A 56,445-nucleotide genomic window follows, 5' to 3' on the forward strand; every position below is an offset into this window, starting at 1 on the left:
AGAAGTGCCAGCTGACCATGGAGAGCGAGTACAGACGCTCACGCTGCCACAGCTTGGGCACCAGGAAGTAGAGTGCGCCGAAGGTGATCATGCCGTTCCAGCCAAGCGCGCCGGAATGGACGTGACCGATGGTCCAGTCGGTGTAGTGGCTGAGGCTGTTGACCGCGCGGATCGACATCATCGGGCCTTCGAAGGTCGACATGCCGTAGAAGCCGACAGCGATCACCATCATCCGGATCACCGGGTCGGTGCGCAGCTTGTCCCATGCGCCGGACAGCGTCATCAGGCCGTTGATCATGCCACCCCAGGACGGCATCCACAGGATGACCGAGAACACCATGCCGAGCGTCGAGGCCCAGTCGGGCAGCGCGGTGTAGTGCAGGTGGTGCGGGCCGGCCCAGATGTAGAGGAAGATCAGCGCCCAGAAGTGGATGATCGACAGCTTGTAGGAATAGACCGGGCGTTCCGCCTGTTTCGGGATGAAGTAGTACATCATGCCCAGGAAGCCCGCGGTCAGGAAGAAGCCCACGGCGTTGTGGCCGTACCACCATTGCGTCATCGCGTCCTGCACACCGGCGAAGACCTGAACCGACTTGGACCCCCAGATGGAGACCGGGATGGACAGGTTGTTGACCACGTGAAGCATCGCGACGGTCACGATGAAGGACAGGTAGAACCAGTTGGCCACGTAGATGTGGCGTTCCTTGCGCATGATGATCGTGCCCAGGAACACGGCCAGGTAGGCCACCCAGACGATCGTGAGCCAGAGGTCGATATACCATTCGGGCTCTGCGTATTCCTTGGACTGGGACCCGCCGAGAACGTAGGAGAGCGCCGCCATGACAATGAAGAGGTTGTAGCCCCAGAAGACGAACCAGGCGAGGTTGCCACCCCAGAGCCGCGTCGCGCTGGTGCGCTGGACCACGTAGAACGAGGTCGCGATCAGGGCGTTGCCGCCGAAGGCGAAGATCACGGCGCTGGTGTGCAGCGGCCGCAGGCGCCCGAAGTTCAGAAAGCCCTGGGCCCATTCGAAGTTGAGCACCGGAAAGGCCAGCTGAAAGGCGATCACGATCCCGACGAGGAACCCGATCACGCCCCAGAAGGCGGTGGCGATCACCCCGATACGGACCACGCCGTCCATGTATTCTCCCGACAGGTCGGGCTTCGGGGTGTCTTCCCCGGTGTTCCTGAGCGTCCACAGGAAAAGGCCACCCGCGGTCAGCATGACCACGAGCGCATTGACCATGTACGCCAGATCGCGCGCGTAGTTGGCCGCGATCGCCCCGAAGAGGGTGATCAGACCAAGCGCGATAAGCTTGATAGTGTTTGTCATGTCGCGTCCCTTCGTCAGTCCTTCGCAGAGAGAATCCCCCCGCGTTTCGGATATTCGACTTCCGGCTTAATGAAGCCGTGGCGGACGCTCGGCTTTGATCTGCGTCAACGTCCCACCAAAGATGTATTTTCTCGTGAAGTTATCGGTCCATTAAGAACCCGAGATGACGGTCGGGGCCCCGAACGCAGGCTCTTGCTGCAAGGCGGCATTGCGCCGACTGGGGAAAATCTGTGCGGGAAAGGTGGTTTAACCGGCACTCCGGGAAGGTTTTGCGCAGGTGCAGCGGACCGCTTCGGGGGCCTGATCCTGTTTAGCGTCATTTGATGCCGGTCAAGGAAAGGCGATTCGGGATCGGCAATTCTGGGGTCAGATTCGGATTAACGCCGTGGAGGACCTCATGGCCATCAAGACAATCTCAACCGCGCTGACGGACAAGACGCTCGTGCGTCCGATCCTCGAAGCCGCCGGCGCCCTTGCCACCACCCATGACGCACATCTGGACGTGCTGTGTCTGGGCGTCGACCGGTCCCAGATGGGCTATTACTACGCCGGGGCCAACGCGATGATCCTGCAGGAGGCGATCTCTCGTGCCGGGGCCGAAGCCGAGGAGATCGAGGCCGAGGCACGTGTCGTGCTGGCCAACCTCGATGTCCGCTGGGGCACCGATACCGGCGTCAGCCAGATGGCCGACCTGTCGCGCCACGTTGCCGGGCATACCCGTTTTTCGGACCTCGTCGTGCTTCCGCGCCCCTATGGCGAAGGCAAGGGGACGGAGCTGGAGGCCGTGGTCGAGGCCGCGATGTTCGAAGGCCGCACCCCGGTTCTGGTCGTGCCGGACGGGGCCGATGTGACCACCATGCCCAAGAAGGTACTACTGTGCTGGAACGAAAGCCCCGAGGCGCTGACCGCGATCCGCGCCTCGCTTCCGCTGCTGGCCAAGGCCGAAACCGTGCATGTCGTGGTCATCGACCCGCCGGTGCACGGGCCCAACCGCTCTGATCCGGGCGGGATGCTGGCAGGCTGGCTCGCCCGCCAGGGCGTGAAGTCCGAGATCGACGTGATCGCGCGCACCATGCCCCGCATCTCCGACCTGATCCGCCGCCAGGCCGAAGATATCGGCGCGGACATGGTGGTGATGGGCGCCTACGGCCATTCCCGGTTCCGCGAAGCGATCCTCGGCGGCGCGACCCGCAACATGCTGGAACAGGCGGAACTTCCGGTCTTCATGGCCCATTGAGGCCCCGACCCCCGAAAGAATTAGAAACGGCCGGCGGAGCGATCCGCCGGCCGTTTTCGCTTGAATGCCGTGGCGGTCAGACCGAACGGTCTAGCCCAGCACGCCACCATCGCTGTCGTCGCCCGCTTCTTCCAGCAGTCGTTCGAGGTCAGGGATGATGACGTGGCGCTTGCCCTCCAGCACGATAACGCCGTCCTTTTTCAGGGCAGACACCTGGCGGCTGACCGTTTCCAGCGTCAGGCCCAGGTAATCGGCCATCGCCTCACGGGTCAGGGGCAGGTCGAAGGACAGCTCTCCGCTTGCGTTGCTCATGTGCAGCGTCGCGTTGCGGCGCGCGATGATGGCCAGCAGAGAGGCGATCTTCTCCCGCGCGGTCTTGCGGCCCAGCACCAGCATCCATTCGCGGGCGGCGTCCAGTTCGTCCAGCGTCATCTGCAACAGCCGCTGCGCGATATGCGGGGTCGTCTCCATCATCTGTTCGAACGGCTTCTTGCGGAAACAGCACATGACCAGATCGGTGGTGGCCACCACGTCATAGGCCGCGCCGTTGCGCCCCGGACGGCCGACGAAATCCGACGGCAGCAGCAGCCCGACCATCTGGGTCCGACCGTCTTCCATCGTCTGGGTCAGCGTGGCGATGCCCGACACGACGGAGCCGACGAAATCCATCCGGTCACCGGACCAGATGATGTGCTGGCCTGCTTCGAAGGATCGGTAATACTTGATCTCTTCCAGCAGCTCCAACTCGTCGGAATCACATCGGGCACAGACCGCCCGGTGACGGATCGGGCAGGCCTCGCAATCGTGATGACTGACAGGATTTTCCTTAAGCAACATGGGCAACTTCGCGCGATTGATCTGGGTCAAAGATATGAATTGACCGTTCCTTTAACGCTACGCTCATGGTCAGCAAAACGCAACTTGAGCGGCTGGGACTGTTTGACGCGAAAGTGCCACGGTACACCAGCTATCCCACGGCCCCGCATTTCGGCGATGCGGTTGGCCCGGAACGGTTTTCGCAGTGGATCCAGGCGATCCCCGACGGAAGCGAAATCTCACTCTATGTCCACGTGCCATTCTGCCGGCGCCTGTGCTGGTTCTGCGCCTGCCGCACCCAGGGCACGCAAAGCGAACGCCCCGTGGCCGCCTATCTCGAGGTGCTGAAGGCCGAACTGGCCCTGCTGCGCGATACGCTGCCCGCCGGGGTCCGCCTGTCGCGTCTGCATTGGGGGGGCGGCACGCCCACCCTGCTGACCCCCACGATGATGGAGGAACTGGCCGGCGCCATCGCCGATCTCGCTCCCTTCGCCGATGGCTACGAGTTCTCGGTCGAGATCGACCCGAACGAGATCGACGCCGCCCGCCTTGCCGTCCTGGCGCGGGCCGGGATGAACCGCGCCTCCATCGGGGTGCAGGATTTCGATCCCGACATCCAGTCCTGCATCGGCCGCCTGCAAAGCTACGAGATCACCCGCGACGCCGTCGTCGCGATTCGCGAGGCCGGGGTGCACAGCCTGAACGCCGACATCCTGTTCGGCCTGCCGCACCAGACGACCGCCCGGATCACCGATTCCGTGCAGAAGCTGCTGTCGCTGTCACCCGATCGTGTCGCGCTTTACGGCTACGCCCACGTGCCATGGATGGCGCGGCGGCAATCCATGCTGCCCTCGGACGCGCTGCCCACCCCGTCGGAACGGCTCGACCTGTTCGACACGGCGCGCAACCTCTTTGCCTGGGATGGCTATGCCGAGATCGGGATCGACCATTTCGCGCTGCCCTCCGACGGGCTGGCCACCGCACAGAGCGCGGGCCGCCTGCGGCGGAACTTCCAGGGCTATACCGACGACCAGGCCGATGTGCTGATCGGGGTCGGGGCCTCGTCGATCTCGCGATTCCCGCAGGGCTATGCCCAGAACGCGCCCGCAACCTCGGCCCATGTGGCCGCGATCCGTGACGACCGGTTCTCGACCACACGGGGCCATGCCTTTGCCGGCGAAGACCGCCTCCGCGCCCGTATCATCGAGGCGCTGATGTGCGATTTCGCCGTCTCCAGCGCAGAGCTGCAGCGCGATTTCGGCGTCGCCCCCGCCCATGCACGGCGCATGTTCGACGCGATGAATGCCCGGTTCGAAAACATCCTGACTGTCAACGATGACGGGCTGGCGATCCCTGCCCCGGCACGCCCCCTGACCCGGCTGGTGGCGCGCGCCTTCGACGCCTACGACATGACCGGCGCCCGGCATTCTTCGGCGATCTGAGGGCGTTTTCGCCCTTGTGACCGCCCGGCGCCACCCCCATCCTGCCGCTCATTGCAGCGGCAGGAGTTTTCATGGCCACCTATCCCTTTTCCCAACTCGACGTCTTTTCCGGCACACCCCTGATGGGCAACCCCCTGGCCGTGGTGCACCAAGCCGATTCCATCCCGGCCGATCAGATGCCCCGCTTCGCCAACTGGACCAACCTGTCCGAAACGACCTTCCTGCTGCGACCCGAGGCGGCAGAAGCCGATTACAGCCTGCGCATCTTCACCCCCAAGCGGCAGCTGCCCTTTGCCGGCCATCCCACGCTCGGCTCCTGCCAGGCCTGGCTGCTGGCCGGTGGTCAGCCGAAATCCGAAACGATCATGCAGGAATGCGGCGTCGGGCTGGTCCCGATCCGGCGCGACGGCACCCGCCTGGCCTTCCGCGCGCCGCCGCTGATGCGCTCCGGCCCGGCCGAGGAGGAGATCCACAACCTCCTGCCCGGGGCGTTCGGCATCGACGCCACCGCGATCGAAGCGGTGGAATGGATCGATAACGGCCCCGGCTGGTGCGGCGTTCTGCTGCGCGATGTCGAAACCCTGCGTGCGGCCAAACCCGATTACAGCCTCTTTCCCGGTCATGGCTTCGGCCTCGTCGCGCCCGCCGAAAGCGGCGCGGGCTACGATTTCGAACTGCGCGCCTTCACAATGGGCTACGAGGATCCGGTGACCGGATCGCTGAATGCCTCGGTCGCGCAATGGCTGATCGGCGCCGGGATCGCGCCGCCCGACTACATCGCAGCCCAGGGGCTCGAACTGGGGCGCAACGGTCGGGTCCATATCACCAGCGAGGGCCAAGAGGTCTGGGTCGGCGGAGAGGTCACCGGCTGCATCTCTGGCACGCTCACGCTCTGACGCGGCGGCGCAATCGCGCGCCGCCCCCCTGCTTCATCTTGCCCAAAATACTCCGGGGTAGCGCGCAAAGCGCAGCTTTGGGCGCAAGGGGCAGAGCCCCTGCCACGTTTCGAACCTTGGCCACGTCAGGACCGGTGTTCGAAGACCGGGCTCGCCCCACGGGTTCGCCAGAGGGGCTCTGCCATGAACGGCAAAGCTGGGCCCCTTTCCCACCTATTCGGCCGCGAGCGGCATCTCCGTCTTGCCGATTTCGGTGATCTCGGCCACGACGCGGGTGATGACATCGCGGAACGCATCGAAATCGGGGCGCGGCAGGATCTGCGCCTCGTGCATGTAAAGCGCGCGGTCGATCTCGATCTGGACGGCATGCTGGCGGCGCGAGGGGCGACCGTAATGCTGCGTGACAAAAGCCCCGGCAAAGGGCGCGTTGCGGGCCACGATCAATCCGGCCCCGGCCAGGATCGCCTCGATCCGTTCCACGATTTCCATGCTGGCCGATGACCCGAAGCGATCACCCAGAACCACGTCCGGGCGCCGCGTTCCCGCGCGAACCACGCACTCCACCGCTTCATGCGGCATCGAATGGCAATCCACCAGGATCGCCTCGCCGAACATCGCATGCGCGGTGTTCAGCTGCGTCTGCAGCGCCTCGTGATAGGGGTGCCACGCATTTTGCAGGCGGTGACGCGCCTCCGACAACGGTATCTTGCCGCGGTAGATCGCCCGCCCGTTCGACACGACCCGCGGAATCACCCCAAGGCCCGAGGCCACCCGCGGATTATGCGCCCCGCGCCGCACCCCTTCGACCACCGACGGGTCCAGCTCGTCCGCTGCGCGGTTCAGGTCGACATAGGCACGCGGGGTGGTGGCCGCCAGCAAGGGCGCGCCAAAGCTCGGCGCGGCGCTGAACAGCTGATCCACGAAAGCATCCTCGGATGACCGAATCGTATGCGGATCGAGGATGGACTTATGCAGGAAAGCAGGGTCGTAATCCCGCCCGGAATGGGGCGAGGCAAAGACAACGGGCGTTGTCCGGCGGGCTGGAAGGTGGAGCGTATAGGAGGTCATGTTCATCGCGGTTCCAATTGCTCAAACATAGACCGAAAACTTTCCCTGCCAAAAGGCTTGATCCCCCCCGCGACTCCTTTTATAGGAACGCGAACCGGCGCGGGATATCCCGCGCCCCTTTTGATTGAGGGGCGTTTCTCGCAAGGGTACATGGGCGGTTAGCTCAGCGGTAGAGCACTTCGTTGACATCGAAGGGGTCACAAGTTCGATCCTTGTACCGCCCACCATGTTCACCGACCCCCGGCCGCAAGGCCCCGGGTCACAACGCGAATCAGGCGCTCGCCGCGCCGCGAAGAAGGAGAAGGCCGATGAAGGTTCGTAACTCGCTCCGCTCGCTGAAGCAGCGCCATCGCGATTGTCGCGTCGTGCGCCGCAAAGGCCGCGTCTACGTCATCAACAAGACGCAGCGCCGGTTCAAAGCCCGCCAGGGCTGAGAACACTGCTCAGCAGCATGATGAAAGCCGCTCCTTCGGGGCGGTTTTTGTTATTTCCGGATCGTGGATAGCACACCATCCGGCATCGCGATGCCCGGCGCCGATCCGCCCCGGGCCGCCGCCCCCGTAAAGATTCCCGCGCTTGTCTTGCTGGCCGAGACAAGCGCCCGGACCCCGCGTTGACAGGTTCCGGACCCTCCGAACATCGTCGAAAGACAACGGAGGAGGAAGAAATGAAACGACTTTTCGCAACAGCCCTGTCCGCGCTGGCCCTGCTGGCCGCGCCTGTCTCGGCGGATGAGTATCCTGACGGTCCGATCACCATGATCGTCGGCTATTCCGCCGGCGGCACCAGCGACACCGCCACCCGCATCGTCGCCGAGGCCCTGTCGGAGGAGCTGGGCCAGCCTGTCGTGGTGGAAAATCGCCCCGGTGCGGCAACGACCGTGGCCAGCAATTACGTCAAGAACCAGGAGGCCGACGGCTACACCCTCTATGCCGCTGCCGTATCCATCGCGCTGAACCCCTACCTGCAGCCCTCGGTCGATTATTCGCTCGACGATTTCACAGCGCTGTCGGGCCTCGCCGACGTGCCCTTCGTGCTGCACGTGAACAAGGATCTGGGCGTGTCGGACATGGACGGCCTGATCGAGCTGATCAAGTCCAAGCCCGGCGAGATCGCCATCGGCACCTCGGGCGCCGGGGCGATCAATCACCTGATCGCGGAATACTGGAAGGATGCGCTCGGCCTCGATGCGATCATCATCCACTACCAGGGCGACGCGCCCGCGCGGCAGGACCTGATGGCGGGCAATATCCAGATGTCCTTCACCGCGGTGACCGCCGCCGAACCGCTGGTCACGGCCGGCAAGACGGTGGGCATCGCCGTCACCTCGGGTGAGCGGCTCGAGTCGCTGCCCGACCTGCCGACGGTTGCGGAATCCGCCGGGCTCGACGGGTTTTCGGCGACCTACTGGATGGCAATGATGGCCCCCGCCGGCCTGCCTGACGCCGTGCGCGCCCGGCTGGAGGAGGCACTGTCTGCCCTGGCCGAGGACGACGCCCTGACCCAGGCGATGAAGGAGCGCGGGCTGGTGAAGACCATGACCGACGCCGCCGCCGTCGAGGCCCGCCTCGCCAAAGAGGAAGAGGTCTACGGCACCCTGATCGAAGAGGTCGGCATCACCGCCAATTGAGGCCCCGCCGGGTCCTTCGCGACGCGGCCCCAGCTGCCCCGGCCGGCCCTGCCGTGCCGGGGTTCGTTTTTCGGCCCGCGCTGATCGTTCGGCCAAACGCCAAGGCAGGCGTCCGCTCAGAACCGGAATATCCGCCCCTCATCCGTCGTTTTGATCCGGCCCGAGCGTCCCACGATCTCGACCGCGCCATCGGTCAGGGCCCGGATCGCGACGCTTTCCGTTGCCGGGACCAGACCCAGCGTCCGCTTCCCGTCCGGCGTGCGCGCCACGATCACCCCGCGCAGCGGCCGCAGGTCGCGCCCGTAATGCACCGTCCAGCTTTCGACCGTCACCGGACCGGCATAGCGTTCGTCCAGCGCGGGCACCGGTCCCCGCGCCGCATCGGCCCGGTCCTGCACGTCGTAATCCTGCGGAAATCGCACCCCGTCCAGCGGCGCACCGGAAAGAAGGATCGCGTGGTTCGTCGTGACGATACCGCCATTGCCATAGGCCAGCCCCTTGTCCGGGGTCCCGCGCAGCAGCGCCACCATGCAGACGATGGCATGGCCCATGTAATTCGCCACCGGCGCCCCGCCAAAGGTCAGGCCGCCGAAAACCGTCACAGGCCTGTCCGCGGGCCAGCCGAGGATGCGGCGGGCCATCTTGGGCACGCAGGGGAAGCAGGAATACAACTCCGCATGGGTCAGGTCGCCGACCTCGAGCCCGTTGAAATCCAGCGTGGCCTTCAGCACGGCCTCCATGGACGGCGACCGGTCGTAACTGGCCCGGTCGAGGAATTCCGCAGGCTCCTTCGCCGCCGCACCATAGCCCACATGGACCACCCGGTAATCGGCGACACCGCGCCGCCGCGCCTCGGCGAGGGAGGTGACGATGAACCCCGCCCCCTGGTTGACCGAGGCATTGGCGACCATCAGCTTGGTGTAGGGATGCGCGATCGGGCGGTTTTCCGGGCCGGGGGTTATGACCTCCTCTGCCGTGGCGCCCTTGCGGATCCAGGCGCCCTCGGTCTCCGCGGCGACCTGCGCCATGCGGGACCAGATCGCGCCGGTTTCGGCCTGCCCCTCGCCGAGGCTCTGACCCCATGCCGCGCGGGTCGCGTTTTCGTAGATCGGGTAAAGGTCCACCGGCGCCGTCAGGCCGAAGGACGCGCGATAGGGGTTGCCCTTGCGCTTGGGCGCGCCGCGCAGGATGTCCCCGGGCCGCATCCCCGCCGCCCCGTCCTTGGCGCGTTGTGCGGCGGTGCGCAGCGCCTCGCCCCCGGCAATCGCAATGATCCGTGCTTCGCCCGCGCCGATCCGGTTGGCGGCGTCGTTCAACAGCCGCACCGGGCTGTCGCCATGGGGCATCTCGGTCGTCTCGACACTGGCCTCGGTCGCGCCGATGCGTTCGGCCAGGTCGGCGGCAAGGGTTGTGAGTTCGGGGCAGGACAACTGATCGACCGTGGCCAGGTGGTCGAGGTCGGGCAGCCAGCTGCCCCCGGCATCGGTCTCCGCCCGCTTGAGCGCGGCCTCCATCAGGCCAAGCGCGTCCAGTCCGTCGCGCCAATCCTCGGGCCGGTCGTTGATCTGGCCGATACCGACGATGACGGGCTGGCGTTCAGGGTCGGTCATGTGGCGTGTCTCCGGCGGAAGGTGGGTCGGGCCGGCGGACGCCAGCATCGCACCAAGTTCCTACGATCAAAGGCGGAAAAGCAAGCACCACGTGCCACCCCTCAGCCACCCTGGGCGGCCCGCCCCCTGCGCCGCGCCGCCATCACAGGTTTCACCACCGCCATGACCAGCAATGCGACGATTGCCAGGGTCAGCCCGATGCTCAGCCCGTCGGACACGAAGGTGCCGAAATCGCCGCGCGACAATTGCAGGGACCGGCGCAGGTTCTCCTCGATCATCGGGCCGAGGATAAAGCCCAGCAACAGCGGCGCGGGCTGGAACCCGAACAGCATCAGCATCCACCCCACGGCACCCAGCACCGCCAGCATCCAGACGTCGAACGGATTGGCGTTCACGCTGTAGGCCCCGAAGCAGATGAAGACGACGATGGCCGGGAACAGGAAGTGATAGGGGATCGACAGCAGTTTCAGCCAGATGCCGATCAGGGGGATGTTCAGGATCACGAGGAACAGGTTGCCCAGGACAAAGCTGACGATCAGCCCCCAGAACATGCCGGGCTGCTGTTCGATCAAGAGCGGCCCCGGCGTGATCCCGTGGATGATCAGCGCCCCCAGCATCAACGCCATCACCGCGTCGCCTGGAATGCCCAGCGTCAGCGACGGGATGAAGGCCGTCTGGATCGCCGAATTGTTCGCGGATTCCGAGGCCGACAACCCCTCGACCGCGCCATGACCGAAGGTTTCCGGGTGCCGCGACAGGCGCTTTTCCGTAGCGTAGGAGATGAAGCAGGCAATCGTGCCGCCCACCCCGGGCAGCGCCCCGAACAGCCCGCCGATCCCGGCGCCACGCAACACCGGCATCCGCATCGCCCGCAGGTCATCGCGCGTGGGCACCATGCTGCGCAGGGTGATCTTCTGCTCTGCCACCTTGCGGCGGGGCTGCGCGGCAGTCGCCACGACCTCGGATATCCCGAAAATGCCCATGGCCAGTGCCACCAGGCTGATCCCGTCCAACAGTTCCGGCAGGCCGAAGGCAAACCGCGCCATGCCCGTGGCGATATCGGTGCCGACATAACCCATGGCCAGCCCGATCAGCACCATGGCCAGCCCCTTCAGCGGGGACCCCGTGGGGATCGCCGCCGCGGCCACCAGACCCAGCGTCATCAACAGGAAGTAATCCGCGGGCCGCAGCGACAGCCCGATATCCGAGATCGCATCGGCGAACAGCACCAGCGCCAGCAGCCCCAGCATCGACCCGCCGAAGGACGCGATCGTCGTCAGGAACAGCGCCACGCCGCCCCGCCCCTGCTTGGTCATCGGATAGCCGTCCAGACAGGCCACGGCGGCCGAGGGCACGCCGGGCAGGTTCAGCAAAATCGCCGCAGTCGATCCGCCGTAGACCGTGCCGTAATAGACCCCCGCCAGCATCACGATGGCCGTTGTCGGGTCCAGGTAGAAGGACAGCGGCAGCAGCATGGAAATCGCCGCCAGCGCGCCCACACCGGGGATCACTCCCACCAGCGTGCCGATCAGCACGCCCAGGAAACAGAACCACACATTGGTCCAGCTCAGCGCGACATCGAGCCCGAGGCCCAGCCCCTCGACGATCCCCATGACCTAGCCCCCCACCAGGCTGACCGACAGGCGCAGCCCGAAATGGAAGATCGCGGTGCAGATCACCATGACGACCAGCGACAGCACGATCCGTGATACAAGACTGATCCGCCGCATCGCGAAGGAGGCGGTGAAGGTTGCCAGCGCACTGGTGGGCATCAGGCCCAGCCGGTCGATCCCAAGTGCAAACAGCGCAATCGCCGCCAGCACTGCGAGCAGAGGGCGCAGCTGGGCGCGGATCTCTTCGGGCAGGGCCAGCCCGGTTTCGTCCCGGTCGAACAGGGCAATCGCCACACCCACGCAGATCAACCCGACTGCCGTCGCCAACGGCAGGAAACCCGGCCCCATCCGCGACAGGCTGCCCGTCGGCAGGGTCAGCGCCATGGCCCCGAACATCGCGCCGGCAAAGACACAGATGGCGCCGGCCAGAATGTTCATGCGTCGCATCTTTCTCCTCCCTCTCTCGGCGGCCCCGGGGCCGCGTCGTGCCTACTCGTAGACCTCGATCAGCGCGTCCAGCGCCCAGGCGCCGTCCTCGCTCACCATCAGCGGATTGACCTCGACCGAGGCGATATTGGCGGCCGGATCGCACAGCAGGGCCGCCACGCTCTGTGCCGCGCGGGTGACGGCGGCCAGGTCCAGCGGCGCCTGCCCCCGGATCCCCTTGAAAAGCGGCGCAATGCGCAGGTCCTCCACCGCGCGTGCCACGTCGGCATCGCTGAAGGGCGGCAGCAGCAGGACGTTGTCCGGCATTGCCTCCACCGCGATGCCACCATCGCCGATCACCACGACAGGACCGAATTGCGGGTCCCTGTGGCCGCCCACTAGCACCTCGTGCCGGCCCTTGACCATCTCTGCCGCCAGCAGCGGGGCGTCGCCCAGCTCCATCGCCTGCATACGCTCGCGAATGGTCGCATAGGCCGCGGCCACCTCGTCTTCTGTCGTCAGACCGACCGCGACCAGGCCATGTTCGGATTTGTGCGGCACCTTTTCGGAACAGGCTTTCAGCACGATGCCGCCCGGGGCCTGCGCCAGCAACGCCTGTGCCTCGCCCACGTCCCGGCACAGCGCACGGCGCGGCATGGGCATGCCCCGTGCCTCCAGCAGGTCCAGCGAGGCAGCCTCGTCCCTCACCACGGCCCGCGCCCCATCGGGCACCGGCAAGGCGTGGAACGGGGTCGAGGATGCCTGCTCCATCATCCGCTGATGCCGCACGAATTGCGAAATCGCGGCGACGGCCTCGTCCTCGGTGGTAAAGGCCGGCACGCCCTCGGCGCGGAAGACCTCGCGCACCTTGGCCTGGGCGTTGGACACGATCACCGGCTTGCCGCTCTCGCGCAGGAACGCCCCGGTATCGCGGGCGAAGCGCGGATAGTCGTAGCCCTGCCCGGTGATCGGCAGCCCGACCAGCAGCAGGTCCACCGCCGGGTCCGACCCGCAGGCCGGCAGGACCTTGGAGAACAGTCCGCCATCGCTCAGCAGCGCGGCTGTGATGTCAACCGGGTTGCGCGGCGAGGCAAAGGCCGGCAGCACGCGGGTCAGCTCTGCTTCGGTCTCGGGCGCCAGTTGCGAGATCGACAGCCCCTCGCGATCCGCCGCATCTGCGGCCATCACGCAGACCGCGCCGGAATTGCTGATGATGGCCAGCCGGTCATCGGTGGGTTTCCAGCCATGCAGGTACATTTCCGCCGCAGCGACGAGGTCCAGCATGCCGTTCGCCCGCCATATCCCGTATTTGCGACAGAACGCGTCCACCACCCGGTCCGAGGTCGCGATCGCCCCGGTATGCGACGCCGCCGCCCGTTTCCCGACCTCCGACGCGCCGGATTTCAGCGCGATGATCGGCACGCCCCGCTCCTGCGCGCGGATCGCGGCCCGGGCCAGCATCGTCGGGTCCGACAGGCTTTCGAGGTAGAGAAGGACCAGCCGGATCTCGGGGTCTTCCAGCACCTCCAGCACCATTTCCGGGGCCGAAACGTCGCTGTCATTGCCGGTCGCATTGACATAGCGCAGCCCGATCCCCTTGTCCCGCAGCAAGCCGTAGGGCACGACGCTCATCGCGCCGCTCTGGCTGATCGCGGCAATCGGGCCGTCCAGCGGCGGGGTTTCGATGAACATGGTGGAAAAGGACAGGATCGCGCCGCTGCCGAAATTGGCGATGCCCTGCGTATTCGGCCCGATCAGGCGCATCCCGGCGGCGCGCGCCGTGTCGCGCATCCCCGCCTCGATCGCCTTGCCCTCGGGGCCGGTTTCACCGAACCCGCTGGCCATGATGACACACAGTTTCACGCCCAGCCGGGCGCTCTCCTCGACCGCAGCGACGACATTGTCCCCGGCCACGGCGACGATCACGGCCTCTGGCGCCTCGGGCAGATCGGAGAGCGAGGCATAGCAGGTCAGCCCCTGCACCACCTCGCGCCCGGGATTGACCGGATAGATCGCGCCCTCGTAGCCGAACTCGCGCATGAACCGGATCGGACGGCCGCCGATCTTGTCGGGATTGTCCGACGCACCCAGGATTGCGACCGAGCGTGGGTTGAGCATCGGGGTCATGCGCGGCCCTCCGTTTTCGTGGCCCGCAACAGGCCGTCGGCATCTTCGGACAGGATCACCGCCTGCCCAGGCACGCAGCCACCCGGCCCGTGCGCCATGACGCGGAACCCTTCGGGCAGGTCGACCAGCACGATTTCGTAGGGCACGCGATCCGCCATTTCCCTGGACGGGGCGCGATGCAGCAGGGTGGCGGCCGCGATCTCTCCGCGTCCCTCGGCCTGCGCCTCTGCCAGGTCCTCTGCCCCGCAAGTGGCGCAGAAGGGTCGCTGGAAATATTGCACGGCGCCGCAGGCCCCGCATGTCTGATAGGTCGGGGCCATTGTCATTCCTCCTGCTGCAGCACCAGGCTGACATGGGCCGACAGCACACCGCCATCGCCATGCAGGAACCCGGTTTCGGGACGGCTAGGCATCTGCCGCGTCCCCGCTTCGCCACGCATCTGCGCGACCACCTCGGCCAAGTGCGCCATGCCGCCCGCCACGCCCGGATGCCCGTAGGAGAGCAGCCCGCCATGGGTGTTCAGGCCCAGCCCGTCCGGGCCATACAGCCCGTCGCGCGCATCTGCCGCCGCCTGTCCACGGGCGGAAAACCCGATCTCCTCAAGCAGCATGGTCACGGTGATGGTGAAACTGTCATAGATGCCGATCACGCCGATATCGTCGACGCCCAGCCCGGCCCGGTCCAGCGCCTGTCGGGCAGACCGCGCGGCGCCCATATCGGTGATGTCGGTCATCATCGACAGGTGCTGCGCCACATGGGCCTGTCCGGTCCCGGCAATCACCGGCCCGGCACGCCCGACCCCGTCGGCCGTCACCAGGAAGGCCTGGCTGCCATCCGAGATCGGACAGCAATCCAGCAGCTTCAGCGGCGTCGCAATGGGGCGCGATTCCAGCACGTCCCGAACCGAGATCGCGTCGCGGAACTGCGCATCGCAATGCGCGGCCGCATGGTTGCGCATCAGCACGGCGAACTCTGCCAGGTCTTCCTCGCTCAGCCCGAACCGGTGCATGTATTGCGAGGCCAGCAGCGCATAATAGCCCGGGATTGTCGTGCCATAGGGTACCTCGTAGCGGGGATGGCCGACCTGGGCGAGGGTCTGGATCACGTCCTCCCGCGACCGCCCACCGGTCAGGCGGTTCTCTCCGCCCAACACCAGCACGGCGCGGCACTGGCCCGATGCGACCAGCATCTGCGCCAGCATCACCATGCCACAGCCCGTCGCCCCGCCCATCTGCACCGCATGGGCATAGCCCGGTTGCAGCCCCAGATGTTCCGCCAGGACCGAGGCCAGCATCAGGTGCGGCATCCCGGTGGAGTACCCGACCAGCAGCCCGTCGACCTCGGCCCGGTCGACACCGGCATCGCCGATCGCCCCGTTGGCGGCGCGCGCCATCAGCTGCAGGGTGTCCTGCCCCTCGTGCCGGCCAAAGGCGGTGCCGCCCACGCCGGAAATATGTGCCTTCATGGCTCCCCCCTAGATCTCCTCGTTCGGATCGGGCTGCGGGCGTGCCGCTGGCGGCTCTCCTCTCAGCCGCGCCTCGATCTCGTCCCTGGCTGCAAGCAGGTGTCCGGTGGCCCATTGTCCCCGCTCCCCCTTCAGCCGTTCGCCCACGGCGGCGATGCTGACCGCCGCAACCACCTGGCCCGACGTGTCGCGCACCGGCGCACCGATGCCGGTCATTCCCGGCACCACGAAATCCGGCAAATAGCTGTAGCCCTGCCCCCGCGTTTCGGCGGCCAGGCTGTCCAGCCGCGTCGGGGTCGCATTGGGGAAACAGCCGATCGCATCGGTCAGTTCGTCCAGGATCGCGCGCCGTTCCTCTGCCGACAGCCAGGCGAACAGGCACATGCTGCCCGCGCCCACGCTCATCGGGCGGCGCCGTCCCACATCCAGCGACAGCGCCTGCAACGGAAAGCGCCCGACATGGCGGTCGATGCAAAGGCTGTCATGGCCGCTTCGCACCGACAGAAGCGCCACATCCTCCAGCCGGTCGATCAGGGCCGCCAGCACAGGCCGCGCGGCCACACGCAATTGCGGCACCGTATGCGGCAGGCCGAGCGCATGCAGCAGGCCGCCGGCCATGCGATAGCGCTTGTCGTCGCCGCGCTGCACCGCGCCTTCCTCGGTCAGGGTGTTCAGAAGCCGTGCGGCGGTGGCCTTGTGCAGACCGGTCTCCCGCGCCAGGTCCGACAGGCGCCGCCCGGCATCGCCGTGGCGTGCCACCGCCCGCAGCAGCGCCAGCGCCCGCGCGATGCTGGAGGGGCCGGGCCCGTCCTCGTCCTGGGGGATATCCGTCTCGCTCGACATGACATCTTGATCGGACGCACAAAGCCGCCCTGTCAACGCGCAGACAGGGCGGCTTTGGCTTGCATTCACATTTGTCTCACCAGGCGAGACCCGCAGGTCCCGCGCCGGCCCCGATCACCGATCCGAGGGCGGCGTGTCCGGCAGGCTGTCGGGCACCGCCTCGCTGTCAGACCCCGCAGGCAGCGCCTTTCCATCGACCTCGACATGCACGCTCTGGGTCTTGCCGTCCTTCGACTCGCCCCAGTAGATCGTCTGGTGCGGGAACGGGATCTCGATATTGCGGTCGTCGAAGACGCGCTTGAGGACCTCGTTATAGGCCCGCCCGACACCCCATTGGCGACCCGGGATACACTTGATCCGGCAGCGCACCACCACGGCACTGTCGCCGAAGGCATTGACGCCGAACCATTCGAGATCCGCGATGATCGCGTCGCCCTGATCGGGGTCCGCGCGCAGCTCCTCGAAGGCGTCCAGCATGGCCTGTTTCACCTCATCGATATTCTCGCGGTAGGCCACGCCCATATCGCAGACGAAATAGCCGTAATCGCGCATGTAGTTCGACACCATGTCGACCGACGAGAACGGTATGATGTGGAATACCCCCGACACGTCGCGCAGCGAAACCGAGCGGATCGTCAGCCGTTCCACCGTGCCGGTCGTGCCGCCCACGGTCACCACGTCGCCCACGTTCATCGCGTTCTCGAACTGGATGAAGATGCCGGTGATGATGTCCTGGACCATCTTCTGGGCACCGAAACCGATGGCGAGGCCCAGCACCCCGGCAGAGGCCAGCAGCGGCGCGATATCCAGCCCCACCTCGGCCAGCACGAACATCATCGTGATGACCACCAGCGCGATGGTCGCGGCGTTGCGCAGCAAGGTCAGCAGCGTGCGTTCCCGCGCCGTGGCGACCTGTCCGAATTCCGGGTTCAGCCGGTAATCCACCCAGGATGTCAGCGCCAGCCAGATCGCGAAGGACACCAGCAGCACCATCGCCACCGACAGGACCATGCCGGTCAGGCGCAGGCCGATCTGGCTGACCAGCCAGCCGCGCATGTCGACCAGGCTGATCGCATCCATGGCAAAGAAGACCACCAGCCCGACGATGACCAGCCGCAGCAGGAACAGCGCCTTGGGCACGAAACGATTCAGCCGGGTTTCCAGCAGCGGCATCCGCGCGGTCACGCCCTCGGGCAGGATCACGCCACGGATCATCGCCCGGGTGATCATGCCGGACACGGCCAGCCCCAGCAGGCCGATCACCAGCACCTGGCCGGACGCCAGGAAGGTCTGGAACGCGGCATCGCCCGGCTGCACCAGCACCAGCAGGAACATCACCATCAGGTAGGCCAGCGCCGGCCAGTGCCAGTGCGTCGCCATGAAATGCAACGGACCACGGCGGCGCGGGGCGGCCTCTGCCTCGCGGATTTCCGCGGGGATCTCGGCGACCTCCGGGTCGAGGACCGGATCATCCCCGGCCTCTTCGGCGTCGGGCTCCAGCGGCTGGGTCGCGATCTCGGTGCGGTAATGCCCCAGCATCCAGTCCGCCACGACGCGGCGGTTGCGCAGCACCAGGTAGATCAGGAAGAACAGCACGGCAAAGGCGATCAGCGTCGAAACCGCCCGCCCCGCTGCATAGGACACGTTGGTGTTCAGGATCGGCACGGCCAGCAACTGGCCATATCCCACCACGCCGAAGATCACGCCGAAGCGCGACGACAGGTAGGACGCGGCGGTGTCGCCGATGGGCAGCGGACGCAGGTTCCGGGCCGAGGGCGACACGACCAGCCGCAGCGCAACCTTGGCCATTTCGACCAGCAGGAAGGCGTTGAGGTACAGCGTCTGGCGGATCCCGATCGATCCGAAATCCCCGATGGCCAGAACCGCGATCGCGTATCCGGCGGCCCAGGCGATGATGACCGTCAGCGCGTCGATCACCGCCGAGGCGATATATAGCGCAACGGTCCGCGCCGCCCCGCCATCCCGGGCCGAGGCCCCCATGCGGGCATAGATCGCCTTGCCGCTTCGCCGCAGCAGCAGGTAGACGACGACCGTCGCCGCGATGACCAGAGCGAGGTCCAGCAGCGCATCCCACAGCACCCCCGCCTCGCTGCCGTCGAGGCCGGAAAAGACCCGCGGCGCCTGGGTCAGCTGCCGCCAGGCGCGAGTGGCCTGGTCCGCGATATCCTCGGCGACGGTCTGGGTGATCAGCGCGATCCGCCGGCCGAAGGACAGCTCCTCCGGCGGGACCTCGTCCTGGGCCAGCGTCTCCACGATCTCGTCGGGGGTCACGTTGTCTTCGGTCACGCCGGTCGCGCGCAGGCGTTCTATCAGCTCGGCACGTGCCGCGTCATTCTCGATCACGTCCAGCAGCAGGTCGACCGAGGATTGCGCGACCGCCTCTGCCCCGTCACCGGTTTGCGAGGCTCCGTCTTGGGCCCCGTCTTGGCCCCCGTCCTGCGCCACCCCTGGCAGCGCCACGAGAAGGAGGGGAAGGGCCAGGACGAAGGTCAGCAGCCGAAGGTATTTGCGCATGTCTCACCGTGCTATTGTCGATCTCGGATCACGCAAGAACGGGCCGGGCAAACCCGGTTTGAACCTCGCGCATTTTCGGCTGGCCAAATAGACCAGCCATGCGCGACGACAAGGCCATATTTCTGCAATCCCAGCCCCGCATTCCGGGGCTGTCACCCGTTTACCCGGCCAGCAGGCGCACCATCGTCGCCTGGGTGACATAGCCGCTGACCGCGATCCCGCGCGACCGCTGGAACCGCCGGATCGCCCGCCGGGTCTGGCCGTCGAAATTGCCATCGACGGCGCCGGGTTGCATCCCCAGCTGCTGAAGCCGCCGCTCCACCAGCAAGCGCGTCACCGGGTTGCCGGCCACGCCGGCCTCTTCCTGCTGTGCAGCGATCTGGTTGGACCGGTCCTGATCCTGGGCGATCAGCTCGGCCCGCCGGGCCCGGGCCGCGTCGGAGAACGGGCTGTCCGGGTATTCGCGCAGGAACGACGCATAGGCCTCGGGGGTATCCGCATCCCGCGCCTGGTCCCACATCGCCCGCGCGCCTTCATTCGCCTGCTGGCGTTCTTCACGCTCGATCCGCCGCAGCCGCGCCCGGGCGGTATCGGCGAACAACCCGTCGGGATATTGCTCAAGATAGGCGCGCAGCCCGGCCTCGCCGCCATTGTTGCGGGCCCAGTAATCGCGATCTTCCTGTTCCTGCCGGGCGCGGCGTTCCTCGGCCTCGCGCTCCAGTTCCAGCGCGCGACGTTCGCCTTTCAGCTGCAGCGCCAGATATTGCTGCTGGTCCAGGTAACCGTCGGGATCGAACCCGTTCGCCCCCTGCCAGTCCGTCAGCGCCGCGCGGGTCGCGGGGCCGAAGATGCCGTCGATGCCGCGCGGGTCATGGCCCAGGATCGACAGGTAGCGCTGCACCTCTCGCCGCGCCTCGCGGGTCAGGGCCAGGTCCGCCTCGCCTTCCTGCGCCTCGCGCAGGGGCGCGTTCTTCAGACCTTCCAGCTGGGCCGCGGCATCGGCGGCGAAAGTACCGTTGGGATAGCGCTCCAGGTAGGCTTCGTAGGCCTCCTCGGTGTCGATGTCGCGCACCGCGTTCCAATAGGCGAAGTCACCCAGCTCCGGCCGCACGCCGTCGCCATCCTCGCCCGCGCCGGTCATCAGGCCCAGGGCCGGCGACAGGAAGCCAGAGAACTCCACCCCGCGCGGCGCGCGTTCGACCGCCAGCGCATAGGTGCTGTCGGTGGGCAGCAACCCGTCCCGCAGCGAAAACAGCAGCGGCTGCACGTCGCCCCGCACCAGCGTCACGCCCTGCGGGGCGGTGATCTCTCCGGGGCCGGCGGACAGGGCGGTACCGGTCTCGATCATGTTGCCATCGGCATCGGCGATCATCAGCACCGCCTGGCCCTGCGTCTCCGCGGCCAGGCCGACCAGCGGCGCCACCGATTGACCCACGCGGTTCACCGAAAAGGCGTCGGGCTTGTCGGAGTCGGTGCCCAGCAGGTAGGTCTCCGTCCCGGTATGGGCCATGTGGCCGGCCAGCACGATGACCACGCGGTTCTGCTCCTCCGCGCCGGTGGCGGCGGCGAAATCGCGGGCCATGTCCTGCAACGCCTCGCCGGTGCCGTCCTGCAACGCGAAAACGGTAAAGCCCGCGGCCTCCAGTTCGCGCTCATACCGGGCGGCATAGCCGTCGCCACGCAGGTCGCCCGCACGCTGGTAATCCGAGTTGATCAGGACAAGCGCCAGGTCGGCCGCGGCCAGGGGACCGGCGGAAAGGGCGAGAAACGCGGCGCAAATGGCGCCATAGGTCTTGGTGAACATGTCAAATTCCCCCCGCCCACCGGGTCGGGGGGAGCCGGCAGGCAATCAATCGTAGCTGCGCTGATCCTCGATGACCTTGCCGTCGTTCGGCAGCGCTCCAATAGGTACAACTTCGATCCTGCCCTTGAGTTTCAACAGGTCAACTACGGAATCGTGGAAAGATTGTTCTTGGCCATTGTCCGCCTCGATCTGGACGACCATCACGTCCATCTCTCCGTCGCGCTGCGCCAGGACGCGGGCACGCTTGATTTCGTCGTGTTTCGCAACCAGTTGCGCAACCTGTTCGGGGCGCACGAACATGCCCTTGATCTTGGTCGTCTGGTCAGCGCGGCCCATCCAGCCCTTGATCCGCAGGTTGGTGCGTCCGCAGGGGCTGGTGCCCTCCATCACCGCCGACATGTCGCCGGTGGCAAAGCGGATCAGCGGGTAATCGGGGTTCAGCGTCGTCACCACGACCTCGCCAACCTGGCCGGGTTCGACCGGATCGCCGGTGCCGGGGGTGACGATTTCAACCAGAACACCCTCGTCGACGATCATCCCCTCCATCGCGTCGGATTCGTATGCGATGTTGCCAAGATCGGCGGTGGCATAGCTTTGCAGGCAGGCAATGCCGCGATCGGCATATTCCTGGCGCAGCGACGGGAACAGCGCCCCGCCGCCCACCACGGCGCGGTTGATCTTCAGCGGCAGGCCCATCTCGTCGGCCTTGTCCAGGATCACCTTCAGGTAATCCGGCGTGCCGGCATAGGCGGTGCAGCCGATGTCATGCGCGGCGGTCACCTGCAGCTCTGTCTGGCCAGTGCCCGCGGGCAGCACGGCGGCGCCCACGGCCCGCGCGCCGTTTTCAAAGATCATGCCGGCGGGCGTCAGATGATAGCCAAAGCAATTGTGCACGATATCGCCCTTGCCGATGCCGGCCGCATGCAGGAACCGGCCCATGCGCCACCAATCGTGGCCCACGCCGCCCGGTTCGTAGATCGGGCCCGGCGACTGGAAAACATGCGCAAAGCCCGAGGTCGGCAGAGTCGTCAGCCCCCCGAAGGGCGGGCTGGCCTTCTGCGCGGCGCCCAGGTCGGACTTGCGCAGCACCGGCAGGCGGGCCAGGTCGGCCATCGTTGTGATCGTGGACGGATCCACGTCGGCCAGCAGCTCCGCATAGCCGGGCAGGGCCTTGGCGGCGGCCACCTGGCGGGGCAGTTCGCGGGCAATCGCCTCCGCCCTCTGGTCGGCGGTGCGGGTTTCCAGCGTATCGAAATAGGTCATCCGTCCGATCCCTGTATCACGGCTATGCAACATGGTCTCAGCTCAGCCAACGCTTGCGGCGGCGGTAGGAGCGCACGTCGCGGAACGACTTACGCCCTTCGTCGGACATGCCAAGATAGAATTCCTTCACATCCGGGTTTTCACGCAGCTCGGCCGCGGGGCCATCCATCACGATCCGGCCCGATTCCAGGATGTAGCCGTAATGGGCGAACCGCAGGGCCACGTTGGTGTTCTGTTCGGCCAGCAGGAAGGTCAGGCCTTCCTTCTCGTTCAGGTCCTTCACGATGCCGAAGATCTGTTCCACCAGCTGCGGCGCGAGGCCCATCGACGGTTCATCCAGCAGCACGGTCTCGGGGCGCGACATGATCGCCCGGCCGATGGCCACCATCTGCTGTTCCCCGCCCGAAGTATAGCCAGCCTGCGACTTGCGGCGCTCCTTGAGCCGGGGGAAATAGCTGTAGACGAGGTCAAGATCGGCGTCGATATCCCCCTTGGAGGCGCCCCGGGTATAGGACCCCGTCAGCAGGTTTTCCTCCACCGTCAGGTGTTCGAAGCAGTGGCGCCCCTCCATGACCTGGATCACGCCCTTCTTGACCATCGCCGCCGGGTCGAGATCGGCGATCCGTTCACCGCGATAGGTGATGGAGCCCTTGGTCACCTCGCCGCGTTCCGAGTGCAGCAGGTTCGACACCGCCTTGAGCGTCGTCGTCTTGCCCGCGCCGTTGCCACCCAGAAGCGCGGTGATACCGCCCTTCGGCACGCTCAGCGACACGCCCTTCAGCACGAGGATCACGTGGTTGTAGATCACTTCGATATTGTTGACTTCCAGAAGTTTTTCCTGGGTCTGACCTGCATCCAGCATCTGGTCGATCCTCTTGCAAAAAGGCGGTTGGGGGTGCCCCGGCCGACGATCCGGCCGGGGCGGGGTTCAGATCAGTCGCAGCCCGGCGTGATGCCGTTCTCTTCGGCATAGGCCATGCTGTCGGCTTCGATCAGCGGCTGGATCACGTCCTGGTTGGCTTCGATGTAATCGGTCACCATGGTGAACTTGCCTTCGGAGGCGTTCCACTGGGACACGGCACCCAGGCCCTGACCGCCGTGGTTCTGGCACGAGCCCTTGATGTCCGGACCAAAGCCCGGCAGGCCGAGAGAGGCATAGGTTTCCTGGGTGATGTCCAGGGCCTCGTAACCGTCACGCACCATGGCCGGCGTCACCTGCGCGGTGCCGTGGATTTCCTGCGCCTTCTTGATGGCCTCGGTGGTCATCAGCGCGGAATACAGGCCACGCATGTAGAGAACCGTCCCGATCTGGTCGCCGGCACCGGCCGCCAGGCCCTTGTCCACGACGTATTTCTGGATGTCCTCGAAGATCGGGTAATCCTGCTCCATGCCGTTGAAGGTCAGCGCCTTGTAGCCATCAGCACCTTCACCGGCAGGCTTCACGTCGTTCTCGGACCCGGACCACCAGATACCGATGAAGTGATCCATCGGGTAGCGGATGTTCACGGCTTCCTGGATGGCGACCTGGTTCATCACGCCCCAGCCCCACATGATGGTGTAGTCCGGACGCTCGCGGCGGATCTGCAGCCACTGGGACTTCTGTTCCTGGCCGGGGTGATCGACCGGCAGCAGGACCAGTTCATAGCCGTGCATCGCGCCCAGCTCTTCCAGGGTCCGGATCGGTTCCTTGCCGAAGGCGGAGTTGTGGTAGACCAGCGCGATCTTCTTGCCTTCCAGGCTGCCACCCTCTTCGTCCAGGATGTGCTTGATCGCGATCGAGGCACCGTCCCAGTAGTTGGCGGGGTAGTTGAACACCCAGCGGAACACTTCGCCGTTCTTGGCCGAGGTCCGGCCATAGCCGACCGAGTGTACCGGGATGCCGTCGGCAGTCGCCTTGGGGATCAGCTGGTAGGTGATACCGGTGGACCAGGGATGGAAGACCAGGGCGCCCTGACCCTTCAGGGCTTCGTAGCATTCCACGCCCTTCTCGGTGTTGTAGCCGGTTTCGCACTCGACCATGTTGATCGGCTCGCCGCCGATGCCACCGTCGCGTTCGTTCAGCAGGGTCAGGTAGTCGGCATAGCCATCCGCGGTCGGGATGCCGTTCGCGGCATAGGGGCCGGAGCGGTAGGTCAGCGACGGGATAAACAGCTCCGCCATCGCCGGGGCGGCGGCCATGAAGGCGGCCGCGGCTGCGGTGATTAGGGTCTTGGTTTTCATCGGTCAGGTTCCTCCCTTGATATCTCCGATGGTTTCGATGCGCCGGGGGCTCCTCTCCCCCGGTCTTTCTAAGCCCGTTAGCTCCTCAGTGCGGGAAGGGCCAAAGCCGAAGCTTTTCTTTCGTGACGCGCCACAGCTGTGCCAGGCCATGCGGCTCGGCGATCAGGAACACGATGATAAGGGCCCCGACGATCATCAGCTCGAAATGCGCGGCCAGGTCGGTCGGCCAGCCCATCGTGCCCACCAGCAGGTTCTTCAGCAGAACCGGCAGCAGCACGAGGAAGGCCGCCCCCGCAAAGGAGCCGAAGATAGACCCCAGCCCGCCGATGATGATCATGAAGAGCACCAGGAACGACTTGTTGATGCCGTAGACCTCGCCAACCTCGACCGCGCCCAGGTAGACGGCGAAGAACAGCGCCCCGGCGATACCGATGAAGAAGGACGACACGGCGAAGGCGGTCATCTTGGCGGTCAGCGGGTTCACCCCGATGATCTCGGCCGCGATGTCCATGTCACGGATCGACATCCACTTCCGCCCCACGGTGCCCCGGGTCAGGTTCCGCGCCAGGATGGCACAGCCGACGGTGAAGACCAGGCAGAAGAGGTAGGTCGCCCAGGCCTCGGTCGCGGGGCCGGTCACGGCCTGGCCGAACACGGTCCGCTCGGGCGCGTTAATCTGGCCGGAGGCAGAGTAGTTGTAGAACCACGGCACCCGGTTGAAGAGCCAGACAAGGAAGAACTGTGCCGCCAGCGTGGCCACGGCCAGGTAGAACCCCTTGATCCGCAGCGATGGCAGGCCGAACAACACCCCGACGATGGCGGTAACCCCGCCGGCCAGGATGATGTGGAAGAAGATGTTGATGTCGGGAAAGGCCGTCATCAGCTTGTAGGTCGCATAGGCGCCCACGGCCATGAAGCCACCGGTGCCCAGCGACACCTGCCCGCAATAGCCCACCAGGATGTTCAGCCCGATCGCCGCGATGGCATAGATCAGGAAGGGCAGCAGGACGGCGTTGGCCCAGTAATCGTTGATGAAGAACGGCACCACGCCAAAGGCCACGGCCAGCACGGCGTAATACCGGTAGCGGTCGAACTTGATGGGGAAGGTCTGGTTGTCATCGACGTAGGACGTCTTGAAGTCACCGGCTTCGCGATAAAACATGTCTCAGACCTCGTTCAGGTTCGTGGCACGCGGGGTCATTTCGTGACCCTCGCGGCAGATTTTCAGGTAGGAGCCGATGCCGACCGCCAGGCCCGCGAAGGACAGCAGCGAGTAGAAGACCATGGCCCCGGCATTCGCCGCATCTTCGGTCACCGCCAGGAAGGCGAAGACCCAGAACATCGACCAGGCCACCACGTTGAGCGTTGCAAGCGTCTTCATGGATCAGACCCTCTCGATGATCTTTTCGCCGAACAGGCCCTGCGGCCGGAAGACGAGGAAAATCAGCGCCAGCACGTAGGCGAACCAGTTCTCGGTCGCGCCGCCGACCATCGGGCCGATAGCGAACTCGAACAGTTTCTCGCCAACGCCGATGATCAGGCCGCCGACGATGGCGCCCGGGATCGAGGTGAAGCCGCCCAGCATGAGAACCGGCAGCGCCTTCAGCGCGATCAGCGACAGCGAGAACTGCACGCCGGACTTCGCGCCCCACATGATCCCCGCGACCAGCGCGACGAAGCCCGCGATCGACCAGACCAGCACCCAGATGAAGTTGAGCGAGATGCCCACCGACAGCGCCGCCTGGTGGTCGTCCGCCACGGCGCGCAGCGCCCGGCCCTGCTTGGTGTATTGCGAGAAGATCATCAGCGCGATCACCAGGATGATGGCGATGATCGTCGCCCAGATATCCAGGTTGTCGATGAAGAAGCCGTAGCCGAAGGCGTTGAAGGTCACCTCGTCGATGGCGGTGTTGATGCCCTGCGGCAGGCCCACGTCCAGCTTCTTGATGTCCGCGCCCCACATCAGGTCGCCCAGGCCTTCCATGAAATAGGCCAAGCCGATGGTCGCCATGAACAGGATGATCGGCTCCTGGTTGACCAGGTGGCGCATGATCAGGTGGTTCACCGCCCAGGCCAGCCCGACCATCACGACAATGGTCAGGACGATCCCGACCACGGCGGGCAGGTGCCAGCCGAAATGGTGCACCTCCGTGCCGAAGACCGCGTTGATCAGGTGGCTGAAGGGCACCTGCCCTTCCATGATCCCCACCAGCGTCAGCGCGGCGAACAGCGCCATCACGCCCTGCGCGTAGTTGAAGATGCCGGAGGCCTTGTAGATCAGAACGAAGCCGAGGGCGACGAGGGCATAAAGCACCCCGGCCATCAGGCCGTTCAGAAAGACTTCCATTCCGAATAGAAGCTGGTCAGGCAATGTCTCTTCCTCCCTGTTCGCGCCGCCCCCTCCGGGGTCTTGCGATCATGCGGCGCGCGGCGGCCGCCTGTTGTCCGGTTCGGTGACTGCCCCGTTTCCGGGTCCTCCCGCAGCGCACCGACGCGATACCGACGTCATACCGACGTGATACCGATGTGATTTTTCAGTCGTGCGCGACACCCAGATAGGCGTCGATCACGTCCTGGTTGTTGCGCACCTCGTCTGGCGTGCCGTCCCCGATCTTCTTGCCGTAATCCATCACGACCACGCGGTCGGACAGGTCCATGACCACGCCCATATCGTGTTCGATCAGCGCGATGGTCGTGCCGAATTCGTCGTTCACATCAAGGATGAAGCGGGACATGTCCTCTTTCTCCTCGACGTTCATGCCGGCCATCGGTTCGTCCAGCAGCAGCAGCGACGGCTCGGCAGCCAGCGCGCGCGCCAGTTCGACCCGCTTCTTCAGACCGTAGGGCAGACGCGCCACCGGGGTCTTGCGGATGTTCTGGATTTCCAGGAAGTCGATAACCTTTTCAACGACTTCGCGGTTCTCGACCTCTTCCCGTTCCGCCTTGCCCTTCCACAGGGCCTGCTGGAACATGCCGGTCTTCATGTGGTTCAGACGGCCGGTCATGACGTTGTCCAGCACGGTCATGCCTTCGAACAGCGCGATGTTCTGGAAGGTCCGGGCGATCCCCTGGCGGGCCACCTCGTAGGGCTTCATCTGCGGCCGTTTCGACCCCTTGTAGAGAATCTCGCCCTCCTGCGGGATGTAGAACCCCGAGATCACGTTCAGCATGGAGGACTTGCCCGCGCCGTTCGGCCCGATGATCGCGCGGATCTCGCCCTCGCGGATGTCGAAAGAGATATCCTTGATCGCCACCACGCCGCCGAACCGCAGGGTGATGTTCTTCATCTCCATCACGACAGCGCCGATTTTGCGTCCGTCTTCAGTGACATAGCCTTCGGATTGGTCCAGCACTGGGGCCTCCGTCATTTGTTCCGCGACACTCATTCCGCCGCCACTTTCTGCGTCGTCACCGGCACCACCTTGGCATCCCGGATTTCCAGGGTGGCCGAGATATAGCCCTTGCGACCGTCCTCGTAGGTGACCTCGGTCTTGGTCGAGATCGTGTCGGAGCCGTCGTAGAGCGCGGTGATGAGGTCGTGATATTTCTCTTCGATGATCCGGCGGCGCACCTTCCGCGTCCGGGTCATTTCCCCGTCATCGGCATCCAGCTCCTTGTGCAGGATCAGGAAGCGGTGGACCTGGCAGCCCGACAGCATCTCGTCTTCGGCCACCGACTGGTTGACCTCTTCGACATGCGCCTGGATCGCCTCCATCACCTGCGGATGCCCGGCCAGTTCCTGGTAGGAGGAATAGGCGATGTTGTGACGCTCGGCCCAGTTGCCGACCGCCGACAGGTCGATGTTGATGAAGGCCGTGCAGGTTTCGCGCCCAGCCCCAAAGACCACGGCCTCCAGGATATTGGGGTAGAATTTCAGTTTGTTTTCAACGTATTTCGGCGCGAACATGGAACCGTCGGCCATCTTGCCCACGTCCTTTGCCCGGTCGATGATCCGAAGATGCCCGGTATCGGGTTCAAAGAAGCCCGCATCGCCCGTGGCCACCCAGCCCTCCGCATCCTTGGTCGACGCGGTGCTTTCCGGGTTCTTGTAATATTCGACGAAGACACCCGCAGAGCGGTAGAAGACCTCTCCGTTGTCGGCGATCTTAACCTCGACACCCGGCGACGGCACACCGACCGTATCGGCCCGCACTTCGCCGTCGGGTTGCTGGGTGATGAACACCCCGGCCTCGGTCTGACCGTAAAGCTGTTTCAGGTTGATCCCCAGGGACCGATAGAAGCTGAAGATCTCGGGCCCGATCGCCTCGCCTGCCGTGTAGCCGACGCGCACGCGGCTCAGGCCCAGCGTGTTCTTCAGCGGGCCATAGATGAACAGACCGCCCAGCCAGTACTGGAACCGATCGCCAAAGCTGACCGGCTTGCCGTCCAGGATATCGGGACCGACGCGGCGGGCGTGATCCATGTATTTCTTGAACAGCCATTTCTTCATCCGCGTGGAATCTTCCATGCGGATCATGACGTTGGTCAACTGGGTTTCGAAAACGCGCGGCGGCGCGAAGTAATAGGTCGGCCCGATTTCCCGCAGATCCATGATCAGCGTCTCTTCGCTTTCCGGGCAGTTCACGCAGAACCCGGTCCAGTAGGCCTGCCCGATCGAAAAGATGAAATCGCCGACCCAGGCCATCGGCAGATAGGCCAGAACCTCTTCGCCGGCATTCAGGTTGTCGAATTCCGAAGACGCCTTCGAGGTCTCGATGATCCCCTTGTTCGACAGCACGACGCCCTTGGGCTTGCCCGTGGTGCCCGAGGTATAAAGCATCACGCAGGTATCGTCGTAGGTCAGCGACGCCTGGCGGCGGTCCAGCTCGGGCGTCAGTTCGTCCCGGGCGGCGTGGCCCTGTTCCTGGACGTGACGGTATTCGTGCAGCGCGGAATGGTCGTATTTCCGCATGCCCCGCGGGTCGAGGTAGATCATGTGCTCGAACTGGTGCAGCGTGTCCTGCACCTCGATCACCTTGTCGACCTGTTCCTGGTCCTCGGCGATGATGAACCGGGCGCCGCAATGGTCCAGCACGTAGGCCATCTCTTCGGCGGCACTGTCCTGGTATAGCGGCACGGGGATCGCGCCGACCATCTGCGCCGACACCATCGACCAGTACAGGTGCGGCCGGTTCGACCCGATGATCGCGATGAAATCGCCCTTGTTCACACCGAGGTTGATCAGACCAAGCGCGAAATTGCGGACCTCCTCGCGGGTTTCGGCCCAGGTCCAGCTTTGCCAGATCCCGAATTCCTTTTCCCGATAAGCGGTCTTGGTCGCGAACTTGGTCGCATTACGATCAAGCAGGGCCGGGATCGATACGAGCCCGCCCGCGTCGGTAGACGCAGTTGCCATTCCATTTCCTCCCTGTACCGGCCTCTCCTCAGACCGTCTCCGTCACGTTGGACGAATCCCCCCGCGTTCGGGGCGTCCCCTATGCTTGGCGGCGAAGTTTTGCGGGATCATTTCCAGATTGTAACGAATTGTAACAAGCCATTGCCGCTTCCCCGAACCGGCCCGGAATGGTAGATCGGAACGGGGGAAAAACGGAGGGTTTCCATGGATTTCGCGGCGCGGGACTCGCTGGCGCAGGCCGGGCTGAACCTGATCCAGCAGGCGCTTTCCATCTATGACGAAGACCTGAAACTGGTGCTTTGCAACCGGCCCTTCCGGGAAATGTTCTCCCTGCCTGCCCGGCTGACCCAGGCCGGTGCCCGGTTCGAGGACACGATCCGCCACCTGGTTGAGGTCGGGGAATACGGCCCCATGTCCGATGTCGAGGACGAGGTCGCCGAACGCGTCGCCCAGGCCCGCACCTTCCGCCCGCATTACTTCGAACGCCGCCGCGCCAATGGCCGCGTCATCTCGGTCGAGGGGGCGCCGCTGCCGCAGGGGGGGTGGGTTGCGGTCTATACCGATATCACCGACATCAAGCGGCAGGAGGATCTGCTGCGCGCCCGGTCCGCCGAATTGTCCGGCCAGCTGCTGAACCACGCCGAAGACCTGGCCGCCGCCAACCGCAAGCTTCAGGCGACCAACACCGCGCTTGAGGAAGCCCGCGGAGAGCTGACCCAGATGGAGGCCCGCACCCGTCTGACCACGGAAATGATGCCCGCGCATATCGCGCATATCACCCCGCGCGAGACCTATTCCTATTCGAACCGCCGGCTGAATTCCGTGATGCCGGGGCGACCGTCGAACATCCTTGGCCTTCACATGGCCGAAGTGCTGGGCGCGCAGGCCTATTCGGCGGTGAAGCCCTACGTGGATCAGGCCTTCGCCGGGTCGGAATCCGCGTTCGAATTCACTGACGCCGCCAGTTCCCGCCGCATCCGCACCGCCCTGACCCCGGATGGCGAGGGCGGTGCCTACATCCTGTCGATGGACATCACCCAGGAAAGCCAGACCCGCGCGGCGCTGGCGCAATCCCGGCGGCGGCAATTGGCGGCACAGGTCACCAGCGGCATGGCGCATGACTTCTCCAACCTGCTGACGATCATCCTGGGCACCCAGTCCCGCCTTGCCAAGATGGAGCTCGACCCGGATGCCCGCCCGCTGGTCGAGGCGACGATCAATGCGGCGCGGCGCGGGGGCGACCTGCTGAACGGGCTCGCCAACATGACCGCCGAACGCAACCCGACGCCCACGCCGGTGGAATTGTCGACCCTGCTGACCGATATCGCGACGCTGGCCGGGCCGACCCTGGGCGAAGGCGTGAGCTTCGAGATCGACGACCAGGTCGGAGCATCAAGGCTGATGCTGGACGGCTCCATGGTGCAGGACAGCCTGCTGAACCTGATCCTGAACGCCCGGGACGCGGTGTCGGGGCAGGGCCACGTGCGTCTGACCGCCCGCAACCGGCAGGAAACCTGGCTGGAACTTGTCGTGCGCGATGATGGGCCGGGGTTTTCCGACGCGGCGCTGGATCACGCGCTGGATCCGTTCTTCACCACCAAGGGCGATGCGGGGACCGGGCTCGGCCTGTCGACCGTCTACGACATGACCCAATCCGTCGGCGGCCGCATGAAGATCGGCAATGCGCCGGGCGGGGGCGGTGTCGTGACCCTGCAACTGCCCTGGCGCCCCGCCCCGCCCGTCGCCGCGCCGGGCCTTGCCCTGCTGGTCGAGGACAGCCCCGACCTGCGCCAGAACATCCGCTCCATGCTGCGCGCCGAAGGCTACACGGTGATCGAGGCGGCCTCGGTCGAGGAAGCCCGCGACCTTGTCACACAGGTGCCGGGCCTGACCCTAATCCTGTCCGATATCACGCTGGAAGGGTCACTGACGGGGATCGACCTGTTCGACAGCTTGCCCGACGGCGCCCCGCCCTGCTACATGATGACGTCCCTGCGGCCGGACCATCCGCTTCACGCGGCGGCGGCGCAACGCACCCCGGTGCTGCGCAAGCCCTTCGCGGTGACCGACCTGGCGCAACTTCTGACAACCGGAGCCCTGCCCGCATGAGCGCAGCCCCCCTCGTGACCATCCTGGACGATGAACCCGACATCCGGGCCATGCTCGGCTCTGCGCTGGAAGAGGCGGGCTATCGCACGATGGGCTTTTCCCGCGCCACGGAATTCGAGGCCGCGCTGCAATCCATCACGCCCGACCTGTGCCTGCTGGACCTGTCGCTGCCCGACCGGGACGGGTTGACCCTGATCCACCGGCTGGCGCTGGAAAAGGGGGCGAGCGTCATCATCATCTCGGGCCGGGCGCAGGTACAGGACCGCGTCACTGGGCTGGAGCTGGGCGCGGATGACTACATCATCAAGCCCTTCGATCCGGCAGAGGTCGTGGCCCGTGTCCGCGCCCGCCTGCGCAGGGACAAGGTGTCGGCCGTCGCCTCCCAGACCGCGGAATTCGCCGGCTGGACCGCGCATTTCGACAGTTTCACCCTGTCCGACGACAGCGGAGAGGTCGTGCCCTTTTCCCATGCCGAAGGCGAGGTGCTGCGCCTGTTCCTGGAACGGCCCAAACGGCTGATTTCCCGCTCTGTCATGCAGGAGGCGCTTGGCGGTGCGGCCGGCGAAAGCTTTGACCGGGCGATGGATGTCCGGATCTCACGCCTGCGGACAAAGTTGCGCGAGGACCCGAAGAACCCCAGGTTGATAAAGACGATCTACGGTGCCGGCTACATCTTCCTGGGAGACGTCAAATGGAAATGACCCACTTCGTCCTGATCACGGGGCCCTTTGTCGGTCGCAGCTCGATGCTGGACACGGCAGAGGCGCTGCGCCGGTCCGGCTCCATGGTGACGGAGCCAAATCCGCATCTCGACCATCCCGACGCCATCCCGCCCCTGCAGGACTGGGCCGATACGCTGCCACCGGCCATCCCGCGCGGCCCCGCGCCGATCGTGGTGGGCTACAGCGCCGGTACGGTGCTGGCCACCTGGCTGGCCCCGCGCATCGGGGCCTCGGCCCTGCTGCTGGTGGATGGGGACATTCCCCCCGCCTCCGGCCCCTGCCCGATCCTGCCCGAGCGCGTCGTTTCCCTGCTGCGTCGCCGCGCCGGGGCGGACGGTCTGCCGCGCTGGTCCGACTGGTGGACCGACCTGTCGATGGAAGAGGAAATCGGCCTTGCCCCGCTCGCCCGCAACCGCCCCGACCTTGTCGACCCGATGAGCCGCGAGGAACGCCGGTTTCCCACCGACTGGCTGGACCAGACGCTCGACCTGACGGACTGGAGCGATATTCCCACAGGCTACCTGCGGCTGTCGCGGTTCTTCGACGAACAGGCCTCCGAGGCAGAGAAACGGCGCTGGCCGGTGCAGCGCATCGACGGCAGCCACCTGCACCCGGCGATCATGGGCACCGAAACCGCCGGCGCCCTGATGGCGCTGGCCGGAGAGCTGGAATTCTGACGGGCTACGCCCGCCCTGACATGTTCAGCTGAGGATGTCCTGCACCGCATGGGCCAGGATCTGCAGGCCGACCACCAGGTCATCCTCGGCGGTGTCTTCCTCGAACGCATGGCTGATCCCGTTGATCGACGGCACGAACAGCATCGCCACCGGCATATGCGCCGCCACGCTGGCCGCATCATGCAGCGCCCCCGAGGGCATCTTGCGCCAGCGCCCCGGTGCCACCGCTTCGGCCCCGCGCCCAAGCGCCGCCTGGAACCCGTCATCCATCGGCACCGGATTCAGCCCCAGCATGCCGGAATACTCGACCCGCAAACCAATCTCTGCCGCGGTTTCCTCGGCGGAGTCGCGGATGATCTCTTCCATCCGGTCCAGTCGCGCCTTGTCGCCGTCGCGCCATTGCATCGAAAAGGTGCAGCGCCCCGGCACGATGGAATGCGATCCGGGATAAAGCTCCATATGTCCATTGGTCCAGACGGTTTCGCGGGTGACGACATTGCGGAAGCGGTCGTTGATCTTCTCCTGGAAAGACATGAACCCGCGCAGCGCATCCTTGCGCAGATGCATCGGCGTGGTGCCCGCGTGGTTCTGTTCGCCGTGGAAGGTGATCCGCATGTCCCGGATCCCGACGATGGAGCTGACGATGCCCGCCGCCTCGTTGTTCTTGTCCAGCCAGGGACCCTGTTCGATATGGCATTCGATGAAGCCGCTGAACCGCTTCGGATCGACGAAATCACCCGTCAGATCGGCCATGCGGGCGCGGCTGTCGGCAAAGGTGTGGCCCGCCGTGTCGGTCAGCGCATCCGCTTCCTCCAGCGAAGTGAAGCCGCCCCAGACCCGGCTGCCCGTGGTCACGCCGAACCGGCCTTCTTCGTCCTGAAACGACACCGCCGACACCGGCAGCCCGGCCTCTGCCCCCGCGCGGGCCAGTTCCAGCCCGCAGATCACGCCAAGCGCGCCGTCCAGCCATCCGCCTTCGGGCTGGGTATCCGAATGCGACCCGACCAGCAGCGATTTGCCCTCGGCCAAGCCCCAGACCGACCCGACCAGGTCGAAATGCGCGGTCAGACCGGTATCGCGATATTGCTCGGCCAGCCATTTGCGGGCCTCGATATCCGGGTCGGAAAACGCCTGACGCACGACCCCCTTGCCGACGCCCGAGGCCCCGAAACTCCTGAGTTTGTGCAGATCGGCCAGGAACCGATCGGGATTGACGGGCAGCATGGGACGTCCTTTCCGTGCAGTGGCGCTAAATTATCATGATAAATTAGCGTCGGATTATGCCTACACCGTTCGCCCGGTCAAGGCGCCCATCGGCAATCAGCCGCCGCGCACAAGGTCATCCTCGTCATCGCTGGCCGAAAGCCCAAGGGCGTCCAGGCCGTTTTCCAGGTGATCCGACAGGTGCGGCGTGCCCAGCAGGTAATCCGCAGTCGGGCTGGAGGCTTCTTCGCGGGCGGTCTGCTTCGCGTCTTCCAGTTCGTCCGGGCCGAACGTGTCGCGCCCGATCCACATCACCGCGACCAGGCTCACGGCTTCTTCTTCGGTGAGGTTCTCGAGAAAGCCTCTCAGTTCTCCCTCGGCGCGGTCAAGCTCCCGCGCCATGAGAATGATCTGCGCAATCTTGTATGTCGAAATGTCGAGCATTGTCTGTCTCCCAGCTTTCGCCGGGAAGAATGGACCAGATTCGCCCGCCGCGATTTGATCCTAGCCAAAGATCCGGAAATAGAGCCATCCGGGCAGGAACCGCGCGCCCCGGAAGATGAACGAGAACCAGGTCGGGAAGGCGCGCGAGAAACTGTCGCTGTTCATGTGCTCAAAACAGATGCGCGCGGCGTCCTCGGGCTCCATGATGCCGGGCATCCTGAAGTCGTTCTTGTCCGTCAGCCGGGTACGTATATAGCCAGGGTTCAGCAATTGCACCTTCACGCCGGTCTTCTGCAGATCGCAGCGCAGGCTTTCGGCCAGCGACATGATCCCGGCCTTGGTCGCGACATAAGGCGCGGCCCCGGGCAGGCCACCATAGGCGGTCAGCGACCCGGTCAGCACGATATGCCCGTGATCGCGTGCCTGCATCCGCGGCAGAACCGCGCCGACGGCCCGCATCGCTCCGCCGAAATTGACGTCGGCCATGGTTTCGGCCTGCTCGTCATTCCAGTCCTTCGCACCGAACGGCCAATAGGCCCCGGCCAGGAAGATCATGCCGTCGATATCGCCGACCTCGTCGGCGGCGGCCTTCACCGCAGCGCTGTCCTGAACATCCAGCGGCAGGACCCGCGCCTGCCCCGGCAGGCTGTCCGCAAGCTCCCGCAGCCGATCCTCGTTCCGGGCCGAAAGGATCACCTTGACCCCCACGCGGCTGAGTTGTTCGGCCAATGCCGCGCCCAGCCCTTCGCTCGCCCCGATCAGCCAATAGGTCTTGCCTTGCCAGTCCTGCATCTCACGTCTCCTTTCACGGTGAACGCGCCCGGCGCAACGCTGTTCCCTAGCGCGACAGATCGCCTTCGGGCGGGGTCGGGCGGGTGCGATATTTCGCGCCTTTTGCCCACAGCTTGAGCGCCTGCCAATGGATCAGCGCCAGCACACGGACCGATCCCAGCGGACGGCGCACCAGCATCGACAGGATGCCGCGATCACTCAGCGGTTCCAGCTGGCCGGTCAGCGTGGCGATCACGCCGCCCTTGTCCCGGTCGTAGTCAATTCGGATCCCGATCCGGTCCGGCGCGATGTCAAAGCGGAAATCGTACCGCCCCTCGACCGGCTGGAAGGGCGAGACATGCATGATCTTGGTCACGCTCACCTGCGTGTCCGGCCCGATCGGCCCCATATCGTCACGGCAACACAGATAGCTGTGGCGGTCGCCGAAGGTGTTGGTGACCTCCGCGATCACGCAATACAGCGTGCCGCGGTCATCCTCGCACAGCCAGAACGACACCGGGTTGAACACGAAGCCCAGGACCCGCGGCTGGGTCAGCAGGCGGATGCGGCTGGGCCGCGGCAGCCTGCGTGCAGACAGCACGTCACGAACCCAGGCAGCTCCACGTCCCTGGCCCGGCGCGCCCCCATGGTCACCGTCCCACAAAGAGGTGATGCCACGCCCGTTACGACGGAAGAGGCGCGAGCCCTTCACCTCGGCCTCCGCATCCAGCAGCACGTAATCCACCGAATACCTGAAGGAATTCGCCACGGCGCCCTTGCGGCCATGCCAGGTATGGCCGCGCAGGTGCAGGGGTGGGGTCACGTTGCGCATGTCACTCTGCCGCCAGGGCCGGTTGGGTTTGCGTTGTGCCCCGCAGGATCGCATCCGTCACGTCCACGGCCGAGGACAGGCCGTCCTCGTGGAACCCGTTCTTCATCCAGGCGCCACAGAACCAGGTGTGGTTCTGCCCGTTCATCATCGCCATCTGCGATTGCGCGGCGAGTGCAGCAGCATCGTAGACCGGGTGGCGCAATGTCACCTCGTCATGGATCAGCGCGGGGTCGATCCGGTGCGTCGCGTTCAGCGTCACGAACAGCGGGTCATCCTTGGGGATCGGCTGTAGCCGGTTCATCCAGTAGGTCAGGTCCAGCGCATCGCCGACCTTGCCGTCCCGTTCACGGTAATTCCACGACGCCCAGGCATGTCGGCTTCTTGGCATCACCTTGTCGTCGGAATGCAGCGTGACCGAGTTCGGCTGATACCGGATCGCTCCCAGCCCCTGCCGTTCCTCGACCGTCGGATCGCTCAGCAGCGCCAGGCTGTCATCGGAATGGGTGGCGAGGATCACCTCGTCAAAGGTCTCCCACTCGCCGCCCTCGACCCGGACCTCGGGCCCGGTCATGGTGCGTCGGATCCCCTGCACCGGCGCGTTCAGCCGGATCGACACGCCATCGCGGCGCAAGGCGGCCTCGACCCGGCGGACATATTCAATCGACCCGCCCTGCACCGTGTACCATTGATGCTGCCCCGTATGGCTGAGCAGCGCGTGGTTCTCGAAGAACCGGATCATCGCGTCGGCGGGGAAATCGAGGATGCGGTCCTTGGGCGTCGACCAGATCGCGCCCGACAGCGGCAGCAGGTAGTAATCGCGAAACCATGGACCGGTGCCAAGCGCCTCCAGCAGGCCGCCGATGGTCATGTTGCTGTCCTGCGCGGTATCCAGCGCGCGGGCATTGAACCGCATCACGTCGCGCAGCATCCGCAGGAACCGCGGATTGGCGATGTTGCGGGTCTGAGCGAAGACGGCGCGCAGGCTGGCCAGGCCGTATTCCATCCGCCCGCCCATCACCGAGGCGCCAAAGCTCATGTCGCTTTTCACCACCGGCACATCCAGATCGTCGAACATCGCGGTCAGTTGCGGGTAATTGGCATAGTTGAAGACGATGAACCCGGTATCCACCGGCTGATCGCCACGTTTCCCGGCCATCACGGTGCGGGCATGGCCGCCCAGGCGGCCCGCGGCTTCGATCAGGGTGACGTCATGCGTGGCCGCAAGCTGTCGCGCGGCCCCCAGGCCGGAGATCCCGGCACCGATGACAGCGACGCGGCGGCGCCCGAGTGATGGGGCTTCGAATGGCATGGAACGTCCTTTTTCGTCCGTAGTCGGGTATAGTTACGGGCGGGCTGCCGAAACGGATGCACCGGCGCGGAAAAAACTTGGAACATTGAGGGGCGACGCTACGTCAGCCAGCGTCAACCCCCTTGCTCACAAGGCCTCACGGAAAATGTGCGAAAAAAATTGCATCTCGGTGAACCAATTTCGACGGCCGTACGTATCTTTCCCATGTTGCAGCAGGTCGCACCCGAGACATCTGATGTGCCCTCGTCCGTTCCACCCCCTCGTGCTAGGAGGGATGGGAAGACGAAAGGGCCGGCAAAAGTGATGTCAGACAAGGGACCAGAGGATAGCCGCAAGGCGTGGATCGAAGACATGATCCGCATTCGCGATCACAAGGATCGCGAGGCTTTTGCCCGGCTGTTCGCCCATTTCGCGCCACGCGTGAAGGGCTTCCTCATCTCTTCCGGGTCCGACCCAGCCGTGGCCGAGGATTGCGCCCAGGACGTCATGGTCTCTGTCTGGCGCAAGGCGCATCTGTTCGATCCGACCCGGGCCTCCGTGTCCACCTGGATCTTCACGATCGCCCGGAACCGGCGGATCGACCTGGCGCGCAAGGACAAGCGACCCGAACCCGAAGATCTGGGTTGGGGCCCGGAACCCGAGCAGGCCCAGGACGACGGACTGGCCCTGCAACAGGAGAGTGAACAACTGGGGCAGGCCCTGGCCGCCCTACCGAGCAAACAGCGCGAGCTGATCGAGAAATGCTATTTCGGCGACCTGTCTCATCGTGAGATCGCCGATGCGACCGGGCTGCCGCTCGGGACGATCAAATCGCGGATACGGCTGGCGCTGGAAAAGCTGCGCCACGCCATGGGGTGAAGAGATGGAGAAGATCAGACACCACCTGACAGAAGAGCTGTTGATGGGCTACGCGGCGGGCACCCTGCCCGAGGCGTTTTCCCTTGTCGTGGCGAGCCATGTGTCCATGTGCGACACCTGCCGCGCCGCTGTTGAAACCTATGACATGATCGGCGGCGTCCTGCTGGACGAAGCCTCGTCCGAAATGTCGCCGGACAGCCTCGAGGCTGCCCTGGCCCGGCTGAGCGATCATGACCATAACGTCGAAAAGACCGACACCGGTACCAACCCCGATGCCGTGCTGCCGGCGCCCCTGCGCGATTATGTCGGCGGTGATGTGGATGCGATCCGCTGGCGCCCCGTGGGCGGCGGCGTGAAGCAGGCGATCCTGCCGACCAGCAAGGATGCCTCGGCCCGGTTGCTGCTGATCCCTGCCGGATCGGCCGTGCCCGACCATGGGCATCGCGGGATGGAGCTGACGATGGTGCTGACCGGTGCCTTCGAGGACGAAACCGACCGCTTCGCCCGTGGCGATGTGGAGGTCGCGACCGAAGACCTGGATCACATGCCGGTGGCCGATATCGGCGCCGATTGCATCTGCCTTGCGGCCACCGACGCGCCGCTGCGGTTCAATTCCTGGATCCCGCGCCTGGCACAGCCCTTCCTGCGGATCTGACGATAAACCGCCGGGTCAGTCCCGGCGGGTCAGGCGTGCCACGGCGCTTCCGGCATCCTCGATGCCGCCATCCGCGCCAGTATCGGGCGCCAGTTCCTCGAAATCGAAATTGTCCAGCCGGGCGGCACGTTTGCCCGCCCGCTCGGCGGCCGTTCCGATCCCGTCCAGGTCATTGCGGGCCTGGTTGAAATGGGTGTCCAGCTTCTGCACCCGCTCCACAACGATCTCGACGTCGCGATGCAGCAGTTTCAGCATGTTGCGGATCGCGCCCGCCTGTTCCCGCATCCGCGCATCCTTCAGGATCGCGCGCATCGTGTTCAGCGTGGCCATGCAGGTCGTGGGCGACACGATCCAGACCCGCGCATTGAACCCTTCACGCACCACGTCGGCGAAATTAGCGTGCAGCTCCGCGTAGACGGCCTCGGACGGCAGGAACATCAGCGCGCCATCTGCCGTCTCGCCCTCGATCACGTATTTGTCGGAGATCGCCTTGATATGGGCCTTCACCGAGGTCTTGAAGGCCTGTCCCGCCGCCCGCGCCTCTGCGTCGTTGGAGGCGTTGCGCAGCGCCTCGTAGGCTTCCAGCGGAAACTTCGCGTCGATCACGATGGGGCCCGGCGGGTTCGGCAGGTGGATCAGGCAATCCGCCCGCTTCCCGTTCGACAGCGTCGCCTGCAGCGTATAGCTGTCCTTGGGCAGCGCCTTGGACACGATGTCGTTCAGCTGGATTTCCCCAAAGGCCCCGCGCGTCTGCTTGTTCGACAGGATGTCCTGAAGCGACAGCACATCGCCCGACAGCTTGGTGATATTCTCCTGAGCCTTGTCGATCGTGGCCAGCCGCGCCTGCAGCTCCGTCAGGCTTTTCGTCGTCTTCTCGGACCCGCCCTGCAACTGCTTGTTCACAAGCTCCTGCATATCCGACATGGCACGGGCGTTTTTCATCGCGTTCTCGTGCAGACGGTCGCTCATCTGCTGCTGCACGGCGGCCAGCCGGGTCTCCATCGCCTGCAAGACCTGGGATTGCCCCGTCGCCTGCGCGTTCGAGACCGAGGTCAGCCCCCCTGTCAGCTGCTCCTGCCCACGGCCCAGCCCCTCGACCGCGCGGCCCAGCTGATCCATCTGATAGATCAGCGGTTCGGTCGCACGTGCGGACCGCGCAACGCCCCGCAGGGCGAGGATCAGCAGGGTGACGATCAGCAGGGCCAGCCCGCCGCCGATCAGCAGGGCCAGCGCGGCAGGGTCGTTCAGGTCAAGCGTGGTGGAACCGATCTGGATCATGTGCGTCCGAAAAGTCGTTCGATATCAGAGAGTTTCAGCTCCACATAGGTGGGGCGTCCGTGGTTGCACTGGCCCGACATCGGCGTCGCCTCCATTTCGCGCAGCAGGGCGTTCATTTCTTCCACCCGCATCCGCCGCCCCGACCGGATCGACCCGTGGCAGGCCACCCGGCTGAGGATCGCGTCGATCCGCGCCTTCAGCGTCGCGCTGTCGCCCGCATCCGCCAACTCGTCCAGGATATCGAGCACCAGCGCCTTGGCATCGACCTCGCCCAGGATGGCCGGGGTTTCCCGCACCGCCACCGCGCCACCGCCAAAGGGTTCGATGGTCAGGCCAAGTGCCTGAAGCTCCTCGGCGAATTCTTCCAGGCGCGCGCAATCGCCGGCGCTCAGCTCGATGATCTCGGGGATCAGCAGGGCCTGCGCGGCGACTCCGTTTTCGGCCATCTGCGCCTTCAGCTTTTCATAGACCAGCCGCTCATGGGCTGCGTGCTGATCGACCAGGACCATGCCGCGTTCGGTCTGGGCCACGATGTAGTTCTCGTGCACCTGCGCCCGCGCCGCCCCCAGCGGATAGCTTTCCAGCCGGGGCGCATCAGGGGCCGGATCAACCACGTCGGGCTGCGGTTCATAGCGGGCCGAGGGCATTTCCCCGAACCCCTCGAACGACGCGGGCCGCTCCGGCGCCTGCCCCTGGTAGGACGCCACCCGCGCCGCGGCAGAGGGGCGATCCATCTGGTAGACCCGTGCTGGACCAGTCGGTCCAGCCCCCATCGAACCATCGCCCATCGGTTCCGGCCGCATGGCACCCAGAGTTGCACCGGCCACCGTCGACGACGCGCGATGCCCCGCCTCGGCCAGCGCATGGCGCAGGCCCGACACGATCAGCCCGCGGGCGATACCCGGATCACGGAACCGGACCTCGGATTTCGCCGGGTGCACGTTCACATCCACCAGCATCGGGTCGCAATCGATGAAGAGCGCCGCGGCCGGGTGCCGGTCCCGGCTCAGCACGTCCATATAGGCCGCGCGCAACGCCCCGGTCAGCAGCTTGTCCCGCACCGGGCGGCCGTTGACGAACAGGAATTGCGACACCGCCGCGCCCCGCGAATAGGTGGGCAGCGCGGCATAGCCGATCATGTGCAGCCCCTCGCGTTCCGCGTCGATGCGCAGGGCGTTGTCCGCAAAATCGCGCCCGATGATCGCCGCCAGCCGCCCGTGCAGCGCGTCGAACATGTCGCCGCTTTCGGGATCGGCGCGGAACACCACCCGGCCCTCGCCGCCCCCGGTCACGTCGCGCAGGGTGAAACCGACATAGGGTGAGGCCATGGCCAGCCGCTTCATCACGTCCGTGACCGCCTGCCCCTCTGCCCGGTCGGTGCGCAGGAATTTCAGCCGTGCGGGCGTGGCGAAGAACAGGTCGCGCAGCTCCACCACCGTGCCGGACGACAGCGCGGCGGGCCGCACGTCCTCCATCCGGCCACCGCTCACCGCGATCTCGGCCGCCGCCTGCCCCGCCACGCGCGAGGTGATGCGCAACCGCCCGACGGCGCCAAGCGAGGGCAACGCCTCGCCCCGGAAGCCGAAGGTGTGGATGTTCAGCAGGTCGGACCCGTCGATCTTGGACGTGGCATGGCGCGACAGGGCCAGCGGCAGCGCGGCTTCGGGGATGCCCCAGCCGTCGTCGCGCACCCGGATCAGACCCTTGCCGCCATCGGCGATCGTCACCTCGATCCGGGTCGCCCCGGCATCCAGCGCGTTCTCAACCAGCTCCTTCACGGCCGAAGCAGGGCGTTCCACCACCTCACCGGCCGCGATCCGGTTGATCGCCGCCTCGTCCAGCTGGCGAATTTCGGGGCGCGTTTCGCTTATCTTGGGGTCTGCTCGCATCATGCCTCAAGACTTAGCATGCGCCCCTTGATTCGACCATGGCCAAGCGGCGCAGAGAGTCCCCCGGGCAACAATTGCTGACGAAGCCGCCGCCTGCCCCTTCCCTCGCCGCGGCACGCAACATATAGTGTGCGCCAAGGCAATCCCGGCCGAGAACCGGGGCGAAAAGGACACGGGCATGGCGCATATCATCGTCGTTGGAAACGAAAAGGGCGGAGCGGGGAAATCCACCGTCTCGATGCATGTGGCCACCGCGCTCTCCCGGCTGGGCCACAAGGTCGCCACGCTGGACCTCGACCTGCGCCAGAAGACCCTGGGCCGCTACGTCGACAACCGCACCCGCTACCTCGCCAAGGAGGGGATCACCCTCCCCTCCCCCGACTATATCGACCTGCCCGATATCGACAAATCGACGATGCAACCGGGCGAGAACCCCTATGATCACCGCCTGTCGGCCGCCGTGTCGCAGCTGGAGGCCGAGGCCGAGTTCATCCTGATCGACTGCCCCGGGTCGCATACCCGCCTCAGCCAGGTGGCACATTCGCTGGCCGATACGCTGATTACCCCGCTGAATGACAGCTTCGTCGATTTCGACCTGCTGGCGCATATCGACAATGACGGCGAACGCATCCTCGGGCCCTCGGTCTATTCCGAAATGGTGTGGAATGCCCGCCAGTTGCGCGCGCAGGCCGGGCTGAAACCCATCGACTGGGTGGTGCTGCGCAACCGGCTCGGCGCCCAGCAGATGGTTAACAAGGCCAAGATGGAAAAGGCGCTTGAGCGTCTGTCCAAGCGTATTGGTTTCCGCGTCGTGCCGGGCTTCAACGAACGCGTCATCTTCCGCGAGTTGTTCCCGCGCGGCCTGACCCTGCTGGATCTCAAGGATGTGGGCGTGCAGCAGCTGAACATCTCCAACATCGCCGCCCGGCAGGAACTGCGTGATCTGATCAAATCGCTGAACCTGCCCGGCGTCACCGTCGATTTCTGACGCGCCCCGGGCAATTAGGGCCTGACAATCCGCTTCATCTTGCCGAAAATACTCCCGCCGGAGGCATCCGACCGCGCCACCAGTGCCGCCACCGGATCGGGAGAGAGAGATGACACCCTATCGCGAAATGGCCCTGAACAACGCCTGGGCCAATGCCACGCTCTACGCGGCCATGTCCCCGTTATCTCAAGCAGATTTCACCGCCCCGCGGCCCGGTTTCTTCCCCTCTCTCGCCGCCACGATGGATCACATCTACGCCGTCGACCTCTATTACATCGACGCGCTGGAACAGGGCGCATTGGGCCGTTCGGTCTATGACCGCGCGCCCGTCACCTCGGTGGCGGAGCTGGGCGGGCTGCAATCCCGGGCCGATCTCAGGCTGGCCCGGTTCTGCTCCGCCCTGACGCCCGACATTCTGGCGCGGCGGGTGCGCACCGAACGCGCCCACGACCCGGAGGTGACAGAGCGTACCGACATGCTCTTGCTGCATCTTTTCCAGCACCAGGTGCACCATCGCGGCCAGGCCCATGTGCAATTGCAGGATGCCGGGATCGCGCCGCCGCAGCTGGACGAATTCTTTCTCGACGACGACCGCGCCGCCACCGCGCGCCCCTATTGGCCGGAGCCCTCATGAGCCTTCTCGGTATCCTGTTCCTCATCCTCGAAGGCGGGCTCTTCCTCGCCTGGGCCTTCTTCATGTTCCGCACGCTCTTCCGCCTGAACCGCCATGCCACCGCGCAGCGGCAGGCGCGGGGCGGCAATCCGTTCATGGGTCTGGGCGAGACATTTTCGACCTTCGGCGCCTTTGCCAGAGGTCAGATTTTCCCCAGCGATCGCAAGCTGTTGGCGATCCTGACGCTCGCACTGTTCGCGATGATCGCCCTGCGCGTCATGCTGATCGGGGCGGCCTAGCTGCGCAGGGCGGGCAGGCCGACACCGGTGCTCTGGAACCCGCCATCGGCGGCGACGACCTGCCCGGTGACATAGCTGGCCTTGTCCGAACACAGGAAGACGATGACCTCTCCGATTTCCTGTTCCGAGCCATAGCGGTTCAGCGGGATCGCGTCGTGATAGGCGTCGATGATCTCCTGCGTGTGGACGGCCATGGCCAGCTTGGTGCGCACGGGGCCGGGGCAGACGCAATTGGCGCGCACGCCGAACTCGCCCCATTCCGCCGCCTGCTGCTGGGTCAGGTGGATGACCCCGGCCTTGGACGTGCCATAGGCCACCCGCAGCGTCGATGCCCGCAACCCAGAGATCGAGGCGATGTTCACCACGGCCCCCTGCGCCGCCTTCAGCGCCGGGGCAAGCGCCTGGGAACACAGGAAAACCCCGTCGAGGTTGGTGGACATGACCCGCCGCCACATGGCGAAATCACAATCGTCGATCGGACCGAAATCGGCGACCCCGGCATTGTTAACCAGCGCATCGACACGGCCCAGTTCGGCGACCGCATCCTCGGCCATTTTGGCCACATCATCGGGATCCGAGACATCGCAATGCAGCGCCACGACACCGTCGCGCTTGCCGGCTTCCTCGGCCAGGATATCGCTGTCGCGGTCGACCATGGCGACGCGGCGCCCCTCGGCCAGGAAAAGGTCGGTGGTGGCCAGCCCGATCCCGCGGGCGGCGCCGGTGACGATGGCGGTTTTCTGGGTCATGTCGTCCTCCTGTCCGGGGCAGGATTACGGAAAATTCCGGGGCCGACAATGGCCCCGCAACACCCACCGAACGCCACGTCGGTATCGCGTCGGTATCCTGTCGGTATTGCATCGGTGCCTGAACCGGCCCCGTCCGACCAGGGATCAGCCCTGCCGCAGCACCAGGTCGGGGGCGCGGCTGCCCTCGCGGATGCGCCGCCCGTTGGGCAGGTCCACGACATCCAGCTTGCGGGCGATCTGATCGGGGATCAGCTGGTAATGCTCCCACCGGGCGGTCAGGCGGCGGCGCAGCTCTGCCTCCGGCACGTCGATCATCACCGTCAGGTCGAAGAACGGGTCGAGCGCCGACCAGGGCGCTTCGTCCAGCAACAGGTAATTGCCTTCGACCAGGATCGGGCCATCGCCTGCCGGAATGATCCGGGCCGACCCGCGCGAGATCTCGAGGTCGCGGTCAAAGACAGGCACGGCGACCTTGGCCTCTCCGCCGCGCAGACGTTCCAGCACGGACCGCAGCCCGCCCACGTCGAACGAGTCCGGCGCGCCCTTGAAGGGCAGGCGGTCCCGCGCCCGCAAAACCGCGTCATCGTAGTGAAAGCCGTCCATCGGCAGGATCATCGCACCGGGCAGGTCCTGCGCCAGCGTCTCGACCAGGGTGGACTTGCCCGACCCGGGCGCCCCGGCAATGGCCACGAAGGCCCGCCCGGGCAGCGCCGCGATGCGGGCGGTCAGGCCGGCCGCATCGACGACGACCGGATCAGCGCCGCCAGCTGGCAAACCAGCGCGACAGCCGCCCGCGCTTGTCCCGCGCGCTGTCCGAGATCGAATCCCAGCTCTCGTCCACATCCTCGACCAGCGGGTCGATGCGGCGTTCGCGGAACCGGATCCAGCGCACCCGGATCGCCCAGCAGATCGCCGCGAAGACCAGCAGGATGAAGATGTTCAGCCAGGGGATGATGAACTGGTCGGGATCATCCACCAGCTTGACCGAGATCGCGTTCGGGAAGACCGTCCAGAATTCCACGCGCCAGCCGTAATGGGTGACCTTGACCCAGCGGGGATTGTCCGCGGTCGACCGCAGGTCCGACGCCTGGGTCTGCAGGTTCGAGGTATCGAACTTGAAATAGGGCGGCCAGCCCCAGCCCGTATCCTCGTTGCGATAGACCATCGGGTCGCCATCGCGCTGGATCGTCTGGATGAAGAACACGTCGCGATTGACCACGCCCGTGGCCGTGCCGGTGTCGGCCTGCGCCCAGAAGATCGAGTTCTCGCCGAAATCGACCCGCTTTTCGTAGGTGTCCGAGATCCGCACGATGTCGTGCTGCGGCAGCGTGTAGTGAAAGAACAGCACCACGACGACCCAGAAGATCGTCCAGAAGGCCCACTTGATATATTTCATGAAAACTGCCCCCTCAGGTGTAGTTCACGACGTAGATGATATAGGCGATGACCGCAATCGGGACGATGTAGACCAGCCCGATCAACTTGCGCCGGAAACTGTCGTCGTATTCCTCCAGCCCCTTGCGAATGAAGGCGTTCATGTCGTCGCCATGGTCCGGCCCGCCCTCGCGCCATTCGGCGATCAGCTTTTTCTTGCGCACCTGGCGCGACCAGATCGAGACCGAGGCATAGATCACCGTCAGCACGACGAAGAGGATCAGGAACAGACGGGCAAGTGCCAGCATGGATCAGGACCTTTCCTTCAGCACCGCGCCCCAGGGCCCGACCCGCGCGATCCGGTCGTCGCGGCGCGTCTCGCGGTCGGCGGCGGGCGGAGGTGGCGGCGGGGCCGGTTCCTCCATCGGGGCGTCATGCCCGAAGAGTGCCGCGCGGGTGCCGGCCTTGTCCACGGCATATTCCGTGGCCAGGAAATCGGCGACATAGCTTTTCTTGGTGTCGGACCACCCGGAATAGAGCCGGTAGAACAGCTGTTTGTGGCAGATGAACAGCTGCCGCACATCCTTGGGCGTCAGTTCCGCCAGCAGCATGTTCACCAGGTCCGCATCGGCGTGATTGGCGGCGCGCAGGGTGTAGAAATAGGCCGGGTGATCGCTGGTGATGCGCGGCCAGGCCCCGCCATCCTCGGCCCAGGCCAGCAGGTTGCGCAGGGCGTGGTATTCCTCGGGCAGGTCATCGGCATGGGCGCGGGCCAGCCGCCGGATGTCCCGCCGCGTCGCGCCGGTCAGGTCCATCCCGCTGTCCTGCGCCGCATCCACGACGATGAAATCCATCTTCTGCCGCAGGATCGCGCCGGCATCGATGCCGCGCGCCTTCACGATCGGTTCGACCAGCCCGTTCTGGTCCAGGAATTGCGCGATCCGGTTGCGATCCGACAGGTCGATGACCTGCTCGAAGGCCGCTTTCACCCCGTCCCGATCCGCCGTCAGCACCGCCGGATGGTCGACCCCGCGGAACAGGTACGTCCCCCCGAAATGATCGGTCCAGAAATTGTCCTGGTCGAAGCGCATCTTCTTGAGCCGCACCGGGTTGCGCGTCACGTCCCCCGTCGTCTTCGCGACCGAGATCATCTGCGCGATCAGCACGTCGTCGAACCAGCCGTCCTCCTCCTGCAGGAAGCGGTCGCTGAGCTGCCCCAGCTTTTCCGCGTCGCGGACCAGCCCGGTGGTGGTGTCGGCCTCGATCTCGATATGGCGGATGTCATTCAGGCGGGCGGGGTTCGAGACGGAGAAGACGGAATTCACCAGCTCTCCCGCCACCGCATCGCGGGCCGTCAGCGCGAAAAGCTGCGCCTCGTTCTCCTCGATGAACCGCTTGAGGATCGACCGCGAGGTCGAGAAATGCGCCTCCAACAGCGGCGCGGATTTCTGCGCCGTGGTCAGCAGGATGAACTGCCGGTTGCAGCCGTTTTCATTCAGGTAGAGCCGGTCGTCCAACTCGTCCGCGACCTCGGGCGAATAGCCCGAGATGTCGATGTGGAAGTCGGTCAGTTCGGTCTGTTTCCCAGTCAGATGCCTGAGCGCACGGTTATACCGTTCGACCAGCGCGGGGCTGTCGACCGGGACGAGGTTGCCGAACATGAGGCCGAGGCGGATGAGGCGGTTCATTTACGGCTTCCAATATTTCTTTTGTCTTTGTTCTACCACTCGAAAGCGAGTGAACGCCAACCGACTTTGAAAATAGTTCAGCACCCGCCCACCAAAAGCATCAACAAACTCCTTTTTTCCAGATTCGGGACTGTATCCATTAATTACACCTACCAAACGAATTTCGTCCGACATCTTTAAAAACCTACCATCAGCACCGTTTTTCTCAGTTCGTGACAGATCAACCAAGAATCGATACTCCCTTTCATATGACCAACTCGAAAATTTCTGCGAGCAAAATTTCCTTAGCTTCGGCAAGTCACTTTCATCTGGGTAATTGAAGTCTTCGGGCGCTGGCTCACGCTGACTTAGATACTTCACTTTTGAAACGCAGTCTTGAGAGACTGAAAAAACAAGACAAGCTCCAGCGCCCCTTTTCCCATAATGCCCCCACATCAAGGGGTTCCTCCAATTGGAACTCATGCATATCAGCCCAAATTTCTCGGCGATCCGGCTCCTCCAGGCCCTGTTATCTTCTCGTTTCTTAGGAGTTGAGATATTCAATGCGGTCAACTCGAAACCATCGTTACAACTAGCAAAATCAGAAACCCTAACCCGCTCATTATAAATATTGCTCAATGCATGGGTCGCCGAAGTGAAATAAAAAAGTGTGTGCCTACCTTTTTCCGACTTCAACCATTCCTGACTCATCACCCCTTCCCCTCCAGATACCGTTTCTTCGCCTCTTCTTGGCGTCCAAAGTCGCGCACCATGGCCTCGATGGCCACCTCGTCGGACTTATCCGCATACCGGAACTCAGAATCCGCGTAGCGGTTGATCTCCTGTATCACCATGTCGACCGTGATCGGCTGGCGCAGGTCGGCGATCATCGCCTTCTTCTCGTCGTAGGATTTGAAGAGAAACAGATCCGGCTGCTCCATCCATTCGTCGGGCAGTTCGAAATCCATCGCGCGGACCTTCACCGCGTCGGTGATGTTCTTGATCGCGCGACCGGTGAATCGGGGATCGGCCTCCTGGATCGCCTTCAGATAGGTCCCCAGCTTGGCGATGGTGTCGAGCGCGCCGATCCGGTCCGCGACACGGTCATAGACCTCGACCAACCCGGCCTCTTTCGGGCTTTCATGCGCCTCGAAGGATGCGGCCACCGCGCGCTTGATCTCCTGCGCGGCGTAAAGCTCGTGATCGCCCAGCGGCACGTCATGGTTCCGACCCATCAGCAGGGCCAGGATGTCGATGTAATCCTCGCGCGTCTGCGGCCCGTCGACCAGGAACCGCGCGCCCGCCCGCTGGCGCAGGGCGTCGTCGACATTCTCGGGAAAGTTCGAAAACATCCCGAAGGTGCAATTGCCGCGCACGACGGTGTTGGCGCCGGCAAAGGCCTCCATGAAGACGGCGGTGACCTCCTGCTGCCCGGCCGAGGACTGACGGTCGCCCCGCTTGCCCGCGATCTGGTCGATATCGTCGATCGTGCCGAAGCCGATCACCGACGGGTCCAGCACGGTCTGAACGAAGGCCTTGGCGTTCTGGCCCGACTTGCCCTGGTAGCTGTCGATATTGTCGATGCCGAAATTCTGGTACCGGAACGGGTAGCCCGCGACCTGGCAGTATTCGTTCACCAGCCCGGCCATCATCTGGATCAGGGTGGTCTTGCCGGTGCCCGGCGCGCCGTCGCCCATGAAGGTGAAGATGAAGCCGCCCAGTTCTGCAAAGGGGTTCAGGCGACGGTCGAAATCATAGGCCATCAGCATCTTGGCCAGCTTCATCGCCTGGTACTTGGCGATGTGGTTGCCGACGACCTCGTTCGGCTTCTTGAACTGCATGGTCAGGGTGCCGCCCCCGGCCTTGCGCGCGGGCGTGAAGCCCTGGATCGTCAGGTCATCCGCCTCGACCCGCCACGACGCAGAGGCAAAAGGCGTGGTGCGGGCCATGCCCTCGGCTCGGCGGGCGGCCTTTTCCATCAGCAGCTCGGCAAAGGCGATGATCGTGGGGACCAGCTTTTCCTCGTCGCCCGTGGCGCGGGCGGTCAGGTCCCGCTCCAGCTGCCAAAGCACGCCATGCAGGGCCAGCTGCGCGTTGTCGGTCAGGAACTCCTCGACATCGCCCAGCTCGACACTGGCCTCGCCCTGGTGATCGGCCAGCAGCCAGGACAGCGCGTTGGCAAAGGCGTGCAGGACGATCAGCGCCTCGGCGGTCAGCAATTCGCCGAAATCCGTCTTGCGGTCGGGCGGCAGCGCCCCCTGCAGGTTCTTGCGCTTCAGATCGGCCAGCCCCGTCGCCTCGCCATACCCCTCGCCAAGCGCCAGCGCGATGGCCAGCGCCCGGCGCAGCGCCTGCAACACGGCGGCCTGGCGCGTCGACATCAGCGGATCGTCATCGTCGCAGGCGGCCACGGCCTCGATCAGGTGCACGCCCTCGGGCCGTTCGGTCCGCCGCGTCACCAGCCCCGGCGTGGTCGACCGGAACCGCCGCCGCGACCCGATCCCGGGCGAACGCTCCGGCGCCGGCGCGCCCCCGTCGCCCGAGGCGATCCGCGGCGCATGGTCAAACCCGTCCAGCATGGCCAGAGCGGCCTCGTAATGCGTCGCGATCTCCTCCTCGCGCAGCTCCATCTGGTCACCGGTCACGCTCATGGGCCCAATTCCCCTCTCTCGCAGGCGCGCCGGTGAAATGGGGCGCGATCCCCTGCTTCATCTTGCCAAAAATACTCAACGACACTGCCCTCACCATCAGCGATAGCTCAGGACCTTGCCGGACCGTCCCACCACGAATTTGCGGATCCCCGCAAAGCCCGGCGGTTTGCGTTCCGCCAGCACCTGGTAAGGCCGTTCGGGCAGGATCAGCGCGCGGTTCTGTTCCGTCGCGCCGGTCTCGTTCCCGCCCGAGAGCGGGTCGATGCTGAAAATCTCGCGCTCGTTGGTGCCGAACCACCCGGCGCGTTCGGTCCGCACCCGTTCCGACACCAGCACCTCGTCGGTCCAGGCCAGTGCCCAATCCTCGCCCTCGCGCGATCCGGCATGGGCCAGCACGTCGCGGATCGGGCCGGTCTGTTCGGTATAAGCGTGGGAATACATCGGGCCGACATGGAACCGGCGCAGGCGCTTGGGGTGCAGCTCGTCGAAATCCTCGTCAAAGCCCTTGGCGATGGTCAGCAGTTTCAGCCCGCCCAGCGATTGCGCCATCAGGTGGGCCTGCACCTCGGGCCAGCGACGTTCGTCCCGCGGCAGGGCCGTGGGATCGGTATCCTCGACCTCCATCAGGTAGATCACGGGCAGGTTCAGCTGGCTGTCATAGACCGACCAGTGCAGCATGTAGCTGCGCCGCCGGTCGCCCAGGTCGCCCAGCCAGACGGCCTCCGGATCGTTGCGGGCCCAGAACAGCGCGCCGCGCGACAATTCCTCGTAATAGAGCCGTTGCGACAGGGCGAATTGCAGCTTCGTCGGGATTTCCAGATCGCCGATGATCTTGGCCAGCATGTCGCGCTTCAGCTCGGCCTCGGAGGGCATTTCGCGCAGGTGGCGGGCGGCCTGCTGCGCGTCGTTGGCCATCACCATCAGCTCCTGAGCCGTGGGAAAGCCGCTGTCGCGGTTGTCGATGGTCAGCGAGCCGAAGAACCGCCCCGTATCGCGCCCCGTCAGCAGGTATTTCATGCTGAGCGCGCGGAAGGTGAAGGTCAGCGCGGTCAGGTGCCGGGTCAGCACGTCGGATTCGCGGCGCGACAGGCTGCCCTCGACCTCCATCACGCCCGCGACGCGGCCGAGATGGGACATGATCCCCTCGAATTTCCGGAAATAGCGCCGGGCCTCGTAGGTGTCTGACAGACCGACGTGATCGTGGGCGGGGTCAGCCATGGCGGAAGTCCCTCGGCCAGACATCGAGGTCCGGGACGCGCAGCGGGCCGGAGATCCTGAACAGCCGATTGTTGGCAGGTGTGCGTATCATCACAGTTCGGTCCAATCGCAGTTCGGGCAGCGCCGGGCCTCTCGCGGTTGCCGTGCAACCGCTGCCGGCCGCAGATTGCTCGGCAACCTGCTACTGCCCGTAAAGGTTCTTGTCGTGCTTCTCGACGATCTTCTGGAACCGCCGGGCAAAGCGTTCGTCGGCCTTGGCCTTCTGTTCCAGCACCTCGCGGGCAAAGACCATGTGATCCTCGTGCGCTTCCAGCATGTCGGCCATCCGGGCATTGGTCGCCGCCCCGATCTGGGCCATGGCCTGCTGGGCCTGTTTGTCCGTCTGGGTCCCGATCTCGTTGATCTTGTGCGCCACGTCCTGCTGCTGCGCGGTCTTCAGCGACTTGGTCAGCGCATCGTACAGCACCACCCGCTGCTGGGTGTCGGTCTTCAGCTTGTTGATCAGCACCATCTGCGTCGCCGCCTGGTTCTGCAGCGAGTCGACCCAGGATTTGCCCTTCTCGATATAGCGCTCCAGCGTCTGGGACTTGGCAAGCTTGACCTGCTCGTCCTGGACCATGGCGTTGTATTCCTTGTTCAGGTCCGCCAGTTCGGTTTCCAGCTTGGTGCGCGCTGCGGCGTCCTGTTCGACGGCGATCTTGTTCTCAAGCTCGATGATCTTGGGATCCATGGCGAGGATCTTGGCCCGCACGTCCTCAAGCTCCTGAACGGTCATCTCGCGTTCGTCCAGCGTGCCGGTCAGGTTGGTTTCCACCTTTTCCTTCTGGTCGTTCAGCACCGCCAGCTGGCCTTCCAGCAGCTTGGTGATGACGTCGGACTTGGCGATCAGATCCTGCAGCTTGTCGTCGATGGACGCGGTGCGGATACGTTCCTGCCGCATCGAATCCGCCTTGGCGGAGGCAAAGATGCCGACAAAGCTTTCCCAGCCCGTCTTGGACCGCATTTCGTCGAAATCCTTGGAAAACGCGGCGGTGACATCGTCGAGGCCCATGATCAGCTCGGCGATATTGGCGTTCATCACCTCGGTATGCTGATGCACGTCCTGCAGCGTGGCGTTTTCGATATCGACGCTGATATCTTCGCCCGAGGCCATTTTCTGGCGGGCCATCTCGATCCGGCTGGTCAGCTCCGCGATCTTGCTTTGCGCGGCGGCGACCTGCTCCTGGCTTTCCTGAACCTGGCTGGCGAAATCGGACATTCCAAACTCCGTGGTGCGAATGATGTTGGCAATATATGGGGGCACTTAACGTCATTTTGAACGGTTCGTCACCGTGAAAAGGATCGTCATGCAGCGGCATTTCATGCCCCTTTGGCCTACTCGGCCGGGAACATCGCCTTCAGCCTGGCGATGTCGAGGCCCTGCAAGACCTCGCGGATCACGGCACGCTCAGCCCCCTCGGCTTCGATCAGCAGCTTGCCGAATTGCGCGGTCAGGCTGTCGCGCCCGGCGAAATAGCCCTGTCCGTTGATCTCTTCCGTGCCATAGAGCAACGAACCCAGCCCGATGGCAGAGGGCGCGGCGGCCAGCAGGCTGTTCCCGGTCAGCAGGGTCAGCGCAACGGTGCCGTCGGGGCCGATATAGCGCGCCTCGACCTCCACATCGTCGCCGAAGGTGGCCCGCGATCCCGACCGGTCCCCGGCGATCTCGCGCACATAGCCGGGCGGCGCGGGCGGCAGCGTGGCGGCCATGGCGTCCCACATGTCATCCTCCTCGCCCGCATGCAGGGCGGGCGCCAGAAGCATCAGGAAGAGGACGGCAGACCGGATCATGGCAGGATCATATCACGGGCACGGCGTCCGACCAGCCTGACGCCATGGCCCCGCACGTCTGGTCCGGTCGGTCTGGCCTCTCGAACGTCGGAGCGATAGCCTGCGCCCTGCCATGACGACAAGGACCGCCCCGCCGATGCAAGACACCGATACCCTGACGATGCGCCCGGCGCAGCCTGACGATATCGCCGCGATTGCCGGGCTGTGGCATGCTGGCTGGATGGATGGCCACGCCGCCCGCGCCCCGGCCGCGTTGATGGCGCAGCGCGACCCCGAAAGCTTTCGCATCCGCACCGAACGCTGGATCGCGGATTTCCGGCTGATGGAGAGCGACGGCCAGCTGATCGGCTTTCACCTGTGCAAGGGCGACGAGGTGAACCAGTTCTACCTCGACGCCGCCGCGCGGGGCAGCGGCGCGGCGATGCGCCTGATGCAGGATGCCGAGGATCACCAGCGCGCACGCGGCCACGGCACGATCTGGCTGGCCTGCGCCATCGGCAACGACCGCGCCCGGCGGTTCTACGAAAAGGCCGGGTGGCGCTATGCCGGCGAGGAAACCCACGAGATGGAGACGGCAACCGCCCCCATCCCGTTGACCATCTGGCGGATGGAAAAGACGCTCTAGCCGCGCCTGTCAGCCGATCACGTTATGGTCGGGGCCATAGGGGAAACCGGTCAGGTTCTCGTTGCCGTCCTCGGTGATCAGCAGGATGTCGTGTTCGCGGTAGCCGCCCGCGCCCGGCATGCCCCGCGGCAGGGTCAGCATCGGTTCCATCGACACGACCATGCCGGGTTCCAGCACGGTGTCGATATCCTCGCGCAGCTCCAGCCCGGCCTCGCGCCCGTAATAATGCGACAGCACGCCGAAGGAATGGCCGTAGCCGAAGGTGCGGTATTGCAGCAGGTCTCGGTCAGCGAACAGTTCGTTGATCTGCGCGGTCACCGCGGCGCAGGACATGCCCGGTTTCAGCAGGGAAATCCCCAGTTCATGCGCGGCGACATTGGCCTCCCAGATGGCGCGCGAGGCCGCGTCGACCTCGCCCAGGAACAGGGTGCGTTCCAGCGCCGTGTAATAGCCCGAGATCATCGGGAAGGTGTTCAGCGACAGGATATCGCCATGCTCCAATGCGCGGGAGGTGACGGGGTTATGCGCCCCGTCGGTGTTCAGCCCCGACTGGAACCAGACCCAGGTGTCGCGATATTCGGCATCGGGATGCGCCTCGGCGATGGCCAGTTCCATCGCGTCGCGGCCGGCCATGGCGATGTCGATCTCGCGCGCGCCGGGGCGGATCGCGTCGCGGATGGCGAAGCCGCCGATATCGGCGATGCGGGCCCCGTCGCGGATCAGCGCGATCTCGGCCGGGCTCTTGTGCATGCGCTGTTCCATGGTCTGCGCGGCAATGTCGACCTGGGCCAGCGGTTGCAGGAAATCCTCGAGCTTTTCGCGCTGCGTGACGGTCAGGTGGTCGCCCTCGTAGCCGATGACGCGGTTTTCGCCGGCCACATGGGCCACCGCGCGCCAGAAATTGTCCCGCGCCCAGTCGGTATAGGTGATGCTGTCGCCATGGCTGCGCCGCCAGGGCTGGCCCGCATCGATGCCCGCGCTGATCGTGACGCAATCGGTGTCGGTCACGACAAGGCCGTAGGGCCGCCCGAAGGCGCAATATAGGAAGCCCGAATAATAGGCGATGTTGTGCATCGAGGTCAGAACGGCGGCCTGCACGTTCTGCGCCTCCATGATCCGACGCAGGCCGCGCAGGCGGGCCTCGTACTCGATCTCGGCAAAGGGAAGCGGGGCCTTGTCGCCGTTATGCACACGGTGAAAGGCGGGACGGATATCGCTCATGGGATGTCTCCAGACATGCCCCGGCGTTCAGGGCAGGCAAGGGGAAGAACGGGTCAGGAGATCGGGCGACGCCATCGCCCGGACCACACCCGCTGCTAGCACGGGATGCAGGCCCTGTCCTGCGAAAACTGTCCTGCGGAAATTGCATCTTGTCACCCGGCCGCCGGAGGGAAAAGGTGGCGCTGCGCAACCAATTTGCAGGTCAGATCATGAGCAAGCTGAAATCGGTGAACCTCCAGGAAAAACTGTCGATGTTCACCAGCCACTGGGATCCGCACGTGATCGCCCAGTACAACGGCAACGACATCATGGTGGTGAAGTTCAAGGGCGAGTTCGACTTTCACCACCACGACGACACCGATGATTTCTTCCTTGTCCTCGCGGGCACGGTCGAGATCGACGGCGAGGATGGCGACACCGTCGTGCTGAAACCCGGAGAGCTGTGTGTCGTGCCCAAGGGGATGGAACACCGCCCCCGTGCCGCCGACGAGGCGATGGTCCTGCTGATCGAGCCGGAGGGCCTGCCCAATACCGGCGATCCCAAGACGGCCGCCGCCAAGCCGCATATCTGACAGCGCCCGCGGCTGCCGTGGAAAGGGGCGCTGCCCCTTGCCGCCAAAGCTGCGCTTTGACAGCAACCCCGGAGTATTTCCGGCAAGATGAAGCAGGGGATCGCGCCGCACCGGGCGCGCCCCGCAGCCAAGGAGGTCGCGATGGAGACCGGAGCGAGAAACCTGATCACCGACGTGGCGGGCCTGCGGGTCGGCCAGGCGCAGGAC

The 56,445-nt window shown here is 65.2% G+C and carries 54 protein-coding genes and 1 tRNA gene (2 of these 55 running past the window's edge); 17 read left to right on the forward strand and 38 right to left on the reverse strand.

The genetic code is table 11. From position 1 onward, the window contains the following. Positions 1 to 1,333, reverse strand: partial view of a cytochrome-c oxidase, cbb3-type subunit I gene (gene ccoN, locus ATO9_RS06310; protein WP_043746855.1) — the 5' portion only. Its footprint begins 272 nt before the window's first position; 1,333 of the gene's 1,605 nt are visible here — the first part of the coding sequence; it begins with the start codon at positions 1,331 to 1,333; its stop codon lies beyond the left edge, outside the window. A gap of 397 nt (positions 1,334 to 1,730) precedes the next feature. On the opposite strand from ccoN, the gene ATO9_RS06315 reads away from it, so the two are divergent. After that, positions 1,731 to 2,570, forward strand: a complete 840-nt coding sequence (locus ATO9_RS06315) for a universal stress protein (RefSeq protein WP_043746858.1) — start codon at positions 1,731 to 1,733, stop codon at positions 2,568 to 2,570. A 90-nt stretch (positions 2,571 to 2,660) separates the two neighbouring features. Here ATO9_RS06315 and fnrL read toward each other — a convergent pair whose 3' ends face one another. After that, entirely contained in the window at positions 2,661 to 3,407 is a 747-nt protein-coding gene (gene fnrL, locus ATO9_RS06320; protein ID WP_043747396.1) for a transcriptional regulator FnrL, read from the reverse strand. Positions 3,408 to 3,472: 65 nt separating this feature from the next. On the opposite strand from fnrL, the gene hemN reads away from it, so the two are divergent. Together hemN and ATO9_RS06330 are read left to right on the forward strand one after the other, a co-directional pair. Further along, positions 3,473 to 4,828 carry an oxygen-independent coproporphyrinogen III oxidase gene (gene hemN, locus ATO9_RS06325; RefSeq protein WP_043746860.1) on the forward strand — a complete coding sequence of 452 codons (1,356 nt, stop codon included), beginning with the start codon at positions 3,473 to 3,475 and terminating at the stop codon, positions 4,826 to 4,828. Positions 4,829 to 4,899: 71 nt separating this feature from the next. Beyond that, a complete protein-coding gene (locus ATO9_RS06330; RefSeq protein WP_043746864.1) occupies positions 4,900 to 5,724 on the forward strand; it encodes a PhzF family phenazine biosynthesis protein in 825 nt (274 codons plus the stop codon). A 213-nt stretch (positions 5,725 to 5,937) separates the two neighbouring features. Here ATO9_RS06330 and ATO9_RS06335 read toward each other — a convergent pair whose 3' ends face one another. Beyond that, on the reverse strand, positions 5,938 to 6,798 hold the full coding sequence (locus tag ATO9_RS06335; RefSeq protein WP_043746867.1) for an N-formylglutamate amidohydrolase: 861 nt from the start codon (positions 6,796 to 6,798) through the stop codon (positions 5,938 to 5,940). Positions 6,799 to 6,944: 146 nt separating this feature from the next. Here ATO9_RS06335 and ATO9_RS06340 point away from each other — a divergent pair. The 3 genes from ATO9_RS06340 (at position 6,945) to ATO9_RS06350 (ending at position 8,422) form a co-directional block, all read left to right on the forward strand. Continuing rightward, a tRNA-Val gene (locus tag ATO9_RS06340) sits at positions 6,945 to 7,019 on the forward strand. An 81-nt stretch (positions 7,020 to 7,100) separates the two neighbouring features. Continuing rightward, entirely contained in the window at positions 7,101 to 7,226 is a 126-nt protein-coding gene (gene ykgO / locus ATO9_RS06345) for a type B 50S ribosomal protein L36 (RefSeq protein WP_010141322.1), read from the forward strand. A gap of 233 nt (positions 7,227 to 7,459) precedes the next feature. Beyond that, complete coding sequence (locus tag ATO9_RS06350; protein ID WP_043746877.1) at positions 7,460 to 8,422, forward strand: Bug family tripartite tricarboxylate transporter substrate binding protein; 963 nt, start codon at positions 7,460 to 7,462, stop codon at positions 8,420 to 8,422. A 116-nt stretch (positions 8,423 to 8,538) separates the two neighbouring features. Here ATO9_RS06350 and ATO9_RS06355 read toward each other — a convergent pair whose 3' ends face one another. From ATO9_RS06355 to ATO9_RS06435, 17 genes are all read right to left on the reverse strand, one after another. Beyond that, positions 8,539 to 10,032, reverse strand: a complete 1,494-nt coding sequence (locus tag ATO9_RS06355) for an acetyl-CoA acetyltransferase (protein ID WP_043747397.1) — start codon at positions 10,030 to 10,032, stop codon at positions 8,539 to 8,541. Between the two features lie 101 nt (positions 10,033 to 10,133). Continuing rightward, positions 10,134 to 11,645: a tripartite tricarboxylate transporter permease gene (locus ATO9_RS06360; RefSeq protein ID WP_043746880.1), complete on the reverse strand. Its 1,512-nt coding sequence runs from the start codon at positions 11,643 to 11,645 to the stop codon at positions 10,134 to 10,136. 3 nt (positions 11,646 to 11,648) lie between these two features. Beyond that, the gene (locus ATO9_RS06365) at positions 11,649 to 12,083 is read right to left on the reverse strand and encodes a tripartite tricarboxylate transporter TctB family protein (protein WP_043746882.1); all 435 of its coding nucleotides are present in this window, start codon (positions 12,081 to 12,083) and stop codon (positions 11,649 to 11,651) included. Between the two features lie 51 nt (positions 12,084 to 12,134). After that, positions 12,135 to 14,198 (reverse strand): acetate--CoA ligase family protein, encoded by a 2,064-nt coding sequence (locus ATO9_RS06370; RefSeq protein WP_043746885.1) that lies wholly within the window; start codon positions 14,196 to 14,198, stop codon positions 12,135 to 12,137. Further along, the gene (locus ATO9_RS06375) at positions 14,195 to 14,518 is read right to left on the reverse strand and encodes a Zn-ribbon domain-containing OB-fold protein (RefSeq protein WP_162183059.1); all 324 of its coding nucleotides are present in this window, start codon (positions 14,516 to 14,518) and stop codon (positions 14,195 to 14,197) included. The genes ATO9_RS06370 and ATO9_RS06375 overlap by 4 nt, the downstream gene beginning before the upstream one ends. 2 nt (positions 14,519 to 14,520) lie before the next feature. Further along, on the reverse strand, positions 14,521 to 15,663 hold the full coding sequence (locus ATO9_RS06380) for a thiolase family protein (protein ID WP_043746889.1): 1,143 nt from the start codon (positions 15,661 to 15,663) through the stop codon (positions 14,521 to 14,523). A gap of 9 nt (positions 15,664 to 15,672) precedes the next feature. Further along, complete coding sequence (locus tag ATO9_RS06385) at positions 15,673 to 16,506, reverse strand: IclR family transcriptional regulator (protein WP_052418144.1); 834 nt, start codon at positions 16,504 to 16,506, stop codon at positions 15,673 to 15,675. A 114-nt stretch (positions 16,507 to 16,620) separates the two neighbouring features. Next, the gene (locus tag ATO9_RS06390) at positions 16,621 to 19,041 is read right to left on the reverse strand and encodes a mechanosensitive ion channel domain-containing protein (protein ID WP_052418145.1); all 2,421 of its coding nucleotides are present in this window, start codon (positions 19,039 to 19,041) and stop codon (positions 16,621 to 16,623) included. 160 nt (positions 19,042 to 19,201) lie between these two features. Beyond that, on the reverse strand, positions 19,202 to 20,845 hold the full coding sequence (locus ATO9_RS06395; protein WP_043746892.1) for a peptidoglycan-binding domain-containing protein: 1,644 nt from the start codon (positions 20,843 to 20,845) through the stop codon (positions 19,202 to 19,204). A gap of 45 nt (positions 20,846 to 20,890) precedes the next feature. Further along, positions 20,891 to 22,108, reverse strand: a complete 1,218-nt coding sequence (locus tag ATO9_RS06400; RefSeq protein ID WP_043746897.1) for a phenylacetate--CoA ligase family protein — start codon at positions 22,106 to 22,108, stop codon at positions 20,891 to 20,893. Positions 22,109 to 22,145: 37 nt separating this feature from the next. After that, entirely contained in the window at positions 22,146 to 22,970 is an 825-nt protein-coding gene (locus tag ATO9_RS06405) for an ABC transporter ATP-binding protein (RefSeq protein WP_043746900.1), read from the reverse strand. 71 nt (positions 22,971 to 23,041) lie between these two features. After that, positions 23,042 to 24,328, reverse strand: coding sequence for an ABC transporter substrate-binding protein (locus tag ATO9_RS06410; protein WP_043746903.1), 1,287 nt, complete (start codon positions 24,326 to 24,328; stop codon positions 23,042 to 23,044). Positions 24,329 to 24,413: 85 nt separating this feature from the next. Next, a complete protein-coding gene (locus ATO9_RS06415) occupies positions 24,414 to 25,490 on the reverse strand; it encodes a branched-chain amino acid ABC transporter permease (protein WP_043746906.1) in 1,077 nt (358 codons plus the stop codon). A 3-nt stretch (positions 25,491 to 25,493) separates the two neighbouring features. Next, positions 25,494 to 25,709, reverse strand: coding sequence for a hypothetical protein (locus ATO9_RS06420; RefSeq protein ID WP_043746910.1), 216 nt, complete (start codon positions 25,707 to 25,709; stop codon positions 25,494 to 25,496). Positions 25,710 to 25,712: 3 nt separating this feature from the next. Next, the gene (locus ATO9_RS06425; RefSeq protein WP_043746913.1) at positions 25,713 to 26,699 is read right to left on the reverse strand and encodes a branched-chain amino acid ABC transporter permease; all 987 of its coding nucleotides are present in this window, start codon (positions 26,697 to 26,699) and stop codon (positions 25,713 to 25,715) included. A 163-nt stretch (positions 26,700 to 26,862) separates the two neighbouring features. Then, positions 26,863 to 27,681 (reverse strand): ABC transporter ATP-binding protein, encoded by an 819-nt coding sequence (locus ATO9_RS06430; RefSeq protein WP_043746916.1) that lies wholly within the window; start codon positions 27,679 to 27,681, stop codon positions 26,863 to 26,865. A 29-nt stretch (positions 27,682 to 27,710) separates the two neighbouring features. Further along, positions 27,711 to 29,684, reverse strand: a complete 1,974-nt coding sequence (locus ATO9_RS06435) for an AMP-binding protein (RefSeq protein WP_043746919.1) — start codon at positions 29,682 to 29,684, stop codon at positions 27,711 to 27,713. A 204-nt stretch (positions 29,685 to 29,888) separates the two neighbouring features. Here ATO9_RS06435 and ATO9_RS06440 point away from each other — a divergent pair, with 204 nt between their 5' ends. From ATO9_RS06440 to ATO9_RS06450, 3 genes are read left to right on the forward strand one after another with little or no spacing between them, the layout of a single operon-like run. Then, positions 29,889 to 31,793: a PAS-domain containing protein gene (locus ATO9_RS06440; RefSeq protein WP_043746922.1), complete on the forward strand. Its 1,905-nt coding sequence runs from the start codon at positions 29,889 to 29,891 to the stop codon at positions 31,791 to 31,793. Next, complete coding sequence (locus tag ATO9_RS06445; protein WP_043746925.1) at positions 31,790 to 32,494, forward strand: response regulator transcription factor; 705 nt, start codon at positions 31,790 to 31,792, stop codon at positions 32,492 to 32,494. Before ATO9_RS06440 ends, ATO9_RS06445 begins: the two co-directional genes overlap by 4 nt. Next, entirely contained in the window at positions 32,485 to 33,192 is a 708-nt protein-coding gene (locus ATO9_RS06450) for an alpha/beta fold hydrolase (protein WP_156127808.1), read from the forward strand. The genes ATO9_RS06445 and ATO9_RS06450 overlap by 10 nt, the downstream gene beginning before the upstream one ends. 24 nt (positions 33,193 to 33,216) lie before the next feature. On the opposite strand, the gene ATO9_RS06455 is transcribed toward ATO9_RS06450, so the two are convergent. From ATO9_RS06455 to ATO9_RS06475, 5 genes are all read right to left on the reverse strand, one after another. Beyond that, the gene (locus ATO9_RS06455) at positions 33,217 to 34,416 is read right to left on the reverse strand and encodes a hydantoinase/carbamoylase family amidase (RefSeq protein ID WP_043746933.1); all 1,200 of its coding nucleotides are present in this window, start codon (positions 34,414 to 34,416) and stop codon (positions 33,217 to 33,219) included. A 96-nt stretch (positions 34,417 to 34,512) separates the two neighbouring features. Further along, entirely contained in the window at positions 34,513 to 34,839 is a 327-nt protein-coding gene (locus ATO9_RS06460; RefSeq protein WP_043746936.1) for a DUF3775 domain-containing protein, read from the reverse strand. Positions 34,840 to 34,899: 60 nt separating this feature from the next. Continuing rightward, positions 34,900 to 35,631, reverse strand: a complete 732-nt coding sequence (locus ATO9_RS06465; RefSeq protein WP_043746940.1) for an SDR family NAD(P)-dependent oxidoreductase — start codon at positions 35,629 to 35,631, stop codon at positions 34,900 to 34,902. Positions 35,632 to 35,677: 46 nt separating this feature from the next. Then, on the reverse strand, positions 35,678 to 36,442 hold the full coding sequence (locus tag ATO9_RS06470; RefSeq protein WP_420329711.1) for a DUF1365 domain-containing protein: 765 nt from the start codon (positions 36,440 to 36,442) through the stop codon (positions 35,678 to 35,680). 1 nt (position 36,443) lies between these two features. Next, positions 36,444 to 37,751: an NAD(P)/FAD-dependent oxidoreductase gene (locus ATO9_RS06475; protein WP_043746943.1), complete on the reverse strand. Its 1,308-nt coding sequence runs from the start codon at positions 37,749 to 37,751 to the stop codon at positions 36,444 to 36,446. A gap of 303 nt (positions 37,752 to 38,054) precedes the next feature. Here ATO9_RS06475 and ATO9_RS06480 point away from each other — a divergent pair, with 303 nt between their 5' ends. Continuing rightward, positions 38,055 to 38,609: a sigma-70 family RNA polymerase sigma factor gene (locus ATO9_RS06480; protein WP_202902113.1), complete on the forward strand. Its 555-nt coding sequence runs from the start codon at positions 38,055 to 38,057 to the stop codon at positions 38,607 to 38,609. A 4-nt stretch (positions 38,610 to 38,613) separates the two neighbouring features. Continuing rightward, complete coding sequence (locus ATO9_RS06485; RefSeq protein ID WP_043746948.1) at positions 38,614 to 39,264, forward strand: ChrR family anti-sigma-E factor; 651 nt, start codon at positions 38,614 to 38,616, stop codon at positions 39,262 to 39,264. 15 nt (positions 39,265 to 39,279) lie between these two features. Here the strand turns inward: ATO9_RS06485 and ATO9_RS06490 are convergent, their stop codons facing one another. After that, positions 39,280 to 40,542, reverse strand: a complete 1,263-nt coding sequence (locus tag ATO9_RS06490; RefSeq protein WP_043746952.1) for a DNA recombination protein RmuC — start codon at positions 40,540 to 40,542, stop codon at positions 39,280 to 39,282. Beyond that, positions 40,539 to 42,434: a DNA mismatch repair endonuclease MutL gene (gene mutL / locus ATO9_RS06495; protein ID WP_043746954.1), complete on the reverse strand. Its 1,896-nt coding sequence runs from the start codon at positions 42,432 to 42,434 to the stop codon at positions 40,539 to 40,541. The genes ATO9_RS06490 and mutL overlap by 4 nt, the downstream gene beginning before the upstream one ends. A gap of 175 nt (positions 42,435 to 42,609) precedes the next feature. Between mutL and ATO9_RS06500 the strand changes: the two genes are divergently transcribed. From ATO9_RS06500 to ATO9_RS06510, 3 genes are all read left to right on the forward strand, one after another. Continuing rightward, positions 42,610 to 43,419, forward strand: coding sequence for a division plane positioning ATPase MipZ (locus ATO9_RS06500; RefSeq protein ID WP_043746958.1), 810 nt, complete (start codon positions 42,610 to 42,612; stop codon positions 43,417 to 43,419). 109 nt (positions 43,420 to 43,528) lie between these two features. Then, positions 43,529 to 44,053, forward strand: coding sequence for a DinB family protein (locus ATO9_RS06505; RefSeq protein WP_043746962.1), 525 nt, complete (start codon positions 43,529 to 43,531; stop codon positions 44,051 to 44,053). Beyond that, complete coding sequence (locus ATO9_RS06510) at positions 44,050 to 44,331, forward strand: hypothetical protein (RefSeq protein WP_043746964.1); 282 nt, start codon at positions 44,050 to 44,052, stop codon at positions 44,329 to 44,331. The genes ATO9_RS06505 and ATO9_RS06510 overlap by 4 nt, the downstream gene beginning before the upstream one ends. On the opposite strand, the gene ATO9_RS06515 is transcribed toward ATO9_RS06510, so the two are convergent. The 10 genes from ATO9_RS06515 to ATO9_RS06555 form a co-directional block, all read right to left on the reverse strand. After that, positions 44,328 to 45,080 carry an SDR family NAD(P)-dependent oxidoreductase gene (locus ATO9_RS06515; RefSeq protein ID WP_043746967.1) on the reverse strand — a complete coding sequence of 251 codons (753 nt, stop codon included), beginning with the start codon at positions 45,078 to 45,080 and terminating at the stop codon, positions 44,328 to 44,330. The genes ATO9_RS06510 and ATO9_RS06515 overlap by 4 nt on opposite strands. Before the next feature lie 144 nt (positions 45,081 to 45,224). Beyond that, positions 45,225 to 45,854, reverse strand: a complete 630-nt coding sequence (locus ATO9_RS06520) for a nucleoside/nucleotide kinase family protein (protein WP_420329712.1) — start codon at positions 45,852 to 45,854, stop codon at positions 45,225 to 45,227. Beyond that, positions 45,835 to 46,476, reverse strand: coding sequence for a DUF1523 family protein (locus ATO9_RS06525; protein ID WP_043746971.1), 642 nt, complete (start codon positions 46,474 to 46,476; stop codon positions 45,835 to 45,837). The genes ATO9_RS06520 and ATO9_RS06525 overlap by 20 nt, the downstream gene beginning before the upstream one ends. A 13-nt stretch (positions 46,477 to 46,489) precedes the next feature. Continuing rightward, entirely contained in the window at positions 46,490 to 46,762 is a 273-nt protein-coding gene (locus ATO9_RS06530) for a hypothetical protein (RefSeq protein WP_043746973.1), read from the reverse strand. 3 nt (positions 46,763 to 46,765) lie between these two features. After that, positions 46,766 to 48,142: a DUF6638 family protein gene (locus ATO9_RS06535; RefSeq protein ID WP_043746977.1), complete on the reverse strand. Its 1,377-nt coding sequence runs from the start codon at positions 48,140 to 48,142 to the stop codon at positions 46,766 to 46,768. Further along, entirely contained in the window at positions 48,143 to 48,832 is a 690-nt protein-coding gene (locus tag ATO9_RS23850; protein WP_081979470.1) for a DUF2971 domain-containing protein, read from the reverse strand. Further along, the gene (locus tag ATO9_RS06540) at positions 48,832 to 50,772 is read right to left on the reverse strand and encodes an AAA family ATPase (RefSeq protein ID WP_043746980.1); all 1,941 of its coding nucleotides are present in this window, start codon (positions 50,770 to 50,772) and stop codon (positions 48,832 to 48,834) included. Before ATO9_RS06540 ends, ATO9_RS23850 begins: the two co-directional genes overlap by 1 nt. A gap of 96 nt (positions 50,773 to 50,868) precedes the next feature. After that, complete coding sequence (locus tag ATO9_RS06545) at positions 50,869 to 51,990, reverse strand: hypothetical protein (protein ID WP_043746983.1); 1,122 nt, start codon at positions 51,988 to 51,990, stop codon at positions 50,869 to 50,871. Between the two features lie 181 nt (positions 51,991 to 52,171). Continuing rightward, entirely contained in the window at positions 52,172 to 53,248 is a 1,077-nt protein-coding gene (locus ATO9_RS06550) for a hypothetical protein (protein WP_043746985.1), read from the reverse strand. 116 nt (positions 53,249 to 53,364) lie between these two features. Beyond that, a complete protein-coding gene (locus ATO9_RS06555) occupies positions 53,365 to 53,820 on the reverse strand; it encodes a hypothetical protein (RefSeq protein ID WP_043746988.1) in 456 nt (151 codons plus the stop codon). Between the two features lie 136 nt (positions 53,821 to 53,956). Between ATO9_RS06555 and ATO9_RS06560 the strand changes: the two genes are divergently transcribed. Next, positions 53,957 to 54,445, forward strand: a complete 489-nt coding sequence (locus ATO9_RS06560) for a GNAT family N-acetyltransferase (protein WP_238318675.1) — start codon at positions 53,957 to 53,959, stop codon at positions 54,443 to 54,445. A gap of 9 nt (positions 54,446 to 54,454) precedes the next feature. Here ATO9_RS06560 and ATO9_RS06565 read toward each other — a convergent pair whose 3' ends face one another. Next, complete coding sequence (locus tag ATO9_RS06565; RefSeq protein WP_043746992.1) at positions 54,455 to 55,666, reverse strand: aminopeptidase P family protein; 1,212 nt, start codon at positions 55,664 to 55,666, stop codon at positions 54,455 to 54,457. A gap of 218 nt (positions 55,667 to 55,884) precedes the next feature. On the opposite strand from ATO9_RS06565, the gene ATO9_RS06570 reads away from it, so the two are divergent. Together ATO9_RS06570 and ATO9_RS06575 are read left to right on the forward strand one after the other, a co-directional pair. Beyond that, on the forward strand, positions 55,885 to 56,238 hold the full coding sequence (locus tag ATO9_RS06570) for a cupin domain-containing protein (RefSeq protein WP_043747404.1): 354 nt from the start codon (positions 55,885 to 55,887) through the stop codon (positions 56,236 to 56,238). 141 nt (positions 56,239 to 56,379) lie between these two features. Next, positions 56,380 to 56,445: the 5' portion of a P1 family peptidase gene (locus ATO9_RS06575; protein ID WP_043747405.1), read on the forward strand. It continues 924 nt past the right edge of the window; only the first 66 of its 990 coding nucleotides appear in the window; its start codon is at positions 56,380 to 56,382; its stop codon lies off the right edge, out of view.

Source organism: Pseudooceanicola atlanticus, from assembly GCF_000768315.1.
In the GTDB taxonomy this organism is placed as follows: Bacteria; Pseudomonadota; Alphaproteobacteria; order Rhodobacterales; family Rhodobacteraceae; genus Pseudooceanicola; species Pseudooceanicola atlanticus.

Coding starts and splice junctions, on each gene's coding strand:
- ATO9_RS06315 (WP_043746858.1), top strand. CDS start 1,731: ATGGCCATCAAGACAATCTCAACCGCGCTGACGGACAAGACGCTCGTG.
- fnrL (WP_043747396.1), bottom strand. CDS start 3,407: ATGTTGCTTAAGGAAAATCCTGTCAGTCATCACGATTGCGAGGCCTGC.
- hemN (WP_043746860.1), top strand. CDS start 3,473: ATGGTCAGCAAAACGCAACTTGAGCGGCTGGGACTGTTTGACGCGAAA.
- ATO9_RS06330 (WP_043746864.1), top strand. CDS start 4,900: ATGGCCACCTATCCCTTTTCCCAACTCGACGTCTTTTCCGGCACACCC.
- ATO9_RS06335 (WP_043746867.1), bottom strand. CDS start 6,798: ATGAACATGACCTCCTATACGCTCCACCTTCCAGCCCGCCGGACAACG.
- ykgO (WP_010141322.1), top strand. CDS start 7,101: ATGAAGGTTCGTAACTCGCTCCGCTCGCTGAAGCAGCGCCATCGCGAT.
- ATO9_RS06350 (WP_043746877.1), top strand. CDS start 7,460: ATGAAACGACTTTTCGCAACAGCCCTGTCCGCGCTGGCCCTGCTGGCC.
- ATO9_RS06355 (WP_043747397.1), bottom strand. CDS start 10,032: ATGACCGACCCTGAACGCCAGCCCGTCATCGTCGGTATCGGCCAGATC.
- ATO9_RS06360 (WP_043746880.1), bottom strand. CDS start 11,645: ATGGGGATCGTCGAGGGGCTGGGCCTCGGGCTCGATGTCGCGCTGAGC.
- ATO9_RS06365 (WP_043746882.1), bottom strand. CDS start 12,083: ATGAACATTCTGGCCGGCGCCATCTGTGTCTTTGCCGGCGCGATGTTC.
- ATO9_RS06370 (WP_043746885.1), bottom strand. CDS start 14,198: ATGACCCCGATGCTCAACCCACGCTCGGTCGCAATCCTGGGTGCGTCG.
- ATO9_RS06375 (WP_162183059.1), bottom strand. CDS start 14,518: ATGGCCCCGACCTATCAGACATGCGGGGCCTGCGGCGCCGTGCAATAT.
- ATO9_RS06380 (WP_043746889.1), bottom strand. CDS start 15,663: ATGAAGGCACATATTTCCGGCGTGGGCGGCACCGCCTTTGGCCGGCAC.
- ATO9_RS06385 (WP_052418144.1), bottom strand. CDS start 16,506: ATGTCGAGCGAGACGGATATCCCCCAGGACGAGGACGGGCCCGGCCCC.
- ATO9_RS06390 (WP_052418145.1), bottom strand. CDS start 19,041: ATGCGCAAATACCTTCGGCTGCTGACCTTCGTCCTGGCCCTTCCCCTC.
- ATO9_RS06395 (WP_043746892.1), bottom strand. CDS start 20,845: ATGTTCACCAAGACCTATGGCGCCATTTGCGCCGCGTTTCTCGCCCTT.
- ATO9_RS06400 (WP_043746897.1), bottom strand. CDS start 22,108: ATGACCTATTTCGATACGCTGGAAACCCGCACCGCCGACCAGAGGGCG.
- ATO9_RS06405 (WP_043746900.1), bottom strand. CDS start 22,970: ATGCTGGATGCAGGTCAGACCCAGGAAAAACTTCTGGAAGTCAACAAT.
- ATO9_RS06410 (WP_043746903.1), bottom strand. CDS start 24,328: ATGAAAACCAAGACCCTAATCACCGCAGCCGCGGCCGCCTTCATGGCC.
- ATO9_RS06415 (WP_043746906.1), bottom strand. CDS start 25,490: ATGTTTTATCGCGAAGCCGGTGACTTCAAGACGTCCTACGTCGATGAC.
- ATO9_RS06420 (WP_043746910.1), bottom strand. CDS start 25,709: ATGAAGACGCTTGCAACGCTCAACGTGGTGGCCTGGTCGATGTTCTGG.
- ATO9_RS06435 (WP_043746919.1), bottom strand. CDS start 29,684: ATGGCAACTGCGTCTACCGACGCGGGCGGGCTCGTATCGATCCCGGCC.
- ATO9_RS06440 (WP_043746922.1), top strand. CDS start 29,889: ATGGATTTCGCGGCGCGGGACTCGCTGGCGCAGGCCGGGCTGAACCTG.
- ATO9_RS06445 (WP_043746925.1), top strand. CDS start 31,790: ATGAGCGCAGCCCCCCTCGTGACCATCCTGGACGATGAACCCGACATC.
- ATO9_RS06450 (WP_156127808.1), top strand. CDS start 32,485: ATGGAAATGACCCACTTCGTCCTGATCACGGGGCCCTTTGTCGGTCGC.
- ATO9_RS06455 (WP_043746933.1), bottom strand. CDS start 34,416: ATGCTGCCCGTCAATCCCGATCGGTTCCTGGCCGATCTGCACAAACTC.
- ATO9_RS06460 (WP_043746936.1), bottom strand. CDS start 34,839: ATGCTCGACATTTCGACATACAAGATTGCGCAGATCATTCTCATGGCG.
- ATO9_RS06465 (WP_043746940.1), bottom strand. CDS start 35,631: ATGCAGGACTGGCAAGGCAAGACCTATTGGCTGATCGGGGCGAGCGAA.
- ATO9_RS06470 (WP_420329711.1), bottom strand. CDS start 36,442: ATGCGCAACGTGACCCCACCCCTGCACCTGCGCGGCCATACCTGGCAT.
- ATO9_RS06475 (WP_043746943.1), bottom strand. CDS start 37,751: ATGCCATTCGAAGCCCCATCACTCGGGCGCCGCCGCGTCGCTGTCATC.
- ATO9_RS06480 (WP_202902113.1), top strand. CDS start 38,055: ATGTCAGACAAGGGACCAGAGGATAGCCGCAAGGCGTGGATCGAAGAC.
- ATO9_RS06485 (WP_043746948.1), top strand. CDS start 38,614: ATGGAGAAGATCAGACACCACCTGACAGAAGAGCTGTTGATGGGCTAC.
- ATO9_RS06490 (WP_043746952.1), bottom strand. CDS start 40,542: ATGATCCAGATCGGTTCCACCACGCTTGACCTGAACGACCCTGCCGCG.
- mutL (WP_043746954.1), bottom strand. CDS start 42,434: ATGATGCGAGCAGACCCCAAGATAAGCGAAACGCGCCCCGAAATTCGC.
- ATO9_RS06500 (WP_043746958.1), top strand. CDS start 42,610: ATGGCGCATATCATCGTCGTTGGAAACGAAAAGGGCGGAGCGGGGAAA.
- ATO9_RS06505 (WP_043746962.1), top strand. CDS start 43,529: ATGACACCCTATCGCGAAATGGCCCTGAACAACGCCTGGGCCAATGCC.
- ATO9_RS06510 (WP_043746964.1), top strand. CDS start 44,050: ATGAGCCTTCTCGGTATCCTGTTCCTCATCCTCGAAGGCGGGCTCTTC.
- ATO9_RS06515 (WP_043746967.1), bottom strand. CDS start 45,080: ATGACCCAGAAAACCGCCATCGTCACCGGCGCCGCCCGCGGGATCGGG.
- ATO9_RS06525 (WP_043746971.1), bottom strand. CDS start 46,476: ATGAAATATATCAAGTGGGCCTTCTGGACGATCTTCTGGGTCGTCGTG.
- ATO9_RS06530 (WP_043746973.1), bottom strand. CDS start 46,762: ATGCTGGCACTTGCCCGTCTGTTCCTGATCCTCTTCGTCGTGCTGACG.
- ATO9_RS06535 (WP_043746977.1), bottom strand. CDS start 48,142: ATGAACCGCCTCATCCGCCTCGGCCTCATGTTCGGCAACCTCGTCCCG.
- ATO9_RS23850 (WP_081979470.1), bottom strand. CDS start 48,832: ATGAGTCAGGAATGGTTGAAGTCGGAAAAAGGTAGGCACACACTTTTT.
- ATO9_RS06540 (WP_043746980.1), bottom strand. CDS start 50,772: ATGAGCGTGACCGGTGACCAGATGGAGCTGCGCGAGGAGGAGATCGCG.
- ATO9_RS06545 (WP_043746983.1), bottom strand. CDS start 51,990: ATGGCTGACCCCGCCCACGATCACGTCGGTCTGTCAGACACCTACGAG.
- ATO9_RS06550 (WP_043746985.1), bottom strand. CDS start 53,248: ATGTCCGATTTCGCCAGCCAGGTTCAGGAAAGCCAGGAGCAGGTCGCC.
- ATO9_RS06555 (WP_043746988.1), bottom strand. CDS start 53,820: ATGATCCGGTCTGCCGTCCTCTTCCTGATGCTTCTGGCGCCCGCCCTG.
- ATO9_RS06560 (WP_238318675.1), top strand. CDS start 53,957: ATGCAAGACACCGATACCCTGACGATGCGCCCGGCGCAGCCTGACGAT.
- ATO9_RS06565 (WP_043746992.1), bottom strand. CDS start 55,666: ATGAGCGATATCCGTCCCGCCTTTCACCGTGTGCATAACGGCGACAAG.